We start from the raw sequence: 57,671 nt of genomic DNA on the forward strand, positions 1-57,671 counted from the left end.
ACAAACGCGAAGTACGACGCTTATGGCATCAAGTCCCGGGAACAGGCGTCGTGCGTCTGCGCGGCGGTGTAAGACGATTGGCCGCAAACACAGGCTAGCCCGTGTTTGCGGGTCAAACTCATAGTAGCTACCGGTCTACGGCGAAGCCCACGCATGACGCAGATGCGTCAGTCTGCTTGCGCAAGTGCAGCGGCGAGGATCATTTCTTCATAGTTGACGGGACGAAGTCGACCTCGCGCGCGCGGCTTGAAGACCGCGTCCCCTCGTTGGATGCGCTGGCCGGTCAATGCACAGTAGCCGCTTTGGGGGGCCACCACCCGGCCCCAAACCTGATCGACATAATGACCCATCGTGGGATCGCACCACGATATCAGTGCGCTTGCATCGTCCTGCCGCTCAATCGCCGTAATCTTGCTGCGCGGCGCTGGAACTGACATAGTCTGATGAGGCTTGCCCGGATTCCCTATCCTTGCTGCGCGTGCGCCGCGCCTGCACGCAGCACGCCATGGCTCTCCAGCAACAGCATCATCGCCGCTAGAGATATGCGACAAGAGCGAAACTACCTGGCTCCACGGGTTGATCTGTTCCATGTCGGCATGCCTCTCAGATGAGAAACTCTAACGAATAGAGCGGTGGGGGGTAATCCACATCGCGCTCTGCTACCCTCTTCGCTACTTCGTTGACGAAGAGGATATGGTTAAACCGATACTCGATGACGAAGCGCGGCCACTGGTCCACCTCTCGGTGCCACCGACAAAACCTCGCCGCCCCCAGTACCCTAGATGCAAACGGTTAGACGATCGCGCATTGCTGACCGGCATACCCTTCACGCTGCCGCCTTGCATCTTGTGAGAGATAGTCCCGCAGGAGATTTGTTGTGACTCGGGAATGAACTGCTGGCCTCGAGCGCGCGGTACGCACGAAGTCGGAGTTGGAGACTTGTTGTACGAAGTGGTCCTCGTCCGGTTGCGTGCTGCGGATCGCTTCGACTGGCCACGCGTCGTCGAATCCTCCTCTATGCGCGCTGTCCGATCTGGCAAAGAGCAGATGCCAGTCCCAGCGATCGTGCTCTACCCGGTTCAAAACATCACCTCGTCAACGAAGCGAAACGCATTCCGCTCCCTGTACTCCGGACCGGAGTCAACCGTTATGGGGTCATGCAACTTCTGCGACTGATCGACTCTATTCGCCGGTGCGCGGCAAGTTCGTCCGACCGCTGCCGAAGCCGGCAACCGCAAGGCGATCGTGCTATGAGCACAACAAACGCCGTCGGCACGCTGCGTGGCGCTAACATCGCAATCCCGATTGCCTGTCAGGGCGAGCCGCACGGCAGCAGCGACCTGGGGGAAACTCCATAAGTCGTTGAGCACGCAATCGCGTCGCTGCATAACATCAGTCGCCCGCGCATTCGTGTCGAACACTCCACCCTCAATCATGACGCGTTCGTGAACGTCGCCTGCGGCATCATCTGCTGGAGGCAACTCCAACTTTCATTGCACTAGCGCCTTTACTTGGCCGAGACGGAGGTGGCAGCTTGCTCGATGAGCTTGGCTGTTTCCTTCGGCTTGGACAAATAGGCCACATGGCTCGCCTTCACCTCGACGGTCGTGGCATTGGCACGCTTGGCCATCCTGCGCTCATTGTCCGGATTGATCGACCGGTCGTCGCTAGCCACCATGTACCAGCTGGGCTTGGTCTTCCAGGCGGGTGTCGTAATCTTGCCGGTGAAAGAATCGGTGGAGATCGGCACCTGCGACTGGGCCATCAGGTGCGACACGGACGGTGGAACGTCGGCCGCAAAGTCGGCCGCGAAATGCGCCTGGTCTATCCACCAGTTGCCGTTGCTGTCCGACTTGAACGCCTTGGAGGCCTGCGGCATGGCCTGTTCAATCGTCGCGGCGCTCTCACCCACATCAGGTGCAAAGGCAGCGATGTAGACCAGTCCCGAAACCTTCGGATCGTTACCGGCCTCGGTGATGATAGCGCCGCCGTAGCTATGGCCGACGAGGATCACCGGCCCATCCATGGCGTCGACGGCCGCCTTCGCATACTTCACGTCCTCGGCATAGGAAGTCTCGGGGGGCTGCGCTATCGACACCGTGTAGCCGTCCTTTTCGAGAATCCTGGCAACGCTCGCCCAGCCGGAGCCATCAGCAAATGCCCCGTGCACCAGAACGACATTCTTGACGCCGGCGGGCGATGCTGATTGCGCGGAGGCGACTTGCAGCGTTCCCCCCATCAACGTAGCTGCAAGCGCAGCAACCATGTAAATCTTCTTCATGACATTTGTCCTGTACAGAGTTCTAATGAACCGTCTCGAGTCCGACACGCACATAGATATCCTGTTAGCGCGTTGGCGTCTTGCCGAGACGGTTTCTTGTTCGAACGGCGGCGTTTTGACCGCTTGTGGAGCCGCCGGATCAAGCGTGTTCTGGAGATTCGGGCGACTCTTCGTCGCAGGGCTCTCTTGAGGCGTTACCCCGCGCTTTCTTCGAGCGTGAGCTTGACGTCGATGTTGCCGCGCGTCGCGTTCGAATACGGGCAGACAATGTGGGCCTTGTCGACCAGCGACCGGGCGACCTCAAGTGGCATACCGGGCAGCGAAATCTTTAATTCAACCTCGATACCAAAGCCAGTCGGAATCAACCCGATTCCCACGCTGCCGTTGACCGAAACGTCGGTCGGGATTGCGATCTTGTTCTGCGCAGCGACAAACTTCATGGCACCCAGGAAACATGCGCTGTAGCCCGCGGCAAAAAGTTGTTCAGGGTTGGTACCTTCGCCGCCTGCGCCCCCGAGCTCGCGCGGGGTGGTCAGCTTGAAGTCGAGCTTGCTTTCCGGCACAACCGCACGGCCGTCACGGCCTCCGGTGGCTTGAGCGTGAGCGCGGTAGAGAACTTTTTCGATGGACATGATGTATTTCCTATCTGGAGAGTTAAGTAAATTTATCTATCACTAGATCAACTTCTGTGCGGACTCCCCCGCACCCGGGAATCTGATATTATCCTGTTATGAATCTACCTGTAGATAGACAGAAGGATAAATGACAACAGGTTATGACCGCCTTTCGGTACTGCGTCACTTGCTGACCTTCCACGCGCTTTCGATATTCTCCAGACGCGATCTTGTTTGAAACAGACGGCTCGCCAGCGCACAGCCTTGATATGCTGCGAAAACCGTCCGGGCAGCGCACTCCGGCTTGCCGTTGAACGCTAGCGTACCTTCTTTGGCGCCCTGCGAGAGCACCTTGGCCAGCCAGTTTTCGTTGGCCTTAAAGAATGTCTGCACCGCGTGTCGTACGTTATCTGGTAGCGACTCGATATCGGCGGCGAGCATCCCGCATAGACAGATCCGATCGCCGTCGCCAAGAATCTTGCCAAACTTCTTCGTGTACTTCGCCAGTTTTGCATCGGCAGGCAACGATGCGTCGATCGAATGAACGTCGCCGAGCACCTCTTTACTGTACTCGTTAACTGCCTCCAGTACCAAGTCATCTTTCGCCGGAAAGTAGTAGTGGATGCTCGAGGTCTTCACGCCAACGAGTTCAGACAGATCACGATAGCTGAATCCGTTATACCCGCGCAACATCATCAGCGTGATAGCGTGCCGGACTATTTGCTCACGTACTGTCGATGTAGTGTTCATGTGCTGAACTTTATCTATCACTAGATAGACTGTCAATTGAAATTTCCAATCATGCCGATTGCTCAAACCATCGCCTGCTCTAGCTACACCCGTGACGTGGTTGCTAAAAGCAGCAGTCTACGGTGCCTACCGCACGTGGCCATCTCTCACATGCTACGCCCCGGCTATACGCTGGTGCCGTTGATGGGGCTCGCGTCTTTCACTAAGTGCGATGGATACGCAGCAACGACACCAGGAAACATGCGAACTGAAGCGTGATCGTCGATATGATGGTGATGGAGGGAGGCGAACACGCGCGACTGCGTTTCGGCTGTTGGCAGCGGTGTCGCGAACCCCTCGCGAGTCCCAATGCAGGGGCTGCGGCGAAACGACAGACGAGAGGCACCGCTTAAGGCGACCCAGATCGGTCATCATCTGCACGCCAAGCAATACAGGAACCCGAGAAAGGCAAGCGTTCCACGTGGCCAGATGATGCGGAACGCCGAATGGCTGGGTCAAAGGCGCGCTGCGCGAAACAATACACAACCTTGTCGTGCAGCGTCGGAGTTTTCCGGCAACGAGCACTTCAATGCGAAGCGAGAGATCTAATTCTGATTGTGATAATGCTTTGAGCTCCACAGGATAGCCCCTCATTGCACCGAACTAGCACTGAATCAGTGCACATCTGCCCTAACAGGCCGTTGAAATATCCGTCGTTGATGCGCCCAGATCCATTACGACGGATGCTGGGTTCGCACTTTTGAAACGCGGAACACGTTTGCGGGCATTCGACGTTGCTCGCGGGTTCGCCATATCGATGTTATCCATTGCTTCCTGCCCCTTAACCGGCAAGTGTGCGCATACGCGTCAGGTTGTAGCCGACCTGCGTCAGCACGAAGAGCTGGTCTACGCGTTCAAGTCCTCGATACATCGCTTGTCGAATTCGTCCGACTGTCTTGCCCCATCCGAACACCTGCTCAATGCGTTTACGTTTTTGCTGGCTGACCGCGTAACCCGGCCAACGCGTAGTTCGCTCGTCAATTGCTGAGCCTCCTGGACGCCCATCGTTTTGCGCCACATGCGGCGTGACACGATTCGCGCGACAACTGCCGACGAAGCCGGCGGTGTCGTAGTTCTTGTCCGCGCCGACCGTGATGGCACGCGACGCAACACTCGCGGCATCAGCAAGCATCTGCTCGGCCGCGTCGCGCTCGGCGGTGCCCGTCGCCAGCGTCACCTGTGCGTTGACCACCAGGCCGTGCCGGTTGTCGGTCAGCACGTGGCCCATATAACAGAGCATCGCTCCGGTTCCTTTGCTCTTACGAAACAGGCGCGCCTGCTCGTCCGTCGTGGATTGGTGCGTCTCGTTACTGCGCTTCTGTCCATGCCAGTTGTCATTCGGCGCGGGCGGTTCGTCTGGAGGCGTGTCGTCTTTGTCCGGACTTGCCTTGGGCACAAAGCTCTTGTGCCCGGCCCATGCCTGAATCAACGTGCCGTCGACGCTAAAGTGCTCCCCAGAAAGATATCCGCGCTCGCGCGCGGTCTCGACTGTCTCGTTGAAGAGCAACACCAGCACATCGTGTTCGAGCAACCGGTCGCGGTTCTTGCTGAACGTCGAGTGGTCCCACACGGTCCCGTCCATCGGCAGGCCGACGAACCAGCGGAACAACATGTTGTAGGAAATCTGTTCCACCAGCATGCGCTCGCTACGAATTGAGTACAGCACCTGCAGCAAAAGAGCTCGCACCAGCTTCTCCGGCGCAATACTCGGCCGACCTCCTTTCACGTCAGCCTCGTACATCCGCGCGAACACATCGTCCATGCGTTTAAGCGCGTCATTGAGCCAGGTGCGAATCGGACGCACCGGATGGTCCTTCGGCACAAAATCGTCCAGCTTCAACACCGTGAACATTGATTCGGTAAAACCATCTGGCCCACGCATCCGTTCCATCTCGCTCTCATTGATGACATACGTTCAACGTTTACGCCTGCGTTCCGGATGACCGCTACATGAGGTATTTCACCGGCCTGCTAATGATCCTCAATCATAACGGGCAGAAAACTCAAACCAGCGACATGAGCACGGACCACAGTGATTTGCCGCTTCAAGACGGCGCGTCAACTGCAACGTTTGGGTTTGGACCGCAATCGAATGAGGAATCCACTTACGTATTGCCATTACCACCGACTCTCAGCATAAGCGCGCGATTCGCACGCAGGTCTTCTAGACTTGGGAGCCCGTGACAGATGTTCGTTTGCCCGAACATATTGCCGATTAGATTAGGCATCCTTAAATATCTTTCGCTCTCTATCCTGCTGGAAATCTACACGAAAACCTCAGGGGTCCTATATGTGTTACCGGGGACATTTGAACCACGTTGCGCTGACGCCTCTGGGGTTTGACGTAGAAGAAGCACTGAGTAATCACCTACACTCATCTACGCGCCCCCCCCACTTCCACATGGCCCGGCCAAGGAAGGTAAAGGTTCGATCCCATGCTTTCGCCGCCCAGACCGGATCGAACTGCGTACGGGATATGCGTCCGCCACCCACAGCCGTTTCATTCGAAAATCCATGAAATGCAAGGTATCGATGAAATTGAACATCTACGCCGGCGTCGCGCAACCGCACCTCCAGTTCATTCGCCGTCTCGATGGGAAAGAACTCGTCCTGAATCGCCCAATGGCTGATAATTGGCGCGCGAATTTTCGCTGCTTCGACGTACTCGAGCGGCGGAAATCCATACCAGACCACACCCGCAGAGAGCACGGGGTGGTGGCACAGGGCAAGCAGTGTTAACGCACCGCCCATGCAGTAGCCCATTGAGGCTATACGGTCCGATTTCGTTCCGAGATATTGCAGCGCGCCAGCGACATCCTGCGACGTGACTTCCGCGAAGTCGAGGCTGTTCATCAGATGATTGGCCTCTTCTTCCTTAACGGTCGTCTTTCCTCGAAAGAGGTCGGGAACGAGCGCGAAATAGCCGGCGCTCGCTAGCCGGTCCGCGACTCCACGTATCTGGTCGTTAAGGCCCCACCATTCCTGCAGAACGAGCACGGCGGGCGCGCCGGCCTGATCGTCCGGCGCGGCAAGGTAGCCGTCGAGGGGACGCCCGTCCGGACGTTCAAAGCCGACCATCGTCCCGTGGAATTTCATGATCGTTGCTCCTCTAGCGCATGCCGATTAGGACACATGCGTCGAGAGTAGCGGCCCGGCCACGTCATCGCCTCCTTTTGCGCTGAAAAGTTCTGAAATTTTCTTGTATCAAACCGCGATGTTATTGGCACGCAATGGCATCGTGAGAAGGAAATCAAGGGGTTCGTACGGCGCTGGCAAAGTCGATTGCGCCAAGTCGAACTGAACCGGCGATTTTCCGATGAGTTTCCATAACCGTTCGAGGCTACCCTTGCAACGCGTCTCCCAAGCTACAAACCCTCGACCGCGGGCGACGTACAATGCGTTCAAGAGCATACATTCAGCTAGTTCAGCGGTGGCGTCGAGTCCCCCCTGTAGAAGCATGATCTCCGCTTCCGCCCGCATCAGTTCTAGCCAGGAAAAGAGGTCCTTTACAGCTGCTGCCCTCGCCATGGCGCGAGCGATCAATGCGTCCGCATCGCGGGCTCGGCCAAACCTTGCCAACGCAATGGCGGTTTCGGCGAGGAACGCGGTCAGTACGACGCAGTACTGCGCCTCGCCAATTTCGTCCAACGAAGGGGCAATGCTGGCGTCATACGATTCGACCTGACCCAAGCGCAGCGCGATCAACCCTCGCCACATTTCCGCACGGGCCTTCCATGTCGACACGCCATGCCGCCGGGTGGCGTCTGCGAGCGATTGCACCGCTTTGGCGAGTCCCGCATCGTCATTGCGCAGCAGTGCGGTCGGACATAATGCCTCGCTCAACGCGTAGCATATCGACGGTGAATGACCCAGGGCGTGTGCGTCCTCAAGTGCGCGCTGCGCCATTTGTTCAGCCTCTTCGTGACGGCCGAGAAAGGATAGCGCCTGCGCAAGCACCGACCGCGTCATACTGTGCTCATCATAGAGAAACCGGATGCGTTCAGCGCGGCTGGTTCGCCCGCCAGGCATGCAGATTGACTCCAGTTCGATGAGTGCTTCATTCGGTTGCCCAAGGCACAAATGAGCGATTCCAGACATCGTGCGCGCCACCATCCGGTCGCTGGACCAGGAGGAGTTTGCAGCAACCTCTGAAAAGTGCGAGGCCAACGCAAGCGCCTGCGGATATCGCCCATTCAGGTATGCATGACTCCAACAGCCCCATAAGCCCCGTAGCTGATATTCCACATCACCGGTCTCCTGCGCGAGCGCCAACGCAGCGGCAAATGCTTCGCAAGTCTGAGCGCCCGCACTCTGGAACAACAGGCACGCGCCGCGCGCCGCCTGCAACTTCATTTCCCATTCAACGACAGGTAAATTGAGCCGGGCGTGGACGGCAAGCCGCGCCAACGCCTCGAGAGCTTTGTCCACGCGGCGAAGACATTCCTCGAACAGTGCAAACTGCATTGCCGGGGCGATACTGGCCACGGTAAGCTCGATCGCGACCACTACCGTCTCGTCATTTGAGAAAGCCCATTCGACAGCCGCGCGCAGATCGTCCAGATAAATCCCGAACGTGCGGTTCCAGTCAATCTCGGCGCGTTCTCTGGCGAATCTCTCGGCGGTCCGGAAAACGTCGAGAACATGCCGCGCGTGACGAACTAGCCAGTCGTCGCTTGTACCGCTTTCGACGAGACACTCGCGCGCATACGCACGGATCGTGTCGAGAAGCCGGTACTGCATCTGGGGAAGATTGGGGACGGCGCACAAAAGCGACCTGTCGACGAGTTCGGCAATAGCGCTCGTTACCTCGTGTGGCGGCATGTCGGTGGCGACGATCATCCGCTGCGCCGAGTCCAGCGTGAAGGTTCCCGCGAACAGACTGAGCCGGGCCAACACCGTCTGAAGCCGCGGCGGCAAAAGCGCGTAGCTCCAGTCGACCGTTGCGCGTAATGTCTGCTGGCGCGGGAGCGCGGTCCGCGCCCCGTTGCGAAGGATCTGAAAGCGGTCGTCGAGGCGGTCAGCCACGCCCTGGATGCCAAGGGCACCGGTACACGCGGCCGCGAGTTCGATCGCCACCGGGATGCCGTCCAATTGTCTGCAAATGCGGGCGATCAGCGGCATGCACGCGTCGATGCCCGCGTCCGGCTCCAAACTGGTCCGTTCGAGGAATAGCTGGATCGCGCCGAAGCGCATAGCGTCGTGCGCCTCGTCGTGCGACGGCATGTCGAGCGACGGCACGGGATAAACCCTCTCGCCCTCGATCCTCAGCGCCTCCCGGCTCGTGGCAATGACAGTCGAGGCAGGGGTCACCTGTAGAAGCCTCTCAATGAGCTCAGCCGCGCTTTCTATAAGGTGTTCGCAATTGTCAACGAGAATAACGAGGCGCCGATCGTGAAGGCTTAGCGCAATTTTTTCGAAGTCTCGTGTTCCATCACCAGGCGGAAAACCGAATGCGGTGGCTACAGTGGCTGGCAGGTAGTCCGCCGATGCGGTCGCTGCCAGTTCCACAAAGACGGCGCCGTCGGCGAAGTTCGACGACACCTGGCGGCCCGCCTCGATCGCGAGCCGCGTTTTGCCCACCCCGCCTGCCCCGACGAGGGTGACGAGGCGTCGCGACCGGATCAAATCCACGAGTTCCGCGAGATGGGTCTCGCGGCCAATGAGCCGCGACACATAAGCGGGAAGCCCTTTGCCGCGGAGTGCGACCGGGGCCGCCGGCGCCGCGCTCATAGGATCTGGGCCGGACGGCGCATGAGTGACCAGCTCTCCGACAAATTGATAGCCACGTCCGGCAATGGTCCGGATCGCATCGCGATCACTTTGCAGCGCGCGCCGCAGTAGCGATACCTGACCTTCAAGCGTGTTCTCGCCTACGATTCTTCGCGGCCAGACCACCTCCATGATCTCTTCCTTGCTGACGACCGTACCACGCTGCTCGATAAGTAGCATCAGCAGATCGAATGCGCGGTCCCCAACGCTGACGCACACACCGTCATGACTCAGCTCGCGACGGCCGGGGTTAACGGTCGTCGCGCCGAAGTGAAACAGGATGGCAGATTGAGACAGCGTGACCATGATGTGTCCTCCGGACAGGGCGGGCTCTATAGATCACATCGCCCGCGACGAGTGCGTTGCTGATGGGGATGGAAGGCGGATTGACGATGTTCGATCTGACCGGTTGCAATCTATTCGCAGAGGTGTTCAATTTCGTACTCCGATGGTAAGTTAGCGTTGAAAGTGCCGGATTGGGGGGACGGCTATGCGCCCGATCGGCTCCGGCGGAATGAAGGGGGCGCAAAACCCGAGCGTTTCCGACAACAGCGCGGATTTGCCTCCGCTCGTCAGGTCGACGAGCAGTTGGCCGAGCGCGCTCACCTTAGGAATGCCCGACGCGTTGCATCCGGCACGTCATCGTGCATTTGCCGCTGATACTTGCGCATGGACATCGACACGGCAATGCGGCGCAACGGCTCGGGCGGGATCCACGTGGGCGTGGCCCACGCCATGCAGCGTTGCAGCATCGGACTGCTCTGGCCGGCAATCTGTTCGGCCAGCAACCGGCCCAGAAGCGACATCTTGATGATTCCCGAACCATTGCAACCCGAGACACCATACATTCCCGGCGCCACCTGCCCGAAGAACGGCGCCCCGTTGCGCGTCAGACTCACCGCGCCACCCCAGACGTACTCGAGATCATGGCGCCGCATCTGCGGGTAACGCATCCGATACGCCTGCTGCAGCATCGTCTCGATCTCTGTGTTGTCCTGTTCGCGGTTGTACGAAAAACCTGTCCGGATCATATAGCGGTTACCGCCGACCTTGCGCGTCGTCGCGCCCATGCGCTCGGTCGGCACCATGCCCCAGTCGCTCGTGCTGCCAAGGCGGGCACCCTCATCATCCGGCAACGCGGGGGTAAGCGCGGCGTAGGTGTATACGGTGATCTGGCGATTGCGCGCCAGCCCGAAGCGACCCAGAAAGGCATTATTGGCAAACACCACCACATCGGCGTCGATACGCGCGTTTGGTGTCAGCAGCCGGTGTGGGCGGCCGTGCTGCACGTCGAGCACCGGCGTATGCTCAGCCAGCATCACTTGCTCGGGCAGCGCGTCGGCCAGCCCTCGTATCAGTGCGGCAGGCTGCACCAGGGTACAGCTCGGCATCCAGATGGCATGGCGATAAAATGACGTGCCTAGTGTTTGCGTCAGTTCCTCCCGCGTCAGCGCCTTGAACGGTACGCCGAGCGAGGTCAGTTGCGCCGCCAGTTGCCGCAGCTCGGCTTCTCCCCGGGCCGTTGTTGCACCCTTGTAGTTGCCACAAGTTCGCCAGCTGCAGTCAATATGATGCTGCGCTACTAGTGCTTCGAGCCATGCATGCCCAGTCTGCAGCATCGTCTTCTGCCACTCGGCTTCAGCGGCGTTGCGGCTGCCCAAGACCTTCGCGTACGGCAGGCTAATCATGAAGCCGGAGTTCCGGCCGCCCGCACCATCGCCGACCGTACCGCTCTCGACCAGCACGATCGGCTCACCGGGAAAAGATTCGGCCAATTGCCGCGCGGCAGCGACGCCGGCATAACCTGCGCCGATCACGGCAAAGCGCACGCGGTGTTCGCCTTTGAGCCCGGCGGTGAGCGTCTGCCGCGGCGGCAGCAACTGGTTCCAGCCACTGGGCCGGGCATAACGGGGATAAGTGTCTCGCATGACTTGGAGATTCGGCATCAAAGAAAGGGGGTCACGTCAACGGGACGTTGCGCGTCTCGCGCAGGAAAAACAGCGGGATCGTCGATACCACACAGCAGACGATCACAAGATATGCAGGCGCGAGCGGGTCACTCGTCACGTGGATCAACCAGGTCGCCGTGAATTGTGCGAAGCCGCCGAAGATCGCGGCGCCGATGGCCTGCGCGATACCCATGCCGCTGGCCCGCACTTTGGCGGGAAAATTCTCCGTCACCAGCGTGTAGTTCCCCACCGCGCACATGGCAGCCAGGATGGCCAGGCCACCGAGCATCAGCACCAACGCCCACATCGGCAGCTGCAAGTTCATCGCATGGAAACACGGTATCGCCACTGCAATCGACAGAATGCGCGAGACCCAGGCCAGAGGCTTTCGCCCAACCCTGTCGCTCAATATGCCGAGTAGCGGGCTGGCCACGAAGATCACGATGCCGCTAGCGATCACCGCCGCCAAGGCGAGATGCGCCGGCATGTGCAGTTGCACGATGGCATAGGTCGGCAAATAGACAATAAAGATGTACGAAGTGATCTGCGAGCCGGCCTGAATCAACGTGGACATCACCGACAGTTGTCGGTAGCTGGCCACCAGATCAGTGAGTGCGCTTTCCGGATGCTGCGGCGCGTCCGGCGCCATCTCGCGAGCGTATGTTTCCTTGAGTTGCCGTCGGATATAGATGCCCATCGGCGCAATCAGCATGCCAACGACAAACGGCAAACGCCATCCCCACGATGCTAGCGCCGCCTTGTCCAGCGTTGCTGTCAACGTGAACGAAATCAGCGCAGCCGCCAGGACCGCCAGGCCCTGGCTCGCCATTTGCCAACTAATGTAAAAGCCACGCTGATGGTTCGGGGCGGCTTCGGCCAGCATCGAGGTAGAAGCGCCTACCTCACCGCCAGTGGAAAACCCTTGCAGGATCCGGCCCAAGACAATCAGCGTTGGCGCGAACACGCCGATCTGCGCGTAGGTGGGCGTGAACGCGATAATCGCGGTGCCCAGTGCCATCAGTGCCAAGGTCAGCAACATCGCTGCTTTGCGTCCACGGCGATCGGCATACGCCCCGAGCACGATGCTGCCCAACGGACGAAACAGGAAGCCCACGCCAAACGTCGCTAGCGACGCCAGCATCGAGCCGATCTCGTTACCCACCGGAAAGAATGCCCGTCCTATCTGGGCCGCAAAAAAACTGTAGATCAGGAAATCATAGAACTCGAGTGCATTGCCGATCGTGGTGGCCGCAATGATTCGTCGCCTCGATAGCGGCGACGAATCCTGTACATAAGTGACACCGCTGAGGCCGAGCGCGTTATCCGACATAGCATCCTCCTGGTCGATGATAGCGGGACATGCGCGAGCGACAGCTCGTGTGGGCAAGCATGCCCGTAACCGCCGGAATGCAGTAGCGGTCCCGGTTTTGTTTGCGATATTTGAGTATCGGATTGCATTAGTGGCATGTCTAATGCATTATCAATACGTATTCAATGCATTGGTTGCATCATGAACCTTAAGCATCTCCAGCACGTGATTGCCCTTGCCGAGACGCTGAATTTCCACCGGGCAGCCGAACGTGTTCACTTGAGTCAGCCAGCATTCAGCCGCAGCATCGCCGCGTTCGAGCAGACGTGCGGATTGCGCATTTTCGATCGCAATGGCGGATCGGTTGAACTCACTTCTGTCGGCAAACAGGTGATACAGCGTGCTCGGCGCCTGCTGCTGGAGGCGCGCAGCCTGTCCCACGACCTCAAACTCCTGCGGGACGCCGAATTGGGTGAAGTGATCTTCGGTGCCGGGCCATTTTCCGCAGCGTCGATCGTCGCGCCCGTGCTGCGCGCGTTCCATAACCGCTACCCGAAGATCGCCATCCGCGTGGAGGTCAACAACTGGCTGCAATTGCTGCGGATGTTGCAAGAAGAACAAATCGATTTCTTCATCGCCGATACCCGAGCGTTGCCGACAGATGAGCATATCGATGTCACGTCGCTCGGCGCTTTGCCAGTCGGTTTCTTTTGCTGCCGCCAGCACCCGCTGCTGCAGCCGCCCGGCAAACGGCGCCGCCCAATGGTGTCGACGGAAGCGCTGCTGGCCTATCCGCTAGCGTCGGTGCGGATCCCCCCTATTGCCAGACATGAGCTCGCTGCGTCGTTTGGATTACCGGAGGGGACCGTGCTGCCGGTACAAATCGAATGCGACGACATCGCGCTGCTAAAGCAAATGATCCCCGGCACAGATATCGTGTTGACCTGCGCTGATCGGCTGGTACGTGACGAGGTCGCCAAAGGCACGCTGGTACGCTTGCCGATTCCCAACCTGACCCCAGTCTATGGCGATTGGGGCATCGTCAAGCTATCAGGACGCACCTTGCCCCCCGCCAGCCAGATTGTGGCCGACGCACTGCAGGCCACGATGGCCGACGAGAAGACCGTCGGGCGCCCCGGTGCCTCGGCCACTCTGTCAGCTTCACGTGGATCCTGACGCCAGGGCCAGATCGCTCATCCCGCCGCCGCGCCGAAGCGCTACGACAATCGCCCGGCACGTCGCGAAATCGGAGCGCCAAGGATCCCGCGCCGCCGAATTCGTCTGTATAGGCGCGACGCCTCACCCAATCCTCACGCGCAATGCATCCGGTTTTACTTGCATGACTATCATCGCGAAACCCGGACAGGAAAGGCGCCGCTCGTGCATGTTGGGAACATTGCAGCGGCGTTCATCGAAACGCTGCAAATCAATCGAGATAGGCATTTCGTCGCCCTGATATGGGATTGCACGCCACCGTCACTAATCCGTATCGCAATCGTGCATCGAAGTTGATGCTCACTGCCACCGCTTGCATGCAGCGTCAGACAATCGCGAACGACCGCCCTGTAGAAAGTCGAACGGCCCTTGTTGGTCCAGTGTGTGTGGAAACTCCAATTTTGCCGCTAAGAGCGGCGATTGCCGCTCAGGTCGATCGAGTTTGATACGGCGAGTTTGCACTGATCGAACGACGGGAGCACAACAAAGCCCCTCGGGGCTTTAGCTTCTAACCATCTTCATGGACTTCATCATCCCTGCAACGCCAAGTAGGCTCATGACTCGCTTGAGGTTGCAAGGACGATGAAGACCTCCTTTGTGCCGCAATTGATCAAATGAAGCAGGGGCACACAACGCGAGATTACAGAACCGCTGTATCCCTTCTGGCCAAAATTCGACGCCGCGCCGCCTGATCTCCCGTTATCGAACCTTGTCACAAGTCATCGCTGATCGGTTCATGCCATGTGAACATTTGTCAGTAATCATGGCATCACCTCGGGCACATGCCAGACCGGCTGGCCGCTCGGCGGCCGACGCCTGTGACGCACAAACCGTGACGAAGACGAATTACGAAGGAAATCTGAGCCAAGTGCGTCGTCGTGAGCTCTGTCGAGCAGCCGCTTAACCTCATGAATTTACGTTTTCCTTCCGCATGCGTTGCCTTCCACGCAGCAGCTTTCTTTGGTGAGAACCGGTGTGTCGTTGGCGAGCGTCGAGTGAAAATTGACTTCGGGATATCCCTTTCGATACGCACTAATCGCTGCAATGAGGTTAGGGCTGTCCAAAGCTGAGCGGGGTGCGAATAATCTGATCCTCAGAGGCATGAGCGTGTGCGTGACTAGCTGCCGCATCAGGTGAAGCTGCCGGCTCCGAGGGCGAGAAAAACCCCGCATTTTGAATATGAAGTATTGGCATACAGAACTTCAGATGCGATAGGAGATTGTAAAGACACAGCTTCCGTCGTCCGCAGTGTTAAAAATACGTCGCTCCTTTTCGCAAATCGCCTACTTACACTCAATACCAGGCAGCGCAGGGTTTCAGCCGGCAGCTTGCTTTCCTTGAAGTGCATCCTGCTCAGACTTGTGGCATCACCCGCATCCGTTCGACTACGTGCTTGCGGTCTGGGTGCTGCCAACGACGCCTCAGCGCAAGGCTAGAAGATTTCAGGATTTTTCAGCGTACCAAGAGGAGATGACGTTACCGGGCGGCTATTCTCGATACATGTCCCGCACGGCCGGCATGCTCATAGGAGCAACGATCATGAAATACCATCGAACGATTCCCGGTTTGGAGCGCCGGGGCGACGTGAGTTCGACGACCACCGGCCGCGTCGCGCAACCAGGCACCCGGGCACGTTCGCTGAACGCACAACCTGTATGCGTTTTCAGCGAACGCGCCACCGTATCGTCGAAGATCCACCTCATCGGAAATTTACCTTGAGGTCCTACTAACTAGTCGGCAGTATGCCGCCTATCGAAACGACAGCAGCACTATGGGAACACCATCAGTCCGCAGGCGGATTCTCGACCACACAATCCCCCTGATCATGACACGTGGCTACAACGGCTTTAGTTATCGAGACCTGTCGGAGCTAGTTGGTGTGAAGACTTCGAGCATCCACTACTACTTCCCGTCAAAGGACGATCTTGTCCTTGAGGCCGTCAATGAGTACAGCAACAACGTGCTCAACTCCATCCAGGCGATCGATGCTGCATTGCCTGCGGAAACGCAGCTCGCTAAATACGCGGAGCTGTTCGACAGTACAGTCGGTGACGGAAATCAGATTTGCCTGTGCAGCATGCTGGCCGCGGACATTGGGTGGTTGCCGGAGAGCGTCCGACTTGCGTTGCAGACATTCTTCATGGCGAACGAAAACTGGCTGGCGAAGGTGCTAACACAAGGACTCGAGGAGCGGCCCTTCGCCGTCAACGGTACGCCGGAAAGTGCGGCCCGCATGCTCTATGCCTCATATCAGGGCGGCATGCTAGCTAGTCGCTTGTTTCGAACAGAGACGCGTCTCAAAGAAATCAAATCCGCATGCAAGATCATGACGTAATGGAGGACCATAAAGCGTCTCGTTTTTTGCATCGCAAGAAAGCTATTTTCGTGCACATTACCTCCGCGTGGACGCCGAACCAAGGGGCGACGGATTCCTATGCAGCCGAATCATTGATTGGGAGAGATCGATGGCCGACAGACCGACTTCCAGCAAGTCCACAGTCCGTTCGCTGGCTCCGATTGCTGTCGTCGTGGTCGCGCTGGCCGCGGCTTTCGTCTTTACGGGCGGTTGGCTCTCGCCAGCGCGCCTGACACCGGCAAAGATCATCAACGCATTGGCGCCGCCGGGCGGCCCAGTTCTCGGCCACCGGCGCAATCACGCCAAGGGCATCTGCTTTACTGGCAGCTTCGAATCGAACGGCGCGGCGGCAGCTCTTTCCAAGGCACGCATGTTCGCCGCGGGCTCGTTTCCCGTCACGGGACGCTTCAACCTGGGTACGCCAGATCCGAACGCGCCGGACGCCACGGTTCGGGTACGGGGCCTCGGTCTGCGCATCGTCGCGTCGGATGGAACCGAATGGCGCACGGCAATGATCAACGCGCCCGTCTTCGCGGTCGCCACGCCGGAGGCCTTCTACGATCTGCTCAAGGCTTCGGCCGACACGAAAGACCCGGACGCTATGAAGAATTTTGTCGCCGCGCACCCGGAGTTCGGCGCCTTTGGCGCGTGGGCCGTCGGCGGGACGTGGACGGGGTCTTACGCGCAGGAGCGGTACAACAGCCTCAATAGCTTCATCTTCACTGACGCTGCGGGAAAGGATCAGGCCGTGCGCTGGTCCTTCGTGCCAGCCGCGCAGCCGGAGGCCGTATCTCCCGACCAACTGAAGACGCGTGGCGACGACTTTCTCGACGCGGATATCACGCAGCGCGTGCACAGCGCGCCGCAAAAATGGACGCTGGTCGTCACGGTTGCCAACCCCGGTGACCCGACCGCCGACCCCACCAAGCCCTGGCCGGAGGATCGACGGAAAGTGGAGGCGGGTACGCTGGTGGTCAACGCCATCGAACCCGAGGTTGATGGGCCGTGTCGCGATCTCAACTTCGATCCTACTGTCCTGCCGCCCGGCATGCACGTCTCGGACGATCCATTCCCCGCCGCGCGCTCAGCCGCCTATTCTGTCTCGTTCAACCGGCGGACCGCTGAAGATAAGGACTATCCGCACCATGCGGCGGGAGGAGCCACGCCATGACCCCGATCCACGATCGCTTTACTCCGCTGCAGCGTGCTCTTCACTGGCTGATGGCGATTTGCATTCTGGCGATGCTGTTTATCGGTGTCGGGATGGTGTCCACTGTTCGGCCGGATTATCTTTCGCTGGTGTCCATCCACAAGCCCCTGGGTATCGTGATACTAGTGCTGGCGTTGATTCGCCTCGTGGTCAGGTTGACGCGCGGCGCGCCGCAGCTGCCGGCTTCGATGCCGGAGCCGATGAAACTCGCCGCTCACCTGTCGCACCTTGCGTTCTATCTACTGATGATTGCGCTTCCGCTGATCGGATGGGGCATGCTGTCGGCTGCGGACTATCCGGTCGTGGTGTTTGGCATAAATTTGCCGCACATCCTGCCGCATAACAACGGCTTGCACACGCTGCTGTGGAACGCGCATAGGGCGCTCGCGCTGTGCTTCTTTGCGTTGATAGTGGTGCATCTGGCCGCAGCGTTTATGCATGCGCTGGTCAGACGTGACGGTGTCTTCCAGGCAATGGCGCATTGGCGGTGATGTAGCGCGACACGCCTCTCTTAGGATTAACTACCCGGCGGCATATTAGTCTTGACAGTCCGGATCATCGAAAGGAAACCTAATGGTAAGATACCACGCGACACATGCGCTCACGAACCCTTGCTTAGACCGGCGCTGGATTGCTCGGCCCACTTGGCGCGGGCACTCGGATAAAGATGCACTGCGCATCACTCAAAGACCCCGGTCAGAGATTGACGCGAACTATCTAGTCGAACCGTTGAGCATCCGCCGCACAGCGGGTTACACAACCGATCGGATCACTCGCACCACCTCAAACGAATGCGCGAGAAGGTGCTGCGGCACTTCGAATCGGTTCGCCAGCTTCGATGCTTTGAGTCCGATCAAGGTCACGGGATGCCAATCTATTCGTGGCGTGCCGTTAAAACTTGAAAGTGAGGTTCGTGCCGATGCCATTGTTGCCCGGGAAAAGGCTTGGGATGCGCGTACGACTGCTTAAGACCATCGCTGCCAATCCAGGCGCCCTTGTTCGTCCGTCTGACGAACAAGTTGACAGCACCACTTGCACCCTACTTCACCTACTACAAGGAACCCCCATCAGCCGTTCGAATACCCGCTCCCCGACGCGGACCATCTGATTGGCTGCGATGGTAGCGCGAGGGCTGTTGACAGGTTCAGTGGAGCACTGTTTATCAACGTGTTGTGGCGATGCAGCTTAGATTGCCGAATGGATTCAACATGGACATATTGCACAACATGCGCGTGTTCACCGGTGTCGTCAATGCGGGCGGCTTTACTGCTGCTGCGTCAGGCATGGGTATCACGACGGTGCATGCGTCTCGGGCCGTGGCCGAACTGGAAACGCATCTCAATGCCCGTTTGTTAAACCGAACCACACGTCGCGTTGCGCTGACCGAGACTGGCGCACGCTTCCTCTCAAGATGCGAGCAGATTTTGGAGGCAGTAGATCAGGCTGAGGCAGAAGCTCGGGATGCCCTATTCCGTCCTTCAGGAAAACTGCGCGTGCACGCTATGGGCAGTTTTAGCCAGCACTATGTGGTGCCAGCAGTGGGCAGGTATCAGCAACTCTATCCAGATGTGAGAATTGAACTTACTTTGACGCAGCGCATACCGGACCTCATCGAAGAGGGATACGACGTTTCTTTGGTCGCTTCGACAGGGTTGGAGGATTCTGGTCTGATTTCTCAGAGACTGGGAACGGCGTTCAGTGTTGTTTGTGCTTCTCCGGAATATCTCATGAAGTACGGCGTTCCGGAGCGTCCCGAGGAGCTGGTCAGTCATACATGTCTACAGATCGAATCGCCAGTTTTTCGGTCAGACTTATGGACATTTCGTCGAATGGACGACATCAAGAACATCGAACTCGGGCTGTCAACATTCAAGGTCAATGTGGCAGATGCCATGGTTATCGCGGTAAAGTCCGGGTTTGGAATTGGCTTGCTTCCCATTTACACGGCAATGGATGGCTTGTCATCTGGCGAGCTAAAGCGAATTCTGCCCGATTACCTGTCTCAGGAAATGAGCGTATACGCCTTGTATCTTTCCCGCGAATTCCTTGACGCGAAGATTCGAACTTGGGTTGACTTTCTACGTGAGGAAATCCCGAAGAGGCTCGCGGAGGATAGCGCGAAGCTCCGTTCCGGGTCGCCTGTACAATCTGGGGTGGCGTTGGGCATAGTTCCGGATTAGGAGAGCTGTTACTGCGCCGCTTGGCACGGTAACAGCCAACTGGTTACCCGCTTACTAGCTACGCGCCTACGTTAACAGGACTAACTCATGGTCTAGGCCAGGCATCCTACAAACCTGGACAGAGGCGATCGCAGCGGCGTTCCACCTCGACTGTTTGACTCCTAGAAATTACACGCTTACCCTGGGTAATGCTCACCCACCAGCTTCAACCACTCTTTCGCGGCGGCGGAAAGCGTGGCTCCCTTGCGCCAGACAAAGGCCAGATTCCATTCAAGATCTCGCCCCGCAAGTGCCAATAACTGAACCCCGTCGTTAACGTGACGCTCTGCGACAAGTCGCGGGACGCACGTGACGCCGGCTCCGGCGGCGACCAGCGCGAGTGCGAAGTTCGGATGCGAGCTGTGCGCGACTTCCAACGGTGTGAAGCCGTGTGCGCTACATGCTTCGCGAATGCGCCGATTGAGCAGAAAGCCTGCTTCGAGCATAACAAATGGCGTATCGCGCAGGTCGCTGAGCTGGATCCGCTTTCGCTCCGCCAACGGATGGTAGCGGGGTACCGCCACTACAATTGGCGCCTTGAGAATGAACATCGACTCCAGATCAGGCCGTACCGGCAGTAAAGTAGCAGCGACTTCGATTTCGCCGGAGCGTACGGCCTCCTCCAGATCCTCGCTGCCCCGCTCGCGCAGTTCGAAGTCGATCGCGGGGAAACGTTCGTGGTATTGCGCAATCAGATTCGCGAAGATTTCCGCGCTACCTACGGGAGCCAGGCCAATTCTCAATGTGCCTTGCCGCAGGCCGTGCAAGGCGTGCAGGTCGGTCATCAGTGCGTCCCGTTCCTTTAATATGGCTTGTGCCCGTCCGTGAACGAGTTCGCCCGCCGCGGTCAGACGCACGCCAACGCCGCGCCTGCCGCGTTCCAGCAGAGTTTCGCCCAACTCTTCCTCCAGCGTTCGAACCGATTTACTGAGTGCAGGTTGCGATAGAGGAATGGCTTCAGAGGCGCGCGCGAAACTGCCGTGTCGAACGATCTCGGTAAAGTAACGCAGGGCTTTCAAATCCAACGACTTTGCCTCCGTCCGGCTTCGGTTTCACCAATGCGCGATTGCCGCGCGGCGGACGACGCGTGATGTTGACGTTCACCAAACCTAATCGTAACTGAAGCCGCACAAGCCCGTTCGCAACCCGACACCCAGCGGTGGTTACTGCATGAACCACCCGTGGCTGACCACGAACGACTGCCCGGTCAGCGCGGCGCTTGGGAACGAAGCGAGAAACTCTACTGTCTGCGCAACATCCTCGGCGGTCGTGAACACACCGTCGACCGTGCCTCCAAGCATGACGTTCCGAACAACCTCCTCCTCGCTGATGCCCAACTCGCGCGCCTGTTCGGGAATCTGCTTCTCGACGAGCGGCGTCTTCACGAAACCTGGACAGACGACATGTGAACGCACGTTATGCGCCGCGCCCTCTTTCGCAAGGACGCGCGAAAGACCCAGCAACCCATGCTTGGCGGTTACGTAAGCCGATTTGAGCGGCGACGCCTCGTGCGAATGCACCGAGCCGATATAAATCACCACGCCTCCGCGATCATCGCGATACATGTCCGCCAGCGCGGCCTTGGTTGTCAGGAAGGCACCGTCCAGGTGGATGCCCATCATTTTTCTCCAGTCGGCGAACGCAAACGATTCGATCGGGTTGACGATCTGGATACCCGCGTTGGACACGAGAATGTCGATCGGACCAAGCTCGGCACGCGCGGCGGCGAAGCCCTGTTCGACCGCTCTCTCGTCAGCGACATCCATCTCGACGGCGACCGCGCGACGGCCCATTGAAACGATCTCGGCAACGACGGCACTGGCGGCCGTGCGATTCAGGTCAGCGACTGCGACGTCCGCGCCCGCGCTAGCGAGGCGCAGCGCAATGGCCTTGCCGATACCGCTGCCCGCGCCGGTGACAAGAGCGGCCTTGTTTTCCAGGTTCTGCATGTGGATTCTCCGTGGAGCGCCGCGGCGCTCCGATAGGTTGAGATTGCACCGGCGCGCCTAGCACTCACGCTAGTCCACGCCGCCGAGGTTTGGTCAGGCGTGCTCGAGCAACTTCTTCGAGGGCGTGCGCGTCGTGGATTCCCGCTGAGTCTGCTCGCCGACTGGCGCGAGATAGTCGTACGCGACTTTACCCAGATCGATCGTAAGGTCTGCGAGGATGTGCGTGCCCGACACGATCTCACGCACCGGCAGGTCAGCCACCGGCGCGAGCGCATGAGAGTTGAGCTGAAGGCCGACCGGGCCGGACCATGCACCCTTCACCTGTACGTCAATGCAGTTGTATTCCACGAGTTCAAGTATACGCGGAGAGCCATCCACGTGCGGCACGATCTTGAGGAGAAAGCCCGGCGCTTCCAACGACTGCTGCGCTTGTCGAGCGTCCACACGCGAGTATTTGAATCCCATGGTCGCGGTCGCGACGAGCGACTTGCCGTAGCGAAGCTCGCCGATCAGCGTATCGCCCTCCGCCGCGAGTGTCGGCGTCGCGACCTTCTTTGGAAAGCCCCACAGCTCGCGTCCGCCAGCGGTCGCCGAATGGACGTCCAGGTACATCGAGTGAACATACATACCCTTGCGGCCCTCGAAGGTGACGGGAATGACTTGGCCCGTCTCCGTGTAATTACCGAAGCCGGATGAATCAGGCATGCGGATGAATTCATACTTAACGAGCGGATTATCGACATCGATCTCCAGCGGCTCAGGTACAAGCGCACGCAGGCGGTCGGGATCGGTACGGTAGGTCACGATCAGGAATTCCCGATCGATGAAACGGAATGGGCCGCGCGAATAGGCAGGGCTCGTAAGGGGCATCGCGTAAGCTTGTGCCCGGATATCACTGATTTTCATGGCAACTTCCTTATTGGCGGCGACGCGGCCTGCTGGGTCGTGCCCCGCGTAAATGATTGAATGGCTCGAAGAATACGGACAGGTTCGTTCTACTGCAACGATCGCAATCCGCTTCGACAGCAACCAATCTAAGCTAATGCTGGAACCAAATAAAGTGAATGTTTTATCAGGTTTCCATAACCTTTTTCTATGTCATCCACGGGCACCCCGTCGCACCGTTCTCCATGCCTTCTGGAGATGTAATTCCATAAAAGATTTCATTCCTTCAATGTGAACGCCGCCTCTAGAATTGGTCTGTCACCCGCAAGTCCTCTCCTGTTGCGTACTACGGACCTTTAATCATGAACACTCATATATCTTGCCCGCACATCGTGATCGTCGGCGGAGGTTTCGCCGGTCTTGCCGCTACAAATGCGCTCGCGCGACACGGAGTGAAAATTACGTTAATCGATCGACAGAATCATCACGTTTTCCAGCCGCTGCTGTATGAGGTCGCCACGGCGGGCTTTGCCTCAACGACCATTGCCGAACCACTACGTGCATTGGTAGCGAAACAGCGCAATGTGACAGTGCTGATGGATGATGTCGTCGGCATTGATCCCGAGGCGCGACTTGTACGCTGTTCGGATAGCGTGCTCAGCTACGACTATCTGATCGTCGCTGCTGGCGCGGGCCAGTCATATTTCGGTCATGACGAATGGGCTGAATATGCACCGTCCCTTAAGACTGTCGAGGACGCGCTTGAAATACGCCAGCGGTTGCTGTCTGTCTTCGAAACAGCGGAGAAGGAACGCTGGAGCACCGCTCCAACTTTCGTGATCGTGGGTGGCGGCGCGACGGGCGTCGAACTCGCGGGGCACATCGCCGAACTCGCGCACCAGACACTGCGGAGAGATTTCCGTAACGTTGTCCCGACGGATGCGCGCGTGCTGCTGATTGAGGGTGGAGACCGAATTCTTGGCGGCATGTCGAGCTCAGCGTCGCGCGAGGCGCACCGTCAGCTCGAGCGCCTCGGAGTCGAGGTAATCACGTCCTTGACCGTGGCAGACATAGACGCACACCAGGTACGCCTCACCAACGGACTGATCATCGATGCTCATTTTGTGGCGTGGGCGGCAGGGGTCGCTGCCTCGCCGCTGGGCAAGCTGTTGGGGTGTGCACTGGATCGCGGTGGACGCGTGAGAGTGCAGCCCGATCTAAGCGTGCCCGGTCACCCCGATATCTTTGTGATCGGCGATATGGCTGCTTGTCTGCAGCCCGATGGACTCCACCCCGTGCCGGGCGTGGCGCCCGCTGCCAAGCAGATGGGCAGTTACGTTGGTGCTTTGATTGGGACACGTGTGGAGCAGCGCACGCCCCCGGGTCCGTTCGTGTACCGCGATTATGGTGCGTTGGCGACAATCGGGCGGAATGCGGCGGTGGCCGATCTCGGGCGATTGAAATTGTGGGGGCGACCGGCGTGGCTGTTCTGGTTGTTCGTGCACATTATGTTCCTTCGTTGCGCGCGGCTTCGCCTCGCTGCTGGAGCGACATGGCTGTGGCGCCTGTCGGTCGGCTCGCGCGCGGCACGGCTCATCATCGCCCCTCCACCGCCCGCTCGACCCCGAGCTAGCCAGTCAAAAACCGTTCGCACTTAGCTTTGGCGAGAAAAGTTCTTCAAGACCGGGAGCAATTGATGATCCAAGCCAATAGAAACAAGTAGTGGCATCAGTGCAGCCTTTTTGCTGCTATGCGAAACGATCCGGGCACGCGTCTGTAGTGCATTCGCCATCGGCCATTGGCAGGACAACGCCCGAAGGCCCGTGTATGGACTCCTCGTCTGCAAACACGTTGCCTCTTAAACCCTAGAATCGATAGCTCACGTATATCCGGTCCATTACAATTTTGACCCCGCGCGGCGGCGACCCTGACGGGCTGTTTTCGCGCGACGGCCCGTTGCCCAAAACGAACACCTACGTATCCCTGGTCAGCTAGTGCTAGATGTTGCCTCACAAACACTTCCGTTCAATCGTACTGTTATCGGAAAACCCCGCGTCGCGCTCGAGCCCAACCGATATTTCCGACTTCAGCAGCTCGAGCCACGCGCGAGTTTTCGCCTCAAGAAAACGCCTCGACGGAATCAGCATATACACACCGATTTCAAGTGACCGCCAGCGTGGCAGTACATGCACTAGCGTGCCCTCGCGCAACGCGTCGACTACCGTATAGCACGGCAACATCGCGATGCCGAGTGCGCTCACTACACTGTGCACCAACACCTCTGGGTTGTCCCCGACAAGCGGGCCAGTCGGGTCAACCGTGCAGACATTCTTGCGGTCGGTCAGCTCCCAATGACGTGTGAGCGATGGATTTACGAGGCGCAAGCATGCATGGTTGGCCAATTCGCGAGGATGCCTGGGCGTGCCGTGCCGCGCAAGGTATTCTGGCGCCGCACACAGCACGGCGAACGTCGCGCCGAGTTGCCGCGCCACGAGCCCGGAGTCCGGTAATCGCTGCGCAAGGTACACGCTGACGTCAACGCCTTCCGCGAGCAAATCCGGTGCGTATTGGGACGTGCTGTATTCCACCGTCACTTGCGGATAGAGTGCGCAATATCTGGAAACGAGCGGCACGACGTAACGGTTCCCGAAGCTTGCCATGCACAGCACGCGTAGCCGTCCCGAGGGCTGCACGGAGGCACCGGCAGCGTTGCTTTCTGCTTCCGCGACGAGTTCGAGAATGCCCCTGCACTGGTTTGCGTAACGCTCTCCTACGCTCGTCAGCGCCAGACGCCGGGTGGTCCTCTGTAGCAATTTCGTCTGCAAGCGAGTCTCCAGATCCGAGACGAGGCGCGAGACCTGGGCAGTGGTTAACTCCATCTGCGATGCTGCTGCCGTAAAGCTTCCCGCGTCAACGACGCGCACGAACGCGTTCATCGCGTGGAGCAGGCCATAGTCGAGATTCTTGCGCATGACGTAATAAAGATTCTAGTCGCACAGCATTTGTAGATACTACCCCTGTCGATACCATTCAGCATGAACTGTCGTTTGAGCCCTCGCAGTAGAACGTTTCGGGCTGCTCGGCAGAGCCGATTTTCATCTGATCACAGAGGTAACGACTATGAACGGTGCTGAAAGTCTGTTGCGTTCGCTGCTTGCGAACGATGTGAATGTCTGTTTTGCCAATCCCGGTACTTCGGAAATGCACTTTGTAGCGGCTCTGGACCAGGTGGAAGGCATGCGACCCGTCCTGGGTTTGTTTGAAGGCGTGGTCACGGGTGCTGCCGACGGCTATGGCCGTATGATGGGCAAGCCGGCCTGCACGTTGCTCCATCTCGGCCCGGGACTTGCGAACGGTCTCGCGAACCTGCACAACGCACGCAAAGCATCCACGCCAATCGTCAATGTGGTGGGAGATCATGCCGCTTCCCACATGCGCTATGACGCTCCGTTGTCTTCGGATCTCGTGGGGTTTGCCCGCCCGGTGTCAGCCTGGATCCACACGTCGACCAGCGCACGCACGGTAGGCGCCGACGCAGCACGTGCCGTTCAGGCATCGCTTGAAGGTCCGGGCCGCATTGCAACCCTGGTTTTGCCTGCAGACACCGCATGGGACGAAGCGGATGTTGCCTCACCGGCACTTGCGAAGCCGGCACGCGTGCATGCTTCTCAGGAAAGCATCGACCACGTCGCGAAGCTGATCCGTAGCGGCAAGCGAACCGCCATCCTTATTCGCGGCGAGGGCCTGCAAGAACGTGGACTGCGTGCCGCGGGCAAAATCGCTGGGCAGACGGGTGCACGCCTTATTGCCGATACCTTCTTTCCCAGAATGCAAAGGGGTGTGGGTCGCGTTCAGGTCGAGCGTTTGCCGTATTTCGCCGAACAGGTAGCCGACTTTCTCGCAGGTACGGAGCTGATCGTGCTGGTGGGTTCTCAGCCTCCGGTGAGCTTCTTCGCGTATCCGGACAAGCCAAGCTGGTTGACCCCAAAGGATTGTCGGCTCGCCGTGTTGTCCCATCCGCACGAAGACGGCGTTGATGCGCTGGAATCACTGGTGCATGCGCTGGGTGCTGAAAATGTGACGGAGCGTCTTGTCGCTACCAAGCCCACCGAAGTGAACTCGCACGGACCACTTGATGCACTTTCAATCATGCAGGTGGTCGCGAAGCATTTGCCGGAACAGGCAATTGTCAGCGATGAGTCGCTTTCGTCCGGCTTTGCTCACTACGGCTTGACTGCACACGCGGCGCCGCATGACTTCCTCAATCTTACCGGCGGCGCCATTGGCAGCATGATGGCAGTGTCGACCGGCGCAGGCATTGCCTGTCCAGACCGAAAGGTGGTCAACCTGCAGGGCGACGGTAGTGCCATGTACATTCTCCAATCCTTATGGACTCAGGCGCGTGAAAATGTTGACGTCACCACCGTGATCTACGCAAACAGGGGTTACAAGATTCTCAGCAATGAACTGAAACGCGTTGGCGCATCTAGTGAAGGTGCTCTGGCCGCATCAATGTTCGACCTTGCAAACCCGACGTTGAACTGGGTCGCATTGGCAAATGGTATGGGTGTCCACGCGGTGAGCGTGAATACTCCACGTGAGTTCGAAGATGCATTCTCTAGCGCAATGAAGCAACGTGGCCCGCGATTGATCGAATGTGTAATTTAGGCGCAGCTTGATATATAGCGTGACCGCAATTCAAACGGCCACACAAACGCTGGTCCGGATTCGACGTGTTCTGGGCCAGCGTTTCAAACTCTAATGCCCGATTACTCGTGTGCCGTCCGCACGCGAACCGTCCGTCCTCAATATGTTTGGACTCGAGTGGAAGACGTGCCTTTCAGCGGGTGGGTTTCGCAAACTCCGCCACCTCTAATTTGCCGGTGCGATTTGCACGCCTATCGCTGAAACCTGTCGAAATTGTATCGGGACGCGTTGATCGCTCGCGCCATGGCAAGGGCGACAACTGTGAACCATCGCTTTTTCTAGAGAATGAAAGGGACTTCCCCGTCCGGAGGCTGCGGCGGAAGCCGCAAATCGGCATCGATGATGCCATGATGAAGTTTCGAACGTTCATCAACACCAGCGAAAGGGGAAGTCCATGCCCATTGTCACTATCGGAATCGATCTTGCCAAGAATGTATTCGCCATTCACGGTGTGGACGAGGCCGGCAAAGCGATGCTGATCAAGCCGCGTGTTCCGCGCGATCAGCTGGCGGGGTTGATCGCACAGTTGCCAGCGTGCCTCATCGGCATGGAGGCTTGCTCCGGTGCGCATCACTGGGCTCGTGTGTTCCAGCAGCACGGCCATGCAGTCAAACTCATGGCGCCCAACCTTGTGGCGCCTTATCGCATGTCCGGCAAGCGCGGCAAGAATGACGCGGCGGATGCTGCTGCGATCTGCGAAGCGGTGACGCGTCCAAGCATGCGTTTCGTGCCGCTGAAGGACGAGCATCAGCAGGCGACGCTTTGCCTGCATCGGACAAGACAAGGTTTCGTCGAAGAGAGGACCGCGACCTACAACCGGTTGCGCGGCCTGCTCTCTGAATTCGGCGTGGTGCTGCCACAGAGCCCTGAGAAGTTGCGCAGGCACATCACGGAACATCTGGACACATTGCCGGGCTGGGCGAAGCGCAGTATCAGCGATCTGCTTGAGCATGCCGGCAATATCGAGGATCGCCTGCTCGAATACGACCGTGCGATCGCTGAAATCGCGCGTGAGGACGCGCGCAGCAAGAGGCTAATGCAGTTGCGCGGCATCGGCCCAACCACGGCCAGTGCGTTGCTCGCCACTATCGGTGCCGGGCACGACTTCGGAAACGGCCGGCAGGTGGCAGCCTGGATCGGACTCACGCCAGGTCAATACAGCAGTGGCGGCAAGGCGCGGCTGGGCAGCATCACGAAGGCAGGCGACGCCTATCTGCGCGGCCTGCTGGTGAACGGCGCCCGCGCCGTTATTGCCAGTCTTGGCGAGAAACAGGATCGCTTCAGCCGGTGGGTCCGAACCCTGGTCGAGCGCCTGGGCTACTGGCGGGCCGCCATCGCGACTGCTGCAAAGAACGCGAGATTGGCGTGGGCCTCGCTGAAATACGGCGATGACTTCAAGCTCGAACCAGTGACGGACTGACTCCGATTTGAGTTTATCGATCAACCGGCAACTGGACACGGGGCGCGGACATCATGAGCACGTAGAAACGATCACTTTGCACTGCCAGCGGTGATGTGAAGCGGGTTGGACCCGCGTGGGGCGTGCCTGACTAACACGACGGGGATATCTATTCCCGGCTAGAGAATGAGGCCTCTACGCGCGTCTTTCATCAGGGTCCGGGCCATTCGCCCAACATGACCGGTTGTAGAACCGCAGTCCTTCACCTTCTCACCCGCACCCGCACCCGCACCCGCACAGCATTGCAGCATGTATCATCTGCGAACTTCGATTGAGCTTGTGCTCGACGAGGAGCCCTTGTAGGGTGTTAGGCACTTGGACAGTCGGCGCAAACATGTACAAGCATGAGCATGGCGAAGACAACGAAGTGCAGGCCTGCTAACGTTTCGGGTAGGCGCTCGTAGTCTCGCGCCAGTCGCCGGAACCGGTTGAGCCAGCCGAAACTACGCTCGACAACCCATCGGCGCGGCAGCAGCACGAAGCCCTTCTTCGCCTCTGGCAGTTTAATGATCTGCAGTTCGATGCCTTCGTCATGCGCAGCCTGTCGAGCTGTGTCACCGGTATAGCCCTGGTCAGCGAATGCAAGCTTTACCGTCTGACCGGTTGCCTGCTGAACCTGACGCGCAAGCTCGGCTACCTGTGCGCGCTCCTGCTCGTTGGCCGGCGTGATGTGCACCGCCGGCATGTACGCGATCGAGTCGCGGATCCGGGACCAAACACCTGATCTCAAATATGTGACGCGGCAAGCCGAGGCGCTGCCGACATTTGCGCGGTTCCGGCAATGGCTGGAAGGCAACGTCATCGGCTTGCCAGTTCAGACGCCGTTCGCAAAAGGCGTTCGGCTATACGTTACGTCATTGGCAGGCACTCATTCGCTACACCGAGAGCGATATCCTTCTGCCTGGTAACAATTCTATCGAGCGTCAAATTCGCCCTATCGCCCTAGGGAGAGCCAACTGGACATTCGCGGGCTCGCCGCGTGGCGCTCGAGCGGCAGCCACCATGTATTCACTGACCGGCACAACTCGCTTGAACACAATCGAGCCCTATGCGTGGCTTGAGCGCATGCTCGAGCAGTTACCAACGTATCCTGTCAATCGCGTGCACGAACTGTTGCCACTCGCCCGTTAAACGACTTCACATCCATGGACATTCTCGACTCGCTTCGGCAGGCGCCCAGCGCCGAACTGTATCGCATTTATCTCGCCATCGGCAAAATGCTGGACGACCCGCGACGTGTTCTCGAAGTACGTCAACGCTTGCGCCTGGGAATGGAGGTCAGTTACATCGGGGGCGATCCGCTCGCACCACCTTCGCACGGGACGGTGGTGGAGCTGCGGCAAACCCAGGCGGTGATTCAGGACAACCAGAGCCGTCAGCGTTGGTCGGTACTATACGTGGCGGTTATCCCTGACACTGCGCGCGGTCCAACTCACGCGCCTCCGTCGCCGCCACCGCGAGCACAACGTGAGGAATTCTTCATCGGCGACACCGTTGGTTTCACCAACAAACACCTGAGCGAGCGGGTTGGCATCATCGTCAGGCTCAACGCGAAAACTGCGTCTATCGCCGTTGATGATTCGGAAGGTCATTGGCGGGTCTCGTACGCTCTGCTGCGAAAGATTGTCGACATCTAACCGCGCGATACCGTCAACACGGGTTCCGCTGACGGATACGTTGCAAGGCTAGTCTCGAACGGTGATGGAAACTCACAGGAAAATCGCCGGTTCAGTTCGACTTGACGGAATCAACTTAGCTGGCGACATACGAATCCTTCGATTTCTTTCTTGCGATTCCATTACCAGCCAATGACGCCGCGGCCTGATCCCAGAAGATTTCAGGATTTTTCAGTGCGACAGGAGGCGATTACTTTGCCAGGTCGCTACTCTCCATGCATATGCCGTGGCCGGCGTGCACCTGAGGAGTAACGCTCATGAAATACCTTGGGATGATGGTCGATTTTGAGCGCCCGGACGGGCACTCACTCGACGGCTACCGCGCCGGACGATCAGACCGGCGCGCCCTCCTTGCTCGTTCTGCAGAAATGGTGGGGGCTTAACGACCAGATACGCGGAGTCGTGGGCCGGCTTCGACCACCGGCTATGTCGCGCGCGTTCCCGATCTCTATCGAGGAAAGGTGACCGTGCGCATCACGGATTCGCCAATGAGACGGCCGTCGACACCGGATGCACTCTCATATGCAGTTCGATCCGGTCAGGGCGGAGAAAGCGTGGGATCGAACTTTCACCCTCATTGGCCGGCCCATGTGGAAGCAAGAATAAGGATAAGTGAAAGAAAGCGATTCGTTAGCACTTCCGCAACGTCAAAGATGCGACTTGCGCTAAAGCCTATCGGCCTGCGCACGCGAAGTGCCGCAGCAGTGCAGCCTGTAGATGTAGATGAACATTCCGGTGCATCCCGATTATTCGATCGATTGGCTGCCGCGGGTTTCGAAGGCAGCCGACTACATAGAGATCAAAGCGGTGATGAAGTGCGTGGTCGCGTTCTCCGCGTGCCGCGGACCATCGTACCGATCGATGCGCTGAAAACCGACACGGACGTCGCAGATCGTACGTCCCGAGAGGGTGCGGTACTTTTCCCGCACAAATATTGTCGTTGCAGCCCCATGGGGCCTCGCACCGATGACCATTCACTCAACGCTCTTAACGTATTGAACTATATAGAAAACTTTCGCGTTCTCCGACGTAAGTTACCGTAAGAAACTTTCTGCCGGGAACAGTAAAGCCGATGATTTAAGCCTGCTGAATGCATACATAGGAGTAGTCCATGTCGCTGCCTCTGTCGGGAATCTCCGTCGTCGAATATAGCACCGGGATGGCGGGTCGGTTGGCGGGCCTACTGCTGGCTGATCAAGGTGCGACCGTCATCGTTAGCCGTGCAGCCGGCCAACCCGCGCCCCTGGATGCGTACCTGGACCGCGGCAAGCAAATTCATGCCGGTGCGGAGCCGCTTAGGTCGGCCGGGGCTAACGTGGTAATCCACGACGGCATTGAAAAGGCCGAAAGGATTGGCGAGCAAATTCGTCTATCCATTACAGCAGTCCTTCCGGGCGAAACCGCCTATCCGTTCCCAGACGATGTTGGTGACGACATCCTCAAGGCGGTCTCGGGTTTCTATACCGACCTGGCGATGACCCGACGTCTGCTCGGTGACAACGTTGTCTACACCCCCGTGCCGCTGTGCTCGATCTATGCCGGCGTTCTCGGTGCGACGGCGGTCGGGACAGCTCTGCTGGACCACATCCGGTATGGCGTTGGCCGGGATATCGTCATTTCGCGTCTGGCCGCCGGTCTGTCTTCGATCGGCGCGCTCGCGCTGGAGCTTGACGGTATTCCTGAGTATCTGAAGACCGAACCTCTGATTTCGCTGCCTGCCGAGTTGGCTGCGCACGTCGGCAAAGCCCGTGCCGACAAGACTTATTTCGAATCTCTCAAACGGCAGCTGAACCCCCTGTTTGCCTGCTACCCGGCTGCCGATGGCCGCCAGGTCATGTTTCTTAGCGTAGTTCATCGTGGATACTCTCGGAGACTACTGGAGAAACTCGGGATTTGGGAGGACGCGCAGGCCTTGGGGATCGTCGACCTCCCCGTCTATGATTCAGCTAACGCTGAATTCTCCGATCATAATATCGCCGTGCCGCAGAATCTGCGTTTGCCGCTTCGCGCCAAATTGGCTGAACTGATTGCTGCTGCCGTCGCCCGCAAGCCGGCCGAAGAGTGGGAACGCACCCTTTGCGAGGCCAACGTTCCCTGCGTGATGGTTCGCGATTTCGACGAATGGCGCGCTTCGGATCATGCAAGACAATCAGGAATCGTCGAAACAGTTGCCGGATGCGACTGGCCGCAGCTTGGGCGTGCCGTCCGGCTGGCTTCCGCCAAACCTTATCCGGCTCTCCACGCCGGCACAACCGGACAAGATTCACTTTCAGTTTCGCAGTCGACAACCTCCGGCACGGCGGCGAAATCGGCTGCTCCCCTTCCCCTGGCCGGCATGCGTGTCGTCGATCTCGCCAATGTCATTGCCGGCCCCTCTTGCGGCCGAATGCTGGCCGAACTCGGCGCCGAGGTCGTCAAGGTGGATTCTACGCAGCCCGAGCACGTGCCAGTTGTAACCGTGCTCTGGCCGGCTGAGCTCTCTCAAGGAAAGCGAAGCATTCTGCTCAACTTGCGCGATGAAAGTGGGCGAGACATCCTCAGACGTTTGGTCGCACGAGCTGATCTGGTCGTGTTCAATAAACTCGACCCAGTCATGGCGCGATTGGGTCTTGATCGGGACGGTCTCGCCAAAATCAATCCTGATGCGATCGCCGTGCAACTGAGCGCCTATAAGGGTGAACGGCCGGGCAGCCACGACGACTACCCTGGGTACGACCCCCTCTTGCAAGCCGTGACGGGCATCATGACCAGATTCGGCTCTTCCGACGCGCCCGAGCTGCACGGACTAGCTTCCTGTGTCGACTATCTCACCGGGTACATCGCCGCTTTCGGAGCGATCGTTGCTCTCGTCGCCCGCGAGCGGCGTCCCGAAGGCGGCGGCGACTGGGTCGACACCTCTCTCGCCAGCGCGTCGAGCTTAATCCAGGCCTCATTCCAGGTAACGCCCGCACCGGTCGGGACGGCGGACTGCCTGCGGGAGGTCAAAGGCGGCTGGATTTGCGTTGAGCCAGCCGATGCCGATCTCCCTGGCATCTCCGAGCTAACCGTGTCGGAGGCGCTGATCGCCGCCAACTCTGCGGGCGTCATTGCGGCACCTGTGCAATCGATCGACGAACTCAAAGCTCGACATCGAGAAAATCCTTGCGCCGACGTCGCCTTCAAGACCGACCACGGCGATCTTCCCGCCTTGAATCTCCGGCCGACCTGGTTCCAGTTCGACGGCTTGCCTTTGCCGGACCTCACACCCGCTCCGGCACCGGGGGCCAATGCAAAGGAAATTCTCCTCGAACTGGGCTACAGCGTGGAGGATATCGACAAAATGATGTCCAGCGAAGTGGTCGGGCAGGTGCTGTGGGGTGGCTCTCGCGAAGCGCTTAAGGCGGCCGGATAGCGATCGCTCCTATCGCCATCGCGGTCACATGCAGCGGCTGCCAGGATGAATGGTTCCAACCGGTATGCCAGGTTCTTTCACTTGGCACCCGTAAGTCAGGGCAGCCTAGGCTCTTTTGCGCACGCTGCTCGAAATATGGTAGCGCCCTGCGATGGGAGGGCTACAGCCTGGCTGAAATAGCCGGCTGCGAGAGTCTTCTGGCAGGAACTATCCCCGTCGGACCCTGACGCACATCACCGACCAGGTCCCAAGTCAATGCAACTGGACAGCCCAACTGCACGTGGCTGCCGAGGTGCTTTCGTTCAAATTGGACCCGCAGCATCGCTCACTCACCTTGGCGAAAGACATCTGAAGCCGGCTATTTCACGCGATCGGTACGACGATACTGCTTCGACAGGCGACGAACTAATGGCAGCATCATATGAAAGGAAAAGAGAAATGCAAATCAAAGACAACGTATTTGTAGTGACTGGGGCCGGCTCAGGCTTGGGGGCAGCCACTGCAAACATGATTGTCGAACGGGGCGGCAAGGTGGTCCTGGCGGACGTCAACCCGGACGCGGGTGAGGCGGTCGCCGCACAGCTTGGACCCAATGCCCGATTCATTGCCACCGACGTCGTCAGCGAACACAGCGCCAAGGCAACTTTCGCAGCGGCCATGGAAATGGGGCTTCTCCGGGGACTCGTCAATTGCGCAGGCATAGCTCCCGCCGAAAAGGTTATCGGCCGCGAAGGTACCCACAAGCTCGACTCGTTCGCTCGAACTATCAATATCAACCTGATTGGTAGTTTCAACATGATCCGCATTGCTGCCGAGATGATGAGCGCGTGCCCGCGAGGGACCTCTGGCGAGCGCGGCGTCATCATTTGCACAGCGTCAGTGGCGGCGTTTGAGGGACAAGTGGGGCAGGCAGCCTATGCCGCGTCCAAGGGCGGCGTTGTCGCGATGACGTTGCCGCTAGCGCGGGAACTCTCCCGCTGCGGCATCCGGGTAATGACAGTTGCTCCAGGCATCATGGAAACCCCGATGCTGCTCGGCATGCCCGCTGAACTACAGGAGGCGCTGGGGAAAACGGTGCCGTTCCCAGCACGAATGGGCAAGCCAGAGGAATACGCTGCTCTGGTGGAACACATCCTCTTGAACGAATACCTGAACGGTGAGGTCATACGCCTCGACGGCGCCATCCGTATGGCCGCCTAGTAATATGCACCCATCGTTTCCGGCGAAAAAACCAAGTCAAGGATCCCCTCGTTATCGTTTCTGTCGCCAGTACCTCTGTTGGCGGCTTCAGGGGGAATCTTTGCCGCCGCACGGCGCCATAGCTCGACCTCTGGTTGCTCGTTGGTCAAGAAAAATGTTTACACGGCAAGTCGGACACTCTCTGACAGCCAAGCAATGTCTGCAGCTAGCATCCCGCACAGGCAAATTTGATTACCGTCACCCAGCGTGCTATCGAACGGCTCTGCGTACTTGGCGAGTTTAGTATCCGCCGGCAATGGTGATACGATGGCTAGTGATAGATGACGTGGACCGTGGTTATAAAACACTTTGACGAATTGGAACCAGTCCTCTGCAAAAGCGCGATGTGCACGGTGGCGCGAGACAAGGAGCCGTCTGCTCTTCACGCTATCAAAGTTTGAATTCCATCGGTGCGTTGCACGAGCAAATTCCCTTGCGTCTCATCGAGCACCGCATGCCCAATTCGATGCGCTAGTGATGGGAGTATGTATCCGGCGCTGCGGCGTCTTTCGACTCAGTTGAGCCTGACATTGTTCCGACGCCGACACTAGGAATGGATCGACGGGGAAAGTAGCGACGCCGTATTCCCTGAACATTTGCCTTGTCGGAGCCCGCGCTACCCCGAGGACACATCATGGTCACGCTGTCTCAATCTGCCATCCTGTTTCGCTTCGGCGTGACGACCGTCAACCCCGGCCGTCGTGAGCTGAGTCATGACGGTGTGTGCGTCAGCGTTGGGGACCGCGCGTTCGACCTTCTGATGCTGCTTATCGCGCAGCGTGGTACGGTCGTCAGCAAGGAAGAGATCATGGAGGTGGTCTGGCCGCGAAGAATCGTAGGCGAGAACACGCTTGAAGGTCAGGTATCGCTACTGCGGCGCGCGCTGCAAAGTGATCGCGATGCGATCCGGACCATTGCCGGACGTGGTTATCAATTTGTCGGAGAGTTGGTCACTCATACGCCGTCGACTCAAGATCCTGCGAGCGCGGCGCCGGCGGCCCCGGTCGCACTCCGCGGCAAAGGGCTTCCCGCCTATGTGTCGCGGCTCATTGGCCGCGAGACCCATCTCGCGGAACTCATGGATCTGATCCGGTCGCGACGCCTCGTCACCCTCGTCGGGGCAGGCGGGGTGGGCAAAACGCGGCTCGCGATCGAGGCGGCCCGCCAGGTGTCGTCGAACTTCGCCGACGGCACCGTCTTTGTGGAACTGGCAGCGACCGCATCGGCGGACTACCTGCCGACCACTGTCGCGGCCGCATTCGGTTTTCCGCCTGGTGATGGAACACGAGACTTCGAAGAAATTGCGCTAAGCCTTCATGATCGGCGCCTCCTCATTCTCGTTGACAATTGCGAACACCTTATAGAAAGCGCAGCTGAGCTCATTGAGAGGCTTCTACAGGTGACTCCTGCTTCGACTGTCATTGTCACGAGCCGGGAGGCGCTGAGGATCGAGGGTGAGCGGGTTTATCATGTGCCATCGCTCGACATGCCGTCGCATGACGAGGCGCACGACGCTATGCGCTTCGGCGCGATCCAGCTATTCCTCGAACGGACCAGTTTGGAGCCGGACGCGGGCATCGACGCGTGCATGCCGCTGATCGCCCGCATTTGCAGACAATTGGACGGCATCCCGCTGGCGATCGAACTCGCGGCCGCGTGTACCGGTGCCCTTGGCATTCAGGGCGTGGCTGACCGCCTCGACGACCGCTTTCAGATCCTTCGCAATGGGGCGCGGACCGCGCTCCCGCGCCAGCAGACATTACGCGCAACGGTCGACTGGAGCTACGCGCTTTTGCCGCCGCGGCTTCAGACGGTGTTGGCCCGGCTCAGTCTGTTCGCGGGAACCTTCACGCTGGACTCGGCGCAGCGGATGATCGTCGCCACCGACATGCCGCCACACGAGGTAACGAGCGCTATTGCCGAACTCGTCGACAAGTCGCTTTTGGGTGCCGTTCCCAACCTCCCCAAGATGCACTACCGGCTACTCGACACGATCCGTGCGTATGCGCGTGACCGTCTGGTCGAAAGCGGTACAAGCGACGACTGGCTAGCACGTCACGCGCGGCACGTTCTCGATATTTTCCGGACCGCCGAGAAGTTCGCCAGAGAACGCGCCGAGATTGACTGGAACCGCACGTTCGGGATTTATCTGGACGATCTGCGCGCGGCTGTCGAATGGGGCTTCGCAAATGAAGGGAGAACAGTGGTCGCGATCGAGCTTACCGTGGCCAGTATCGCCCCGGCAATGCACTTTGCATTGTTTGAGGAAAGTCTTCGCCGCTTGGAGACAGCTCTCGAGGCGTTGGCGCGGCTTTCCCTCCACGCCCGGTTGAATTTGCCCGTGGTCGAATGGGAGATGAAACTGGAGGCAGCGCGCGGCGCGTGCCTGCTTTTCCAGAGTGCGGGCGCTCAGACTTGCGAAGCATTTGCCGCTGCGTTGGCGCTCGCGCAGGAGACCGGTGATGTGGAATATCAGCTACGGGGCTTATGGGGCTGTTGGAGTCATGCATACCTGAATGGGCGATATCCGCAGGCGCTTGCGTTGGCTTCGCACTTTTCAGAGGTTGCTGCAGACTCCTCCTGGTCCAGCGACCGGATGGTGGCGCGCACGATGTCCGGAATAGCACATCTGTGCCTCGGACAACTGAATGAAGCACTCCTCGAACTGGAGTCGATCTGCATGCTGGATGGCCGCGTCGGGCGCTCCGAGCGAATCCGGTTCCTCTATGATGAGCACAGCATGACCCGTTCCGTGCTTGCGCAGGCGTTGTCCTTTCTCGGCCGTCACGAAGAGGCGGAAATGACGGCGCAGCGAGCACTCCAAGACGCGCGCGCGCTCGGCCACACTCCTTCGATCTGTTACGCGTTGAGCGAGGCGCTATGCCAGACAACATTGCTGCGCAATGACGATGCGTGGCTCGACGAGGCGGTGCGGATGCTCTCGGACGCCGCCCGGCGGCATGGCGGGTCGACATGGAAGGCCCGCGCGGAAATGTGGCGAGGTTTGATTGCGCTGCGCTTGGGTCAGGTCGAATCGTATGACGCCAGCATCGCCCCTTCGTTGGACGAAATTGGCGACGCGCAGTACTGCGTCGTACTGACCGCGTTCCTCGCCGAAACCGCCATTGCATTGGCAAGGTTTGGCCGAGCCCGCGATGCAGACGCGTTGATTGCTCGCGCCATGGCAAGGGCGGCAGCTGTGAACGACATCTTTTCATGGGTCGAACTGCTGCGTGCGGAAGCGGAGGTCATGCTTCTACGGGTGGAGTCCGACGCCGCCTCGTATCTGGCGGAATGTATACTTGTGAACGCTTTGCACGTCGCACGGCGTCGCGGGTTCCTGGCTTGGGAGACGCGTTGCAGAGGAAGTCTCGAACGGTTATGGGAACACACTGGAATATCGCCGGCTCAGTTCGATTCGGCCCGATCGACTTTGCCAGCGCCATTTGAATCCTTTGATTGCCCTCTTGCGATCCCTTTGCGAGCCAATAACACCGCGGCCTATTGACATAGCCTTTGGGACCGGTACAGGCGATCTTCCCACCTTCAATCTCCGGTCGACCTGGTTTCAGTTCGACGGCTTGCCTTTGCCGGAGCTCACAGCCGCTCAGGCACCGGGAGCCAATACAACGGAAATTCTCATGAAACTGGGCTATGGCGCGGCGAATATCGACAAACTGCTGTCCGTCGGAGCGGTCGGACATGTGCTGCGGAGCGACTCTTCCGCAGCGCTCAAGGGGGCCGAATAACGCGGTCTGTCTTATCACCGACCGGTCCCGCCATGGGGCCTCCAGCCGGACAGTGCGACTCCGTCATGCTAGTACTTCGCTCCTATACTTTCCTCAACAAATACTTCTTTGCGCAGCGCGAGGCCAGAACGAATGCCCGCAACCCATCTATCAAACTCTCCCACTTGGCGACTTTAGGTTAGCTAGGCTCGTTTGCGCCCGTTGCTCGAATATGGCAGAACCCTGCGATACTGCGAGGGCGACGGCCTGGCTGAAATATCCGGCTGCGAGGGTCTTCCGGTCGGCACTATCCCCTTTTAATACCAACTCGCCACGCCTTCGAAGGATTTCGGCATCCCAAATATGTTCGCTATGGCATTTGACAAACTCTTCGGCCTGAATAAGAGCCCTCAACGCCAGATCGTTTCGATTACCCACTTCGCAGCATTGGGAAACCGTCATCCAGAGGAAGGGGGAAAGGAACCCACCCCAACCGACGCAAAACTCAGTGATACTCTGGCTCATTGCCACATAATCAAAAGGCCGCAAGCCGGTCATGGTCTCGCTCCAGGCCAGGACGAGTTGGGCCAACGGGCTCCAGTTGTTGAAACCATGTTTTTCGCTGAGTTCCCTCAGTAATGCGCCATGTTCGCGACCCTCTTTGGTTCCACTGCGAAGAATGTCCAGTACCGAGCGCCAACCCAGAACGATGGCCTGCGTTGGCGCATGCTTTTGAGACAGGGCGATCGACCAGGCCAAATCCGCTCGCATCAGGGCCGCTTTCTCATCGCCCTGGAGGAACAGCGCCCATGCGCTGTAGACGGCGGCAGCGGCTCCCGTGTCGTAGCCATAGGACGGCTTGTAACGCACCAAGTCGTAGCGGCGCAGAACTTTGTCATACCAGAGTATCGCCTCTGACAGTCGTCCCTGAAAAAGGGCGCTCGTACCGAACAACCTACGGGCCTCCAGAAGCAGGCCGCGATGGCGTGCTTCCTTGGCTCGCTGAGCAACCTCGGCGGCGATGGTACGTGATTCCACCCAGTCGCCACGCGCGCAGAAATAGGCCCAAAGCCCGGCAAAGGTCGCGCCTTCTTGGTCGGGACTATGAATCTGCGCACAGAGCGTCTTGGCCTCCTCGTAAATAGGCAATAACTCGGGCGCTCCATAACCCTCGGTAATCCGAAGAACAACGCCCAGTTCCGTGAGCAATTCGAGCCTGTGCCTCTTGCTTGCGGCAGTGAGCGCAGGTCCTTTAAGCGCCGCGAGACCGGCGCGAAAATGGCTGATCGCCTCCTCGTTGGCAAAATCTTTCGCCGCCCGCTTTCCCGCCTCCAGCCACCAGGGCGCCGATTCTTCGGTAAGACCCGCCTTGACGAGATGGTCAGCGATAATTTCGGCGCGCCGCTCAAAGCCGGTTTGCCCTGCCAATAGCCGCGCGATCCGCTCATGAATCGGGCGGCGTTGCTCGAGCAGCATCGATTCATAGGCCGCGTCGCGAAACAGAATATGGCGGAAGCAACCTGTTCCTGTCCCGCCCTCCCCGCCCGGAAGAATCACGCCTTCCTCGACCAGCGTCCGCATGGACTCGCCAAGGGCGTCCTCCGGCAGTTCCGCCACAGTGGCCAAAACATCACTGCGAAATTCCCGACCGATCGCGGCCGCGACTTGCGCGACGAATATCTTGTCGCCCAGTCGATCGAGCCGTGCCATCAGAAGGTCAATCAACCGCTCAGGAAGTGGCCCGCCGAACTCAGGCGTGTCACAAAGGGTTTTTGCAAATTCTTCGACAAATAGCGGAATGCCTTCTGTCTTTTCGATCACTAGTTTGCGCTGCTCTGCCGACAGTTTCTCAGAGCCGGCGACTTCATCTATCATTTGTTCGACGTCGGCCTTGCCCAGTGGCGCTAGTTCCAAGACTGTGGCGCGCGGCAAACTACGCCACTGATCGTCCCCCGGCCGCGAGGTTACTGCCAGCATGATTGGCTGGGCCTGGAGGCTACGTGCGATCAAATGGATGAGTTCAGTCGTAGAGGGGTCAAGCCAATGAACATCCTCAACGACCAGAAGCAGGGGAGCCTTGTGCGCTGCGGTGAAAATCAGCCTAACAAGCATTGCAAAGGTCGTTTCCTTGCGACGGCTCGCCGGCATGTCCTGCAGCGCGTCCGGCAGCATCAAGCCGAACAACGAGCCGAGCAGCGCTATACCCGGGGCCTCGGACTCCCCCACTGTTGTCGCGAGCGAGAGGAGTTTGGCATTGATTTGCTCGCCGCCATCCGCACGCATGATCCCGGCCAATTCGGAGATGACGTCCCGCACAGGTGACAACGCGCTCCTCGAATAGAGCGGGAGCGCCCTAAGAAGCATACGCTGCCCACCATTTTGCCGGATTGACGCCCACAGATCGTTGATCAGACGCGACTTGCCAATCCCCGGCTCGCCGCTAACGACGACGATCTGCCCTTCTTTGGCCTCGACCCGAGACCAACGTCCGAACAGAAGGTCGAGTTCGTGGCGGCGCCCGACTAGCGGCACGTCCTCGTTGGGGTCGAAGGGTATCCCCAATTCCCCAAGTCGCCAGACGCTCTCACCCAATGCAAGGCAGTTGCAGGGCGAATCGACACGGCAATAATGGCGCAGGATCCGATAGGTTGCTTCGGACAGGAATACGCCTCCAGCCGAGGCACAGTAGGAAATTGCCGTAGCGTCATCCAATACGTCTCCCAACAACGAGGGAACGGATGTCGCTGAATCGGTGTTTCGCGCACCGCTGATTGCCCAGCCGGTTGCCACCCCGACCTTTATCGCAACGTCCGCTGGGGTCTGCTCAAGCCCGGCGACAGAGTCATCTTTGGCCGGCTCAATTTCCCCGAGAACCAGTTCTCTTGCCGCAGCGACGGCAAGATAGGCGGCATTTTCTAGGGATCTCGGCCAACCGAAATAGCCCACAAATCGATCGCCGGCCTCTTCCGCAACTTTTCCACCGAATTTTTCCGTGACCCTTGTAAATATCCTTCGAAAGACAAGAAAGTCATCATGTATTCGGCCGGAATCAATCGATTTATTGGAGATACTTCTAGGAAGTCTGCAGGCAATCACCGTGACGTGATGTCGGCCAGGCAATTGGGGGGCACAACTTAGGCTGGAATGCAGTCGTCCTGGTGTTGATGCGCGGCGAAGGAATGGCACATAGGTGCCCTTCGGTATCTCAAGGAAATGCCGCTCATCGATCCCGGAACCACGGGAGAAGTCGGCCAGCAGGCGGCGTAGTCGTCCAGCCTCCACACGAACAATGGCATTGCTGCCCGGATCGAATGACGAATTCTTGCCGAAGACTGACATGGCGATGTTCAATTCTTTCAGCGACCTTTCGCGGCCGGCAAGGCGTTCCTCGACTAGGAACTTCAAAAACGCCCCCATCCGCGGAGACGACAGAAACTCTGGGCTGGCCAAGGTGCGGGACAACACACCCAGCACCTCTGCCGGCGAAAGAAGATCTAGCCCGTGGCCTCCAGTTGGCCCACCATCGGTAAGCTGCATCCTTGAGCATTTCCGTTCTTTAATGGACCGCGCCGACGCGAAGCGCGCGGCGCGACGGCGTTTGCCTTAACAGTAAGACACTTCTCGTTCCCCGCCAAATGTTTTGATTTTCAGTCGCAGTTGGACGCCCCACATCTCCAAGCGTAAGACGGATGCCGCCTATGACGCTGACGGGCAATGCCAAGGCCAATTACACGATAAACGATCAACGCCACGATTTTTGTTTTCCGAGATATGGGGAGGGCCGGCGTCAATAATTCTCTCCACTTCGTCGGGGATGTCATTTGAAGAATCCGACTGGCGTACCTTGTTCGCCGGATCCGAGACAGCAACTTTCGGCAATCTATGGACGTTGGTCATCAGTTTCGCGCGGATGTTCGAACGTCCGTTCCGCTCGCATACCGGACCTTCCATGGGGGTCATGTACGTCGGTATGCGCTCCGCGAAGGATCTGGATTAGGATGGGCCAAATGGAGAGCTTGTCTTGCCCGACGGGATTTGCGCAAATGCTGAAGATGCGACCTGGATTTCCGCCCATGCGCAAAGCCGCGCTATTCGCATAGATCGCGATGCGCGGATCACAGACACCGTCACGGCATCATAACCCTGCTTTGCTGCCGTCCTCACTAGCGCGAACGGACTAACGCTTGTCTGTTGCACCGCACAAACATCGAATCCGAACATCGCAGCGACCGGTTGTGCCGGAAAGCTCGAAGCTACTCGCGTGATGGTGCCCGGGAGCCAACGCGAGTAAAGCAACGGATAATCATTCGCTGCGCCGCCCGCTACGGCATAGCATATATAAATCGCGACGTTCTCCCACTCGCGTAGCCGGTTGTAAGGGCTGACTCATGCGGGGGAGTGCGAAAAGGTATGTCGCATGGCTGAGGCGCTGCCGGTGGCAAGCCACCCGGCGCTAGGAACTGCGCGCAAGCCAGTAGAGGGCTAACAACCCCGTGAAACAAGGAGACGTCATGAACGGAGAATTCCAGCATCCGTTTCCCACATCACAGCGAAGTGTGTGGAGCGAGGAAAGGTTGTGAGCGCCGATGAGGCGGTCCAACTTGTTCGCTAGGGAGACACCATCGCAACCGGCGAATTTGTTGGCATTGGATTCGCCGAAGAAGTCGCGGTGGCATTAGAGCAGCGATTTCTCGATGCAAAGAAAAACAATGGCCCGCCGCTGCACGACCTGACACTCGTCTACGCCGCCGGACAGGGTGATGGCAAAACGAAGGGACTGAATCATCTAGCACACGAGGGGTTGGTGCGGCGTGTCATCGGCGGGCATTGGGGCCTGGTGCCGGGGCTTCAGAAGCTGGCAATCGACGGACGGATCGAGGCCCATAACCTCCCTCAAGGCGTTATTTCACATCTGTTTCGCGACATCGCCGCACACAAGTCTGGACACCTGTCGACAATCGGTTTGGGAACGTTTGTGGACCCCCGCAATGGCGGCGGAAAGCTCAACGCACGGACAACGGACGAGCTAGTTACCCTTATGTCCCTCGGCGGTGAAGAGTACCTCTTTTACAAGTCCTTCCCGATAGACGTCGCCATTATCAGAGGTACGACCGCGGATGCATCCGGAAACATCACGATGGAGAAGGAGGCACTCACACTGGAATCTTTGTCCATCGCCATGGCAGCGCGCAACTCGGGTGGCATTGTTATCGTTCAGGTCGAACGACTGGCAGAATCCAACACGTTGAATCCGCGGGACGTGAAAATACCGCGCATCATGGTCGACTGTGTGGTTGTCGCGAAGCCCGAACAACATTGGCAGACGTTTGCGGAACCCTACTCCGCGGCCTTTTCCTGCGAGCTTCGAGTCGCCGCGACATCTCTGCCACCGATGAAGTTGGACGTCAGGAAAGTCATCGCCCGGCGCGCCGCTTTCGAGCTTAAGGCCAATAGTGTCGTGAATCTTGGTATCGGCATGCCGGAGGGTATCGCCAGTGTCGCCAATGAAGAGCAAGTCCTCGACCTGTTTACGATGACGACCGAGCCGGGCGTCATCGGGGGGATACCGGTACGTGGCTTGAACTTCGGAGCGGCGACCAACACGCAAGCCATCATAGACCAGCCATACCAATTCGATTTCTACGATGGTGGAGGGCTGGATATCGCATTTCTCGGGCTCGCGCAGGCCGACCGGGTAGGCAACCTCAATGTGAGCAAGTTCGGGCCGAAACTGGCTGGCGCTGGCGGTTTCATCAACATCAGCCAGAGCGCCAAGAGGGTCGTCTTCGTCGGCACGTTTAACGCCGGCAATCACGGTATCGTCAGGCAACGGCTGCCCGGGATTCAGCCAGCCGCGCTCGCCGGCCATACGACGAACAGCGGTCAACTTCTTGCGACCCATCAGGCCGCTACGCCCAATGTCGCGATCGGAATCGCCTTGCCGCATGCGGACAAGGACTTGACGGTACTCAAACAATTCGAACCTCCGGTTGGTCATGGACACTCCGTTCAGAAAGAACGGAGCGTACCCATCTGGAAAGTTCGAATCGCGTTCAACACCCGGCGCCGGTGGCGCCTATACGCCGATCATCGACTGGCTCCTTTACGCCGGTCACGGACTGGCGCCAAAACGCCGATCCTGCGCTGGCGCCTAAGCGCCGATCATCTGGTGGCGCCAATACGCCGATCCCGGAATGGCTCCATAACGCGGTCAGTGACAGCGATTCGCAGTGAGGTCGGAACTTGTCTCCACGACGTTAGTGTCAAGCCGCACGTAGTGGTCAACTACGACAACTTCTCAATCCGCCCCGAGGTCCCTGATGCATACTCGGACATGGTGACATCACTGGTTTCACGCTATTACGCGAGCGTGACGAGATACACCACGAGCAGCTTCCTGAGACTGAAACTGGGCACTGCTCTGCAGCGGCGCAGCGTCGCCACGTATATCTATGAAAGCCCAGAGGAAGCGAATGCGCACAGCAACGACGTGCACACGACGAATAGTCGCTCCGCACTGGATCGCCAAAAAGCAACGGATTAGTGACGGGACCTGAGGTCGGTGCAATGGAACTGCATGTGTAGCGGACGAAACTCCCCCACTGGCTAGCACTAAGCCAAGTGTCGGGATGTCGAATTTCTCTTGATTTTCGACACCCCTCGGCTTCTCTAATGCCAATATTTTTTCTTGCTCGTCTTCCCAATACCTGGATTGAAGCTATTCGTCGGGTCGAGCCGCCTCATTTGCGCCTCATAACCCTCAGATGCATGGTACAGGTGGCCGACGTTATGCTCGGCGGGGTATTTCGCACCGCGACTCTCGAGGTATGCCAATACCTCTTTCTTGAAGAGAACAGCGTCGCATCCTGGCTTCAGGATGTAGTCCTGGTGATTCACAAAGCAGAAGAAGTGTCCGCAGCAAGAGTCCAGCAAGACCTGCTCTCGCAGGTGAGGTGGCAATTTCAGGCGCCACTCAGTGTCATTCCGACGTAGCGCCACATCAAATGCGAGCAACCTTTCGTTAGTGTCAATTCCATGACTTTCGCAGTAGCAAATGGTGCAGGCACCGACAGTGAATCGTACAAGAAACGCGTCGCGAGCTTCGTCCTCGTTGCATTTGAAGTACTTCCCTGTACGAGTTGCAAAAAAGCGTTCGAGGAGTGCGGCCATTTCTGTTTCATCGCGCTCATCAGCCTTGATCACCAGGTGGTGTTCATACAGATCCATATAGCTGGGGATTCGGTCAGCCAGACCAATTGGAGTGAGTGCGTTGGAGATCTGGATTGCCTTGTCCACGGTGTTTTCGGGAAGTAAGGGAACGCGCTTAACCAACCTGTCCCACTTCGCCTTTTGTGCGATCAATTCCGGGATCTTCTCAGGACCAAGGCGCCGGATCGCCTTGTAGATGTGCTTCCCGTAACGAATCGAGAGGTCTAGCGCGCCTCTGTGCATGTACTCCGCCTGGATCGGCAGTTGGGACAAGCTTGTCAAAAGGAAATGACGCAGCTGAACCAGTTCAGATTCGTCGTTAGTTCCAATGTAGAAAGTGGTGGTATTCGCCGGGGCATCAAAGGTAGGCAAGCGAACGGCAAAGACCGCAAGTTTTCCTGCACTGCCGGCGCTGTCGTGCAAATATTCCGGATTCCCATTGTAACGAGCGGGACTATCCGCGGTTACGTCACGAAGTTTTTCTGCGTAATCTTCCGCCCACAACTTTCCGTCCCAGTCGGGCGTATCGCCCGTCGTGTACTGACGTGAAGCGAGGTTCTCGAGAATGGTTTTCGGATCCTGTCCTAGCTTGATTCCGAGATTGTTGACGAGTTGAAGCTTTCCACTCGTGTCGATCCTGGCGAAAAGGGATTTTTCGGTAAATGCCGGACCACGCCGAATCAACGAACCGCCGGAATTATTACAGATTCCGCCGATAACGGATGCGCCGATACATGTAGAGCCAATGACAGAATGCGGTTCTTTATTGTATGGCTTAAGGGCATTTTCCAACTCGGTCAATGTTGATCCGGGGAATGCAATGACTTGCTTCGCGCCATCAATGACTTGAAGTCCGCCAAGACGCCGAGTGCTGACGATTATCAGATCTCTATCGTAATCATCTCCGTTTGGAGTCGAGCCTCCGGTAATGCCGGTGTTCGACGCTTGCATCAGAATGATTACATCATTTGCGACGCAAACTTCAAGAACCTGCCAAAGTTGCAGTAGCGTGCGGGGCAGCGCAATTGCGAGCGCTTTGCCGTGTCCGATCCGAAAACCCTTGGTATAAAAAACCTTCTCGTCTTCACCGGTTAATAGATCCGTTGCTGAAACCACACTTCTCAGCTTACTTAGTACATCTTTGCTTGACATATCTATGCTCCATGCTCTTCAAGGCTCATCCCTTTGGATTGGAGCCACCTGGCTTCCAATAAAACCGCTAACCATTCGTGACTGGCCACAGCCAATTGCCCGGTCAGTGCAGCCGATCCAGATCCGTTCACGTACGCGGTCGTCCTGACTCCGACCGAAACGGCGATACATTCCCCGTCCGCGGCGTTCTGACGTCAGCTTCAGAAATGCGCGCTGCTTTCCCTTGTTTCGGAGTCTGCTTGACAACCAGCGGACACGACAGCGAGCCGGGCAGACGGCGCCTAACGTGAGGCAACGACCGCGTGCACTGCATTCAGGCCGCTCTCGCGAAGAACGACGAAAAATCCGATGTTGAAAATCTGGAATAGCGATTTGCTATATCTTATAAGCAGTACAAACCAATTAAATAGTCCTTGTAAGGTTCATTTCCGATGCCCCGTAGCGTTCGACAAGCACAATGGTAAGTACAAGTCGCTGTCCCTTTCAATAGCGAAAAAGTGTCGACCACGATTTTTCGACTGAAGCACCAACCGGGGAATGTCCAGCCGGCCTGGGTTTGAGCGATCTCGATTCTTGTTTCGTCGACAGATGATCCAAAACGTAAAACACCTTTTCAATATTTGAAATGATGTTACGAGAAGCGCTTACGAGGATTGCCCGTGCCGAAAGCATTCTTCAAGTTCAGTTCGGGCCGCCATTTGCTGGACTCTACGGGTAGGTGGGTGTCGGCGAGATTCTCGCGAAGCTGGACACCGGCGCCCCCGCGCGCAACGCGAAAGAGATTTTTGACATGCTTATCGTCGACGGCGGCCCAACTGTTGCGGCGGCTGCGATCTACGCGGCGCGACGCTGCGCGCGAAAGGCGTGGTGCTCGCGACGGGCTCGCGCTGTCGCAATGCCGATGTTCCGGGCCAGCAAGAATACCGCTACAAGTGCGTAGCCTACTGCCCGCACTGCGATGGCCGCTCTTCGAGGGCAAGCGAGGAGTCCGCATCCGGAGTCGCGCCGAGATACCACCAATGAAGATCAAATAATTACGAATCTAGGAATTGGTATTAACACCTGGTTTGTTAGATTTCTGAGCGGGCATATTGCGATTTGCCTACTGCGAGGAAAATTCATTACCTCGAAAGCATCTTTATCGCCCCTCTGCTCGCTCCTAAACTTCATGTATGTCTCCGGATCGGTGTGAGACATACCCGGCATCAAACCTATCTACTTTGGCCAATGATCGCGCGACACCATGAAAGACATTGAATTGGTTCATCACACCGTTGAGGCAAACGGCATTCGTCAGCACTATGTAGAAGCAGGCGACGGACCCACGGTCGTCTTGCTTCACGGATTTCCCGAGACCTATTACGCGTGGCGTCATCAGATTCCCGTGCTTGCGCAGCATTTCCGTGTGATTGCGCCGGACTTGCGTGGCTATGGGGCAACGGACAAGCCGGCGGCAGGGTATGACAAACGCACGATGGCAAACGACCTGCTTGCCCTGCTCGACAATCTGGACATCGACCGTATCGCGCTAGTGGGCCACGACCGGGGCGCACGGGTAGCGACGCGCTTCGCCAAGGACCATCCGCACAGACTTGACCGCCTGGTCGTGATGGATAACGTCCCGACGCGAGTAGTCGCGGAGCGGCTGAATGCGCAGATTGCAAAGGCCTACTGGTTCTTCCTGTTCCACCTGGTTCCCGATCTTCCGGAAGCACTGATTGCAGGAAACGAACGCGTGTGGCTGCGCCATTTCTTCACGGACTGGTGCTACGACCCAACTGCAGTTAGTGGCGAGGCGTTCGAGGAATACGTTAGAGCATTCCAGGCTCCTGGTGCCGTCCGTGGAGCAATGTCCGACTACCGGGCAAACGCCGAAGACGTCGCACAGGACAAGATTGACGCACATGTGCCCATCAAGGTACCGACGCTGGCGCTTTGGGGTGCCGAATTCTACGCCGTCGGCAAAATGTTTGATATGGCCGAGGTATGGCGCTGCATGGCAACTGACATTCGGACATCCGCAATTGCACAAGCGGGACACTTGCCGCAGGAGGAGCAGCCTGAGATTGTCAATGCCCAACTGCTCGATTTTCTGCAGAGTTGGAAAGGATAGCTACCGACTCAGAAACGCCGCGCTAGAGCGTGATATTCACTTTCATCAAGGAATATTACTCTGTTGATTCGCAACGTCCGATGCAGTTACACATAAGCCGGTGATCACATTGGACCAGATTCAAGACGTCGTCGCTGCCGCCACAGAAGTATCCCAACAGGCGACTGTCGCGCGATCAGAATTACCATCAAGGCAGTGCTGATCCTCGAGAACCTGCGTGGCTAGTACCTGAGCAACGTGCACCGATCGACGCCTATCCGTGGCGTTTCTTAATTCGACGACGTGAAAGCGTGCAATCACAAATTCGTGGTCGCACCTGATTTTACCTATTTACAGGATGAATACCATGCAAACACTCTGCTCCTGTAGTTCCGAACTCGGTGAGTCGTCAGTTAGCGGGAAAATCACCAACTCGCGCCCTTCTTTTTCAAACATAGGCAGACTTCCGCAAGTCGCACCGTTACATAGCCTGCAAGTTGGAGCCGCAAAGATTACCGTTATATCTGACGGCACTATCCCTCTCAATGCGCCCACACTGATCTCCGGCAAAGATACGGCGACAATGGAGAAGCTGTTGGCCGAGGCATTTCTTTGTGGGGAGATCGAGACGTCGATTAACGTCTACCTGATTGAACTGAATGACCGTAAGATTCTTGTCGACACGGGTGCCGGAGAACTGTTCCGCCAAATTAACGTCGGCGGCAAACTCTTCACGCGCCTCGAGCATGCAGGGCTTGAACCCCAAGACATCACCGACATTTTAATTACGCATATTCATGTTGACCATTCGGGTGGTCTCACGATGGCGGGCGAGCGAATGTTCCCGAATGCACTTGTACATGTCGGCAAGCCGGACGTCGATTTCTTTCTTGACCCGGAACAGGCGGCCACATCCGCATATCGGCCAGATGCACTTCCGTATACATTCGAGCAAGCAGTACTAACAGTTAAACCCTATGCAGAGTCGGGTCAACTACGCCCTTTCGACAAGACCACTGAGATTGTCCCCGGCATTACGGCTTCACTCCACCCGGGACACACACCTGGCTCGGCTTTCTACGCACTAACCAGCGAAGGCCAAACCATCGTGTTCGTCGGCGATATCGTTCATATTGCCGCACTGCAATTTGCTGAACCTGAATTCACAATCGCGTTTGACGTGGATCCCGCCGGCGCCGTGGAGAGTCGCAGATCAGCCTTCGCCGAGTTCTCTCGCACGCAAGTGCTCGTCGCCGCCCCGCATTTGCCTTATCCGGGTGTCGGACATATTCGTACAGATGGTGACGCTTACGCATGGGTACCTGAATCATTTATGGACCGCGAGTGATCGCGGAAACAGCGCAACAGCATCGGCTTCAGCGCGCAAAACCTGCACGGGCAATCTGCAATAGAAAGCCCTAGACGATTTGCAAATCAAGCTCACCTGATGGCAGCCAGGTGAGTGCAGGCTAATGACACGCGAAAGCAGGAGATGAAAGCGAAAGCAAAGGTTGTCCTGACAAATTGCGCCTGGGATTCCCTCGACATTGAACATCGCGTTTTCGGGGAGATCGCAGACAGCCGCGACGCGCTGGCCGGTCTGCAATCCGGTGCACCGGGAGAAGTGCGCGGTGTCCTCGAAGGCCAGTGGCCGATCAACGTCGTCAACCCTGCTGTGCGTGGCAAAAACCGGGCTGGCCTGTAACGATCTTCCAGCCCCTAACTTAGAGAGATACAAAATGAAGCTTTGTCGCTATGGCGAATTTGGCGCGGAAAGGCCTGCGATCGTTGACGAGCAAGGTGCACTGCGCGACCTGTGCGGCTACGTGTCCGACATCACGCCTGCGCAGCTTTCGGCGAGTGAGCTCGAAAAGCTGTCAAAAATTCGGCTGTCCGACCTGCCTCTCGTACCGGGCAATCCCCGCATCGGCGCGCCCGTATCTGGCATTTCAAAGTTCATTGCTATCGGTCTGAACTATCGCGACCACGCCGAAGAGGCGGGCATGGCCATTCCCACCGAGCCCATCATCTTCATGAAGTCGACGACGTCCATCGGTGGCCCCAACGACGACATCGTCGTGCCTCCGCACTCGACGAAGCTCGACTGGGAGCTTGAACTCGGCGTTGTGATTGGCAAAAAGGCGCAGTACCTCTCCAAAGAAGAAGCTCTGGACTATGTCGCCGGCTACTGCGTGGTGAACGACGTATCCGAGCGCTCCTTCCAGCTGCAATCCTCCCAGTGGGACAAGGGCAAGGGTTGCGACACCTTCGGCCCGATTGGCCCGTGGCTCGTGACCAAGGACGAAGTGCCCGACCCGCAAAACCTGGACATGTGGCTCGACGTCAACGGCGAGCGTCGTCAGGGCGGCAACTCCAGGACCATGATTTTCACGGTCAAGGAACTCGTTGCCTATTGCAGCCGCTATATGACGCTGCTTCCGGGCGATGTGATTACCACCGGCACGCCCCCGGGCGTCGGCATGGGTATGAAGCCCGAACCGACCTACCTCAATAAAGGCGACGTTGTGACGCTCTGGATTGAAGGACTCGGCACCCAAAAGCAACTGATCGTCGAGCGACAGGTATAAGACAGACCCCTCCGTTATCCGCCAGAGATAACGGATAACGGAGGATTATCAGGTAGGAGACCCAATTCATGCATATACCTACGATTTCCTGGCATCCCATACCCACATGGTAGGTGCGGTTTACATACGCCCGCTGATGGCGTAATACGTCAGCACCCTCTTCGCAATCTCCAACGGACGCTCTGATCTTTACACTACGCAAGGAACAGAGTTCAGAGCATAGAGAAGGATGGAAACTATGGTTCTCAAGGGCACACCACGCGACATGAACAAGTGGAGGGATGTACTCCTCGACCCGAATGCCAGATTCCCCGGCGAGTCGAATGAATACCGCCTCGCACGTAGTGAGCTGTTAGAGGCAGAATTAGAGCTCAAGGAGCTGAACGAACGAGTAGCCGCCATGCGCCGGGCACTCCCTGCGGGCGGCCTGATCAAGGAGGACTACGTCTTCGAGTCTGCCGACAATGGAAGCGAGGTGAAGCTGTCGGAACTGTTCGAGCCGGGCAAGGACTCACTGATCATTTACCACATGATGTTTCCGCGCTGGTCACAAGACCAACGCGCAGGAGCCCCAGGAGGCAAGACTGCCGAGCTGCCGCTTGTCGAGCAGCCGTGTCCGTCGTGCACATCGATTGTCGACGGGCTCGAGGGCGCTGCCTTTCACGTTGCCGAGCGAGCCAACCTCGTCGTCGTCGCGAAGACTAGCCCTGAACGGCTCGGCACCTACGCACGTGAACGCGGCTGGCGCAATGTGCGCCTATTGTCCTCGCGGAACAACACCTTCAACCGCGATTACCGCGCTGAAACACCAGACGGCGGGCAGCGCGCCTCCTTGAACGTTTTCTCCCGCGACACGGACGGGATCCACCACCACTGGGGGAGCGAAGCGACGTTCAAGCGCGGCGATACCAGCTCGTTCGATGCGATCTGGACGATCTACGGAGTTCTCGATCTGACGCGCGAAGGACGCGGAGACAGCGGGGCCTACCCCAACCTGCAGTACTAAGGAAGTCTTTGCACTTCTGTTCGTATCGGTTTGAGTGGCCCTAGAACAGGGTCGCTCTGACCCCGTAGGCATGGCTCCGCATCAACAGTGCACATCGGTGTGCGCGTGCGTCGTGATCTTCCACGCCGCACGCGCCGAAGTCTAACTCCGACTACTGCGGTCTCCCGCTCGCCGCCGCCTCCAGGTCACGCCTCATGACAAATGACGATCAAACGCGCTATGACCGTCGTCGACGGCCCAAGCCTATCGCTAGTTACAAACGGCCCCGACGCGCATGTCGGCAATGCGCGCGCACCGTGGCGCCTACCTACTGGCCGCCACGGATGTTGGCTCGCACTAGCCGCGGAACTCCGTTGAAAGGAACCGTCGCATGATGTCTCCCCCCTGGCTGCCAGGTATTCTGACTGCGCTCATGCTGGTCATCACGGCAGTGAGCGCGATCCGCCTCGGAGCCGCTCAGTTGCCAGCCAGCTGGCTTTCGGCTGTTAAGCCAGACGGGCCTTGCTCGTCTCCGCGTTGTTCAGATGGAGCCGATACTGACATTGCGTATCTGTTGATGGGTGTCGCGATGGCGGGAATGCTGACGCCGAGCGTTACAACTCTGCCGTCACACGCTTGGGAGGCGATTTTTGGCTTGCTCACTGTGTGGTTCGCATGGCGCTTATTAGCCGATACCAAGGTGAACGGCCTGCGGTCTCTGGCGAGCGTGCATCGCGCTGCACATATGTTGCACTGCGCGGCCACGGTCTACATGTTCGCCGCCCTCACGATGACTGACGACATCTGCAGGGGGGGAGCGGAAAGCAGCAGCATGGTACAGTCGCTCAAACCTCCGACTCTGGCGCTCGCGTTTGTCCTTGTCTGTTGCAGTGCTTGGGACGTCCTCGCTCAACTGGCGGATCGACACCACAGTCGCCGGAACATATCAGTTGGCGCCGCGTCAGCTCGCAGCACAGCGCCGACGGTAGCGTGTCGTGTCGCCATGAACGTGAGCATGGCAGTCATGCTCCTAGTCATGAGATGATCGGGTGGATCAGACCGACCGCAGGTGGCCGTGCTTAGAGCTTGATGGGCACTTTTTGTCAGGTTTACGACGAGCATTAGTACCGCAAAAATTACGAGATGAAGCCTTGCGAGCGTCACGGGTAAGCGCTCGTAATCTCGCGTGGGCCGGCGAAAGCGGCCGAAGCTGCGCTCCACCACCCAGCGGCGCGGCAACAGCACGAATCATTTTTTCGCCTCCACCAACTTGATCACCTGAAGCTCGATCCCCTCGTCAAGCGCAGGCTGCGCGGGTTCGTCGCGAGCATATCCCTGATCGGCGAACGCCACGTTAAACGTCCGGCCTGTGGCCTGCCGGGCATGAAAATGTGAGCGGGTGGCGATGTTCTGCAACTTCGGAGAATTTCCCAGCGTCTAAATTGCAGTTCTCAGATGCTATGGGGAAGGCTCAGGCCTTCCTCATTAGTCCGCTCGAGCGCCTCGACCCGTGTTATCACATCCTTCAGCGAATGCGAAAGCGTCTCCCGCAGATGGTCGAGAATTGTCCGTACTTTCGCATCGAGGAATCGTCGAGACGGATACACTGCAAATACGGTGAAAGGACGCAGGCGGTATTGCGGCAGCACACGTACGAGCGCACCAGATTCGAGGTCATCCGCCACAGAGTACGTAGCAAGCGCACCGATTCCCGCTCCCGCCAGTAATGCTGCACGCATTGCGTCAGGCACATTGGTCTGGAGTGGCGACTTCGGGATATTCAGTAAATGCGACTCCTGTCCGCTTTCGAGATGCCATTCGTCTGGTGGTGCCACCGGCGAATCGAACTCGATGAGCGTGTGCGACGCGAGATCGTCTCGTGTACGCGGTGCGCCATTGCGCTTCAGGTAGTCCGGCGAAGCTACCATTATCGAATAGGCTGTGCCGAGCGGCTGCGCAACGTAGATTGAGTCGGGAAGTTGTGTTGCGGAGAACAGTGAAAGATCGTAGCCGTCCTCGACGAGGTTCGGCATGCACTGCTCGATTTTCAGTTCGACCTGGACATCGGGGCAGATTACCTGATAGCGCGTCAGCGCTGCGGCGACCAGGCTTTGCGCGAGCCCGGGTGCGCAGTGTAGCCGCAGGCGGCCCGCAGGCGTCTGGCTAGCGTTGCGCACGTCTTCCGCAGCCGCGTCAAAATCCGCGAGGATCGTTTTTGCACGCTCATAGAAGCGTCCGCCGGAATCTGTCAACGATAGATGGCGCGTGGTCCGGTGCAAGAGGACCGCCTGCAACTGCTCTTCTAGCATATTCACGGCACGTGAAACCTGCCCGACAGTCATGTCGATTTCCTTCGCGATCGCCGTGAAGGAACCCTTCTCAACCACACGGACGAAGATCCGCATATTGCCAACAATATCCGCCATATTGTGTTATTCCTTACCAGTTCGCTTCCAATGCGCTGTGTATTGCCACTACACGCACGTCGTCTGCTGAATTTTGAGTATGGGGGAGAAAGCGCTGACGGTTACCCCTCAGGTTCCCTCGGTTTTTCGCCTTCCATGGGCCTCGGGTCATGCAGCCGTATATTTGTCCGCCGAGCCACGAGCAACGAGCCAGTCTTGCGTGAACGAAGTAGGAATTTTCAGTCGCATGACCGCGGAATCCATCAGCGCCTGCGTTCTGGTCAACCGACCAAGATTGTTCTCGGTGAGTCAGCCGCTGCATGACGCGGCCCGGATGGAGCACAAGTCATTTGTCAGCGCGCTTTAGTGATCACGCGGATCCTTCTGCAACGGACCCGAGCAGTTTGCTCAACGCCGCATTCAGGCCAAGAGCCACACCCATTACCTCTTCATTCCCGAACTGCCCGAATAGCGACGATGGTTGGGCGTGCTCAAATGCAACCTGCCCGTCCGCCCCTTCCCTAAGCAGGACTCTAAGCGGGACATAGAGAGCCGCGGGCAGAATGCGCGAGTCATCAATGATGTCGTGTGAGGGTCGCCAATTTCGTATTGCATGGCTTTCCGAGGCTGCCCCGCCAATGCGAGCATCAGCCATAATCCCGAATACTAATCGGTAGGACCGGCCCAAGCTCGAGCGCCTGCTAGGCCTTGGAGACGTGTCCGCTCTTCAAGTGGTCAAGAAACTGAAGATTTAGAACAGGTGCTGCTTCTTCAAGGGCCCTCTTCGCGCCCTCAAAGTTCTGCTGCACCTCTATAGTCACATGCCGAACGGATATGACGCGTTCGCTAACTTTCTGTTTGCCCAAGGCATCCGTCCATTAAACAAAGTCCGACGACTGTTGACCAGCGCGATTTCAAGGCGCATCGATCGGCAGCACCTCGCCACCCTTACCCACCATTATATGACAGATATCATATAATGGTGGGTCGAATGTGCGCCCCACCAAAGCCAGCATACTTGCTGATACCGCTGGCCGTATGGCGCGAACCCGCGCTTTCCGAGGGTGTCTCTAGTCGTCGGCCAAGGTTGGCCGGGAAATGGTTAAACTTATGGTTCTAAACCTTTCGAACCCAACTTGCCATGCCCCTATCAGCTGAGTTGCAGCGTTTCATATCGCGCTCCGCCTGGTCCGCCAATTTAACACCGGAGCAACTCGCTCGCGTCCAGAAAGACGCCGTTCAACGATCATATTCTTCCGGTGCCATAGTCTGTCACCGGGGAACCCCTGCGGACCATTGGCTTGGCGTAATCGAAGGCTTGGTGAAAGTCGATGCGGTATCTGAAAGGGGACGCTCTACAACGTTCGCCGGCGTGCCAACGGGTTGCTGGTTTGGGGAGGGAAGCTTGCTAAAAGATGAACCGCGCTCATACTCGGTGGTAGCGCTGCGTGACAGCGAGGTCGCTTTTATCCCACGCTTCACATTTGAGTGGCTGCTTGAAAATAGCCACCCGTTCAGTCGATTTGTCATCGATCAACTCAATGCACGGTGCGGATACTACGTGGGTCTCGTCGGAAGCCTCCGTTGGCATAAAGCGTCTGCAAGAGTTGCTTTCTGTCTCGCTGAACTGTTCAATCCGCAACTCTTTAACGCTACTGATCTGACACTCGGTCTTTCGCAAGAGGAAATTGGACGGCTGTCCGGCCTGTCCAGGCAGAACACCAACCGAGCGCTTCACGATCTCGCTGACGCGGGGCTTTTGATGATCGAATATGGCTCAGTCCGAATTCTTGACCTGGCAGGGCTTCGAGATTTTGCACACACCGGCGATTGATGGCGCCTTTGGGTGCAAACTTGTTGCAAACACAGTAAGTGTCGTTGTACCCGCCAGCCGCAGCTCAACATGTTGCCTACCTAAGCGACCCAACTAAGCGACATGCTGATCCGCTTCCCCGCATTCCGAAGGCTGGACCCGTCGGCCGCACACGTGGCTATGCTTGCGACAGCTTCGTAATGGCCTCCCGACTACCAGCTTGCGCTCGAAGTCGAAATTTCTGAATTTTTCCTGTGCCTGTCTTTGGCAGCGCGCCGTACACGATCCTCACAGGACACTTGAAGTGAGCGAGCCGCTCTCGACAGAACGTAATCAGCTCCCGTTCAGGCGGCGCCTCGACACCCTGTTTCAATTCGACAAATGCACAGGGCACTTCGCCCCACCTGGCATCGGGCTGAGCCACCACTGCCGCGATAAGGACTGCCGGGTGCTGGTGCAATACTTCCTCCACCTCTACCGAAGAAATATTCTCTCCACCCGAAATGATAACGTCCTTGGAACGATCCGTGATTTGAATGTATCCGTCCGGGTGCACCACGGCAATATCGCCAGTGTGGAACCACCCCCCTTCGAAGGCGTTTCGGGTAGCCTCCTCGTTCTTCAGATAGCCTTTCATAATGACATTACCGCGCAGCAGTATTTCTCCCTCGGTCTTTCCGTC

Annotated in this window: 38 protein-coding genes and 7 pseudogenes (1 of these 45 running past the window's edge); 24 read left to right on the top strand and 21 right to left on the bottom strand. The window is 58.1% G+C overall.

The features are described from left to right. Window positions 1-167: 167 nt before the first annotated feature. Complete coding sequence (locus PQR27_RS38455) at window positions 168-590, bottom strand: DUF3331 domain-containing protein (RefSeq protein WP_408512247.1); 423 nt, start codon at window positions 588-590, stop codon at window positions 168-170. A gap of 103 nt (window positions 591-693) precedes the next feature. On the opposite strand from PQR27_RS38455, the pseudogene PQR27_RS38460 reads away from it, so the two are divergent. Further along, window positions 694-1,502, top strand: a pseudogene (locus PQR27_RS38460) (transposase family protein). Between the two features lie 5 nt (window positions 1,503-1,507). Here the strand turns inward: PQR27_RS38460 and PQR27_RS38465 are convergent. The 8 genes from PQR27_RS38465 to PQR27_RS38500 all read right to left on the bottom strand — a co-directional run bounded on the left by PQR27_RS38465 (window position 1,508) and on the right by PQR27_RS38500 (window position 12,732). Beyond that, window positions 1,508-2,281: an alpha/beta fold hydrolase gene (locus tag PQR27_RS38465; RefSeq protein ID WP_408512248.1), complete on the bottom strand. Its 774-nt coding sequence runs from the start codon at window positions 2,279-2,281 to the stop codon at window positions 1,508-1,510. A 194-nt stretch (window positions 2,282-2,475) separates the two neighbouring features. Then, window positions 2,476-2,913 (bottom strand): organic hydroperoxide resistance protein, encoded by a 438-nt coding sequence (locus PQR27_RS38470; protein ID WP_408528870.1) that lies wholly within the window; start codon window positions 2,911-2,913, stop codon window positions 2,476-2,478. Window positions 2,914-3,078: 165 nt separating this feature from the next. Further along, entirely contained in the window at window positions 3,079-3,645 is a 567-nt protein-coding gene (locus PQR27_RS38475; RefSeq protein ID WP_408512250.1) for a TetR/AcrR family transcriptional regulator, read from the bottom strand. Window positions 3,646-4,465: 820 nt separating this feature from the next. Then, entirely contained in the window at window positions 4,466-5,566 is a 1,101-nt protein-coding gene (locus tag PQR27_RS38480) for an IS5 family transposase (protein ID WP_408528984.1), read from the bottom strand. 482 nt (window positions 5,567-6,048) lie between these two features. Beyond that, entirely contained in the window at window positions 6,049-6,780 is a 732-nt protein-coding gene (locus tag PQR27_RS38485) for a dienelactone hydrolase family protein (protein WP_408528871.1), read from the bottom strand. Between the two features lie 108 nt (window positions 6,781-6,888). Further along, window positions 6,889-9,759, bottom strand: a complete 2,871-nt coding sequence (locus PQR27_RS38490) for an ATP-binding protein (protein ID WP_408528872.1) — start codon at window positions 9,757-9,759, stop codon at window positions 6,889-6,891. 296 nt (window positions 9,760-10,055) lie between these two features. Further along, the gene (locus PQR27_RS38495) at window positions 10,056-11,381 is read right to left on the bottom strand and encodes an NAD(P)/FAD-dependent oxidoreductase (RefSeq protein WP_408528873.1); all 1,326 of its coding nucleotides are present in this window, start codon (window positions 11,379-11,381) and stop codon (window positions 10,056-10,058) included. A gap of 31 nt (window positions 11,382-11,412) precedes the next feature. Further along, window positions 11,413-12,732 (bottom strand): MFS transporter, encoded by a 1,320-nt coding sequence (locus PQR27_RS38500; protein WP_408528874.1) that lies wholly within the window; start codon window positions 12,730-12,732, stop codon window positions 11,413-11,415. A gap of 180 nt (window positions 12,733-12,912) precedes the next feature. On the opposite strand from PQR27_RS38500, the gene PQR27_RS38505 reads away from it, so the two are divergent. The 5 genes from PQR27_RS38505 (at window position 12,913) to PQR27_RS38525 (ending at window position 19,672) form a co-directional block, all read left to right on the top strand. Beyond that, on the top strand, window positions 12,913-13,887 hold the full coding sequence (locus PQR27_RS38505) for a LysR family transcriptional regulator (protein ID WP_408528875.1): 975 nt from the start codon (window positions 12,913-12,915) through the stop codon (window positions 13,885-13,887). A 1,810-nt stretch (window positions 13,888-15,697) separates the two neighbouring features. Then, the gene (locus PQR27_RS38510) at window positions 15,698-16,261 is read left to right on the top strand and encodes a TetR/AcrR family transcriptional regulator (protein WP_408528876.1); all 564 of its coding nucleotides are present in this window, start codon (window positions 15,698-15,700) and stop codon (window positions 16,259-16,261) included. Between the two features lie 130 nt (window positions 16,262-16,391). Continuing rightward, complete coding sequence (locus PQR27_RS38515; protein ID WP_408528877.1) at window positions 16,392-17,453, top strand: catalase family peroxidase; 1,062 nt, start codon at window positions 16,392-16,394, stop codon at window positions 17,451-17,453. After that, entirely contained in the window at window positions 17,450-17,983 is a 534-nt protein-coding gene (locus PQR27_RS38520) for a cytochrome b (protein WP_408528878.1), read from the top strand. The genes PQR27_RS38515 and PQR27_RS38520 overlap by 4 nt, the downstream gene beginning before the upstream one ends. Window positions 17,984-18,700: 717 nt before the next feature. Continuing rightward, window positions 18,701-19,672, top strand: a complete 972-nt coding sequence (locus PQR27_RS38525) for a LysR family transcriptional regulator (protein ID WP_408528879.1) — start codon at window positions 18,701-18,703, stop codon at window positions 19,670-19,672. A gap of 176 nt (window positions 19,673-19,848) precedes the next feature. On the opposite strand, the gene PQR27_RS38530 is transcribed toward PQR27_RS38525, so the two are convergent. The 3 genes from PQR27_RS38530 to PQR27_RS38540 all read right to left on the bottom strand — a co-directional run bounded on the left by PQR27_RS38530 (window position 19,849) and on the right by PQR27_RS38540 (window position 22,566). Further along, window positions 19,849-20,736, bottom strand: coding sequence for a LysR substrate-binding domain-containing protein (locus PQR27_RS38530; RefSeq protein WP_408528880.1), 888 nt, complete (start codon window positions 20,734-20,736; stop codon window positions 19,849-19,851). Window positions 20,737-20,874: 138 nt separating this feature from the next. Continuing rightward, window positions 20,875-21,660 carry a 3-hydroxybutyrate dehydrogenase gene (locus PQR27_RS38535; protein ID WP_408528881.1) on the bottom strand — a complete coding sequence of 262 codons (786 nt, stop codon included), beginning with the start codon at window positions 21,658-21,660 and terminating at the stop codon, window positions 20,875-20,877. Window positions 21,661-21,753: 93 nt separating this feature from the next. Then, window positions 21,754-22,566: an acetoacetate decarboxylase gene (locus tag PQR27_RS38540; protein WP_408528882.1), complete on the bottom strand. Its 813-nt coding sequence runs from the start codon at window positions 22,564-22,566 to the stop codon at window positions 21,754-21,756. Between the two features lie 371 nt (window positions 22,567-22,937). Here PQR27_RS38540 and PQR27_RS38545 point away from each other — a divergent pair, with 371 nt between their 5' ends. Then, window positions 22,938-24,203 (top strand): NAD(P)/FAD-dependent oxidoreductase, encoded by a 1,266-nt coding sequence (locus PQR27_RS38545; protein WP_408528883.1) that lies wholly within the window; start codon window positions 22,938-22,940, stop codon window positions 24,201-24,203. 351 nt (window positions 24,204-24,554) lie between these two features. Here the strand turns inward: PQR27_RS38545 and PQR27_RS38550 are convergent, their stop codons facing one another. Beyond that, window positions 24,555-25,517, bottom strand: a complete 963-nt coding sequence (locus tag PQR27_RS38550; RefSeq protein WP_408528884.1) for a LysR family transcriptional regulator — start codon at window positions 25,515-25,517, stop codon at window positions 24,555-24,557. Between the two features lie 148 nt (window positions 25,518-25,665). On the opposite strand from PQR27_RS38550, the gene PQR27_RS38555 reads away from it, so the two are divergent. Then, entirely contained in the window at window positions 25,666-27,213 is a 1,548-nt protein-coding gene (locus PQR27_RS38555; RefSeq protein ID WP_408528885.1) for an acetolactate synthase large subunit, read from the top strand. 433 nt (window positions 27,214-27,646) lie between these two features. Beyond that, window positions 27,647-28,672: an IS110 family RNA-guided transposase gene (locus PQR27_RS38560; protein WP_408528886.1), complete on the top strand. Its 1,026-nt coding sequence runs from the start codon at window positions 27,647-27,649 to the stop codon at window positions 28,670-28,672. Between the two features lie 346 nt (window positions 28,673-29,018). On the opposite strand, the pseudogene PQR27_RS38565 reads toward PQR27_RS38560, so the two are convergent. Then, window positions 29,019-29,384, bottom strand: a pseudogene (locus PQR27_RS38565) (transposase); the annotation flags it as partial. Between the two features lie 92 nt (window positions 29,385-29,476). Between PQR27_RS38565 and PQR27_RS38570 the strand changes: the two are divergent. From PQR27_RS38570 to PQR27_RS38595, 6 genes and pseudogenes are all read left to right on the top strand, one after another. Further along, on the top strand, window positions 29,477-29,842 hold the full coding sequence (locus PQR27_RS38570) for an IS66 family transposase (protein WP_408528887.1): 366 nt from the start codon (window positions 29,477-29,479) through the stop codon (window positions 29,840-29,842). 14 nt (window positions 29,843-29,856) lie between these two features. Further along, window positions 29,857-30,348, top strand: a complete 492-nt coding sequence (locus PQR27_RS38575) for a hypothetical protein (protein WP_408528888.1) — start codon at window positions 29,857-29,859, stop codon at window positions 30,346-30,348. A gap of 296 nt (window positions 30,349-30,644) precedes the next feature. Continuing rightward, window positions 30,645-30,857 (top strand): annotated as a pseudogene (locus PQR27_RS38580) (dienelactone hydrolase family protein); the annotation flags it as partial. Window positions 30,858-31,498: 641 nt separating this feature from the next. Further along, window positions 31,499-33,778: a CoA transferase gene (locus PQR27_RS38585; RefSeq protein WP_408528889.1), complete on the top strand. Its 2,280-nt coding sequence runs from the start codon at window positions 31,499-31,501 to the stop codon at window positions 33,776-33,778. A 438-nt stretch (window positions 33,779-34,216) separates the two neighbouring features. After that, window positions 34,217-34,978 carry an SDR family NAD(P)-dependent oxidoreductase gene (locus tag PQR27_RS38590; RefSeq protein ID WP_408528890.1) on the top strand — a complete coding sequence of 254 codons (762 nt, stop codon included), beginning with the start codon at window positions 34,217-34,219 and terminating at the stop codon, window positions 34,976-34,978. Window positions 34,979-35,651: 673 nt separating this feature from the next. After that, window positions 35,652-38,525, top strand: coding sequence for an ATP-binding protein (locus tag PQR27_RS38595; protein WP_408528891.1), 2,874 nt, complete (start codon window positions 35,652-35,654; stop codon window positions 38,523-38,525). 391 nt (window positions 38,526-38,916) lie between these two features. On the opposite strand, the gene PQR27_RS38600 is transcribed toward PQR27_RS38595, so the two are convergent. Next, window positions 38,917-42,282, bottom strand: coding sequence for an ATP-binding protein (locus PQR27_RS38600; protein WP_408528892.1), 3,366 nt, complete (start codon window positions 42,280-42,282; stop codon window positions 38,917-38,919). 1,132 nt (window positions 42,283-43,414) lie between these two features. On the opposite strand from PQR27_RS38600, the pseudogene PQR27_RS38605 reads away from it, so the two are divergent. Beyond that, window positions 43,415-43,984: pseudogene (locus PQR27_RS38605) on the top strand (CoA-transferase); the annotation flags it as partial. 561 nt (window positions 43,985-44,545) lie between these two features. On the opposite strand, the pseudogene PQR27_RS38610 reads toward PQR27_RS38605, so the two are convergent. After that, window positions 44,546-44,722, bottom strand: a pseudogene (locus PQR27_RS38610) (IS21 family transposase); the annotation flags it as partial. 692 nt (window positions 44,723-45,414) lie between these two features. Continuing rightward, window positions 45,415-47,106, bottom strand: a complete 1,692-nt coding sequence (dld, locus tag PQR27_RS38615; RefSeq protein ID WP_408528893.1) for a D-lactate dehydrogenase — start codon at window positions 47,104-47,106, stop codon at window positions 45,415-45,417. 718 nt (window positions 47,107-47,824) lie between these two features. Here dld and PQR27_RS38620 point away from each other — a divergent pair. The 7 genes and pseudogenes from PQR27_RS38620 to PQR27_RS38650 form a co-directional block, all read left to right on the top strand. Beyond that, window positions 47,825-48,089 (top strand): annotated as a pseudogene (locus PQR27_RS38620) (hypothetical protein); the annotation flags it as partial. A gap of 260 nt (window positions 48,090-48,349) precedes the next feature. Then, window positions 48,350-49,219 (top strand): alpha/beta fold hydrolase, encoded by an 870-nt coding sequence (locus PQR27_RS38625; RefSeq protein WP_408528894.1) that lies wholly within the window; start codon window positions 48,350-48,352, stop codon window positions 49,217-49,219. A gap of 346 nt (window positions 49,220-49,565) precedes the next feature. Continuing rightward, a complete protein-coding gene (locus PQR27_RS38630; protein WP_408528895.1) occupies window positions 49,566-50,546 on the top strand; it encodes an MBL fold metallo-hydrolase in 981 nt (326 codons plus the stop codon). A gap of 144 nt (window positions 50,547-50,690) precedes the next feature. Then, window positions 50,691-50,903, top strand: coding sequence for a hypothetical protein (locus PQR27_RS38635; protein ID WP_408528896.1), 213 nt, complete (start codon window positions 50,691-50,693; stop codon window positions 50,901-50,903). A gap of 34 nt (window positions 50,904-50,937) precedes the next feature. Next, window positions 50,938-51,786, top strand: a complete 849-nt coding sequence (locus PQR27_RS38640; protein WP_408528897.1) for a fumarylacetoacetate hydrolase family protein — start codon at window positions 50,938-50,940, stop codon at window positions 51,784-51,786. A gap of 238 nt (window positions 51,787-52,024) precedes the next feature. Beyond that, complete coding sequence (locus PQR27_RS38645; RefSeq protein ID WP_408528898.1) at window positions 52,025-52,792, top strand: DUF899 family protein; 768 nt, start codon at window positions 52,025-52,027, stop codon at window positions 52,790-52,792. Window positions 52,793-53,204: 412 nt separating this feature from the next. Next, entirely contained in the window at window positions 53,205-53,816 is a 612-nt protein-coding gene (locus PQR27_RS38650; protein WP_408528985.1) for a DUF5134 domain-containing protein, read from the top strand. A gap of 121 nt (window positions 53,817-53,937) precedes the next feature. Here PQR27_RS38650 and PQR27_RS38655 read toward each other — a convergent pair. The 3 genes and pseudogenes from PQR27_RS38655 to PQR27_RS38665 form a co-directional block, all read right to left on the bottom strand. After that, window positions 53,938-54,019 (bottom strand): annotated as a pseudogene (locus tag PQR27_RS38655) (IS5/IS1182 family transposase); the annotation flags it as partial. Next, window positions 54,020-54,187, bottom strand: coding sequence for a hypothetical protein (locus tag PQR27_RS38660; protein ID WP_408528899.1), 168 nt, complete (start codon window positions 54,185-54,187; stop codon window positions 54,020-54,022). 35 nt (window positions 54,188-54,222) lie between these two features. Next, window positions 54,223-55,197, bottom strand: coding sequence for a LysR family transcriptional regulator (locus tag PQR27_RS38665; protein ID WP_408528900.1), 975 nt, complete (start codon window positions 55,195-55,197; stop codon window positions 54,223-54,225). A 1,120-nt stretch (window positions 55,198-56,317) separates the two neighbouring features. Here PQR27_RS38665 and PQR27_RS38670 point away from each other — a divergent pair. Beyond that, window positions 56,318-57,010, top strand: a complete 693-nt coding sequence (locus PQR27_RS38670; protein WP_408528901.1) for a Crp/Fnr family transcriptional regulator — start codon at window positions 56,318-56,320, stop codon at window positions 57,008-57,010. A 157-nt stretch (window positions 57,011-57,167) separates the two neighbouring features. Here PQR27_RS38670 and PQR27_RS38675 read toward each other — a convergent pair whose 3' ends face one another. Next, on the bottom strand, window positions 57,168-57,671 hold the final stretch of the coding sequence (locus PQR27_RS38675) for an AMP-binding protein (RefSeq protein ID WP_408528902.1). Its footprint extends 1,152 nt past the window's final position; 504 of the gene's 1,656 nt are visible here — the last part of the coding sequence; the start codon falls outside the window, past its right edge — the gene reads right to left on this strand; it ends in the stop codon at window positions 57,168-57,170.

It is taken from the genome of Paraburkholderia fungorum, assembly GCF_046027215.1.
Taxonomy (GTDB): domain Bacteria; phylum Pseudomonadota; class Gammaproteobacteria; order Burkholderiales; family Burkholderiaceae; genus Paraburkholderia; species Paraburkholderia fungorum_D.

What these genes read in the sequence shown, in the direction of transcription:
- PQR27_RS38480 (WP_408528984.1), bottom strand. Translation starts at nt 5,566, where the DNA reads ATGCGTGGGCCAGATGGTTTTACCGAATCAATGTTCACGGTGTTGAAG.
- dld (WP_408528893.1), bottom strand. Translation starts at nt 47,106, where the DNA reads ATGTCAAGCAAAGATGTACTAAGTAAGCTGAGAAGTGTGGTTTCAGCA.
- PQR27_RS38550 (WP_408528884.1), bottom strand. Translation starts at nt 25,517, where the DNA reads ATGCGCAAGAATCTCGACTATGGCCTGCTCCACGCGATGAACGCGTTC.
- PQR27_RS38535 (WP_408528881.1), bottom strand. Translation starts at nt 21,660, where the DNA reads ATGCAGAACCTGGAAAACAAGGCCGCTCTTGTCACCGGCGCGGGCAGC.
- PQR27_RS38515 (WP_408528877.1), top strand. Translation starts at nt 16,392, where the DNA reads ATGGCCGACAGACCGACTTCCAGCAAGTCCACAGTCCGTTCGCTGGCT.
- PQR27_RS38555 (WP_408528885.1), top strand. Translation starts at nt 25,666, where the DNA reads ATGAACGGTGCTGAAAGTCTGTTGCGTTCGCTGCTTGCGAACGATGTG.
- PQR27_RS38465 (WP_408512248.1), bottom strand. Translation starts at nt 2,281, where the DNA reads ATGAAGAAGATTTACATGGTTGCTGCGCTTGCAGCTACGTTGATGGGG.
- PQR27_RS38510 (WP_408528876.1), top strand. Translation starts at nt 15,698, where the DNA reads ATGGGAACACCATCAGTCCGCAGGCGGATTCTCGACCACACAATCCCC.
- PQR27_RS38540 (WP_408528882.1), bottom strand. Translation starts at nt 22,566, where the DNA reads ATGAAAATCAGTGATATCCGGGCACAAGCTTACGCGATGCCCCTTACG.
- PQR27_RS38650 (WP_408528985.1), top strand. Translation starts at nt 53,205, where the DNA reads ATGCTGGTCATCACGGCAGTGAGCGCGATCCGCCTCGGAGCCGCTCAG.
- PQR27_RS38490 (WP_408528872.1), bottom strand. Translation starts at nt 9,759, where the DNA reads ATGGTCACGCTGTCTCAATCTGCCATCCTGTTTCACTTCGGCGCGACG.
- PQR27_RS38455 (WP_408512247.1), bottom strand. Translation starts at nt 590, where the DNA reads ATGGAACAGATCAACCCGTGGAGCCAGGTAGTTTCGCTCTTGTCGCAT.
- PQR27_RS38475 (WP_408512250.1), bottom strand. Translation starts at nt 3,645, where the DNA reads ATGAACACTACATCGACAGTACGTGAGCAAATAGTCCGGCACGCTATC.
- PQR27_RS38505 (WP_408528875.1), top strand. Translation starts at nt 12,913, where the DNA reads ATGAACCTTAAGCATCTCCAGCACGTGATTGCCCTTGCCGAGACGCTG.
- PQR27_RS38495 (WP_408528873.1), bottom strand. Translation starts at nt 11,381, where the DNA reads ATGCGAGACACTTATCCCCGTTATGCCCGGCCCAGTGGCTGGAACCAG.
- PQR27_RS38525 (WP_408528879.1), top strand. Translation starts at nt 18,701, where the DNA reads ATGGACATATTGCACAACATGCGCGTGTTCACCGGTGTCGTCAATGCG.
- PQR27_RS38670 (WP_408528901.1), top strand. Translation starts at nt 56,318, where the DNA reads ATGCCCCTATCAGCTGAGTTGCAGCGTTTCATATCGCGCTCCGCCTGG.
- PQR27_RS38585 (WP_408528889.1), top strand. Translation starts at nt 31,499, where the DNA reads ATGTCGCTGCCTCTGTCGGGAATCTCCGTCGTCGAATATAGCACCGGG.
- PQR27_RS38470 (WP_408528870.1), bottom strand. Translation starts at nt 2,913, where the DNA reads ATGTCCATCGAAAAAGTTCTCTACCGCGCTCACGCTCAAGCCACCGGA.
- PQR27_RS38560 (WP_408528886.1), top strand. Translation starts at nt 27,647, where the DNA reads ATGCCCATTGTCACTATCGGAATCGATCTTGCCAAGAATGTATTCGCC.
- PQR27_RS38595 (WP_408528891.1), top strand. Translation starts at nt 35,652, where the DNA reads ATGGTCACGCTGTCTCAATCTGCCATCCTGTTTCGCTTCGGCGTGACG.
- PQR27_RS38630 (WP_408528895.1), top strand. Translation starts at nt 49,566, where the DNA reads ATGCAAACACTCTGCTCCTGTAGTTCCGAACTCGGTGAGTCGTCAGTT.
- PQR27_RS38485 (WP_408528871.1), bottom strand. Translation starts at nt 6,780, where the DNA reads ATGAAATTCCACGGGACGATGGTCGGCTTTGAACGTCCGGACGGGCGT.
- PQR27_RS38575 (WP_408528888.1), top strand. Translation starts at nt 29,857, where the DNA reads ATGGACATTCTCGACTCGCTTCGGCAGGCGCCCAGCGCCGAACTGTAT.
- PQR27_RS38590 (WP_408528890.1), top strand. Translation starts at nt 34,217, where the DNA reads ATGCAAATCAAAGACAACGTATTTGTAGTGACTGGGGCCGGCTCAGGC.
- PQR27_RS38600 (WP_408528892.1), bottom strand. Translation starts at nt 42,282, where the DNA reads ATGCAGCTTACCGATGGTGGGCCAACTGGAGGCCACGGGCTAGATCTT.
- PQR27_RS38635 (WP_408528896.1), top strand. Translation starts at nt 50,691, where the DNA reads ATGAAAGCGAAAGCAAAGGTTGTCCTGACAAATTGCGCCTGGGATTCC.
- PQR27_RS38665 (WP_408528900.1), bottom strand. Translation starts at nt 55,197, where the DNA reads ATGGCGGATATTGTTGGCAATATGCGGATCTTCGTCCGTGTGGTTGAG.
- PQR27_RS38645 (WP_408528898.1), top strand. Translation starts at nt 52,025, where the DNA reads ATGGTTCTCAAGGGCACACCACGCGACATGAACAAGTGGAGGGATGTA.
- PQR27_RS38625 (WP_408528894.1), top strand. Translation starts at nt 48,350, where the DNA reads ATGAAAGACATTGAATTGGTTCATCACACCGTTGAGGCAAACGGCATT.
- PQR27_RS38500 (WP_408528874.1), bottom strand. Translation starts at nt 12,732, where the DNA reads ATGTCGGATAACGCGCTCGGCCTCAGCGGTGTCACTTATGTACAGGAT.
- PQR27_RS38520 (WP_408528878.1), top strand. Translation starts at nt 17,450, where the DNA reads ATGACCCCGATCCACGATCGCTTTACTCCGCTGCAGCGTGCTCTTCAC.
- PQR27_RS38640 (WP_408528897.1), top strand. Translation starts at nt 50,938, where the DNA reads ATGAAGCTTTGTCGCTATGGCGAATTTGGCGCGGAAAGGCCTGCGATC.